The sequence below is a fragment of the Vibrio sp. 10N.222.52.C3 genome, from assembly GCF_041474195.1.
Taxonomy (GTDB): Bacteria; Pseudomonadota; Gammaproteobacteria; order Enterobacterales; family Vibrionaceae; genus Vibrio; species Vibrio crassostreae_C.
The window spans coordinates 1-57,671 of sequence record NZ_JBFRTQ010000075.1; the positions used below are offsets into that span (position 1 = coordinate 1).

General features: G+C 45.2%; 47 protein-coding genes and 2 pseudogenes (1 of these 49 running past the window's edge). 30 read left to right on the plus strand and 19 right to left on the minus strand.

Features of this window, described 5'->3' with window-relative positions:
* Nucleotides 1-291: 291 nt before the first annotated feature.
* A complete protein-coding gene (locus AB4517_RS12095; RefSeq protein ID WP_198591243.1) occupies nucleotides 292-1,215 on the minus strand; it encodes a DUF2971 domain-containing protein in 924 nt (307 codons plus the stop codon).
* Nucleotides 1,216-1,805: 590 nt separating this feature from the next.
* Between AB4517_RS12095 and AB4517_RS12100 the strand changes: the two genes are divergently transcribed.
* Nucleotides 1,806-2,795 (plus strand): calcium/sodium antiporter, encoded by a 990-nt coding sequence (locus AB4517_RS12100; protein ID WP_032546159.1) that lies wholly within the window; start codon nucleotides 1,806-1,808, stop codon nucleotides 2,793-2,795.
* 612 nt (nucleotides 2,796-3,407) lie between these two features.
* Here AB4517_RS12100 and AB4517_RS12105 read toward each other — a convergent pair.
* Nucleotides 3,408-4,658, minus strand: a complete 1,251-nt coding sequence (locus AB4517_RS12105; RefSeq protein WP_372148423.1) for an esterase/lipase family protein — start codon at nucleotides 4,656-4,658, stop codon at nucleotides 3,408-3,410.
* Nucleotides 4,659-4,815: 157 nt separating this feature from the next.
* Nucleotides 4,816-6,053, minus strand: a pseudogene (locus tag AB4517_RS12110) (amidohydrolase family protein).
* A 267-nt stretch (nucleotides 6,054-6,320) separates the two neighbouring features.
* Between AB4517_RS12110 and AB4517_RS12115 the strand changes: the two are divergent.
* On the plus strand, nucleotides 6,321-6,809 hold the full coding sequence (locus AB4517_RS12115) for a hypothetical protein (protein WP_017068109.1): 489 nt from the start codon (nucleotides 6,321-6,323) through the stop codon (nucleotides 6,807-6,809).
* Nucleotides 6,810-6,908: 99 nt separating this feature from the next.
* Here AB4517_RS12115 and AB4517_RS12120 read toward each other — a convergent pair whose 3' ends face one another.
* A complete protein-coding gene (locus AB4517_RS12120) occupies nucleotides 6,909-8,657 on the minus strand; it encodes an amidohydrolase (RefSeq protein WP_372148406.1) in 1,749 nt (582 codons plus the stop codon).
* A 320-nt stretch (nucleotides 8,658-8,977) separates the two neighbouring features.
* On the opposite strand from AB4517_RS12120, the gene AB4517_RS12125 reads away from it, so the two are divergent.
* On the plus strand, nucleotides 8,978-9,496 hold the full coding sequence (locus tag AB4517_RS12125; RefSeq protein WP_017060193.1) for a lipocalin family protein: 519 nt from the start codon (nucleotides 8,978-8,980) through the stop codon (nucleotides 9,494-9,496).
* A 94-nt stretch (nucleotides 9,497-9,590) separates the two neighbouring features.
* Here the strand turns inward: AB4517_RS12125 and AB4517_RS12130 are convergent, their stop codons facing one another.
* Nucleotides 9,591-10,205 carry a TetR/AcrR family transcriptional regulator gene (locus tag AB4517_RS12130; protein ID WP_050634724.1) on the minus strand — a complete coding sequence of 205 codons (615 nt, stop codon included), beginning with the start codon at nucleotides 10,203-10,205 and terminating at the stop codon, nucleotides 9,591-9,593.
* 236 nt (nucleotides 10,206-10,441) lie between these two features.
* On the opposite strand from AB4517_RS12130, the gene AB4517_RS12135 reads away from it, so the two are divergent.
* From AB4517_RS12135 to cyoE, 7 genes are all read left to right on the plus strand, one after another.
* Nucleotides 10,442-11,563: an efflux RND transporter periplasmic adaptor subunit gene (locus AB4517_RS12135; RefSeq protein WP_372110962.1), complete on the plus strand. Its 1,122-nt coding sequence runs from the start codon at nucleotides 10,442-10,444 to the stop codon at nucleotides 11,561-11,563.
* 8 nt (nucleotides 11,564-11,571) lie between these two features.
* On the plus strand, nucleotides 11,572-14,670 hold the full coding sequence (locus tag AB4517_RS12140) for an efflux RND transporter permease subunit (RefSeq protein WP_372148407.1): 3,099 nt from the start codon (nucleotides 11,572-11,574) through the stop codon (nucleotides 14,668-14,670).
* 750 nt (nucleotides 14,671-15,420) lie between these two features.
* On the plus strand, nucleotides 15,421-16,317 hold the full coding sequence (gene cyoA, locus AB4517_RS12145) for a ubiquinol oxidase subunit II (protein WP_372148408.1): 897 nt from the start codon (nucleotides 15,421-15,423) through the stop codon (nucleotides 16,315-16,317).
* A 5-nt stretch (nucleotides 16,318-16,322) separates the two neighbouring features.
* On the plus strand, nucleotides 16,323-18,410 hold the full coding sequence (gene cyoB, locus AB4517_RS12150) for a cytochrome o ubiquinol oxidase subunit I (protein WP_017078918.1): 2,088 nt from the start codon (nucleotides 16,323-16,325) through the stop codon (nucleotides 18,408-18,410).
* A complete protein-coding gene (gene cyoC / locus AB4517_RS12155) occupies nucleotides 18,400-19,017 on the plus strand; it encodes a cytochrome o ubiquinol oxidase subunit III (protein ID WP_010439790.1) in 618 nt (205 codons plus the stop codon). The genes cyoB and cyoC overlap by 11 nt, the downstream gene beginning before the upstream one ends.
* Nucleotides 19,017-19,328, plus strand: coding sequence for a cytochrome o ubiquinol oxidase subunit IV (gene cyoD, locus AB4517_RS12160; RefSeq protein ID WP_004736302.1), 312 nt, complete (start codon nucleotides 19,017-19,019; stop codon nucleotides 19,326-19,328). The genes cyoC and cyoD overlap by 1 nt, the downstream gene beginning before the upstream one ends.
* 8 nt (nucleotides 19,329-19,336) lie before the next feature.
* On the plus strand, nucleotides 19,337-20,209 hold the full coding sequence (gene cyoE / locus AB4517_RS12165; protein ID WP_372148409.1) for a heme o synthase: 873 nt from the start codon (nucleotides 19,337-19,339) through the stop codon (nucleotides 20,207-20,209).
* Between the two features lie 77 nt (nucleotides 20,210-20,286).
* On the opposite strand, the gene AB4517_RS12170 is transcribed toward cyoE, so the two are convergent.
* The 4 genes from AB4517_RS12170 to AB4517_RS12185 form a co-directional block, all read right to left on the minus strand.
* Nucleotides 20,287-20,775, minus strand: a complete 489-nt coding sequence (locus AB4517_RS12170) for a hypothetical protein (RefSeq protein ID WP_017060200.1) — start codon at nucleotides 20,773-20,775, stop codon at nucleotides 20,287-20,289.
* 155 nt (nucleotides 20,776-20,930) lie between these two features.
* Entirely contained in the window at nucleotides 20,931-22,907 is a 1,977-nt protein-coding gene (locus AB4517_RS12175) for an alkyl sulfatase dimerization domain-containing protein (protein WP_372148410.1), read from the minus strand.
* 310 nt (nucleotides 22,908-23,217) lie between these two features.
* A complete protein-coding gene (locus AB4517_RS12180; protein WP_372148411.1) occupies nucleotides 23,218-24,207 on the minus strand; it encodes an HlyD family secretion protein in 990 nt (329 codons plus the stop codon).
* A complete protein-coding gene (locus AB4517_RS12185; protein WP_372148412.1) occupies nucleotides 24,207-24,818 on the minus strand; it encodes a magnesium transporter in 612 nt (203 codons plus the stop codon). Before AB4517_RS12185 ends, AB4517_RS12180 begins: the two co-directional genes overlap by 1 nt.
* A gap of 773 nt (nucleotides 24,819-25,591) precedes the next feature.
* Here AB4517_RS12185 and AB4517_RS12190 point away from each other — a divergent pair.
* From AB4517_RS12190 to AB4517_RS12210, 5 genes and pseudogenes are all read left to right on the plus strand, one after another.
* Nucleotides 25,592-26,527: a LysR family transcriptional regulator gene (locus AB4517_RS12190; protein WP_017068098.1), complete on the plus strand. Its 936-nt coding sequence runs from the start codon at nucleotides 25,592-25,594 to the stop codon at nucleotides 26,525-26,527.
* 203 nt (nucleotides 26,528-26,730) lie between these two features.
* Complete coding sequence (gene gloA / locus AB4517_RS12195) at nucleotides 26,731-27,108, plus strand: lactoylglutathione lyase (protein ID WP_017066787.1); 378 nt, start codon at nucleotides 26,731-26,733, stop codon at nucleotides 27,106-27,108.
* Between the two features lie 14 nt (nucleotides 27,109-27,122).
* Complete coding sequence (locus AB4517_RS12200) at nucleotides 27,123-28,220, plus strand: alkene reductase (RefSeq protein ID WP_017065285.1); 1,098 nt, start codon at nucleotides 27,123-27,125, stop codon at nucleotides 28,218-28,220.
* A 110-nt stretch (nucleotides 28,221-28,330) separates the two neighbouring features.
* Complete coding sequence (locus AB4517_RS12205; protein WP_017060207.1) at nucleotides 28,331-29,197, plus strand: DMT family transporter; 867 nt, start codon at nucleotides 28,331-28,333, stop codon at nucleotides 29,195-29,197.
* A gap of 42 nt (nucleotides 29,198-29,239) precedes the next feature.
* Nucleotides 29,240-29,356, plus strand: a pseudogene (locus tag AB4517_RS12210) (cytochrome c); the annotation flags it as partial.
* Nucleotides 29,357-29,486: 130 nt separating this feature from the next.
* Here AB4517_RS12210 and AB4517_RS12215 read toward each other — a convergent pair.
* Nucleotides 29,487-29,981 carry a peptidylprolyl isomerase gene (locus AB4517_RS12215; protein ID WP_372148413.1) on the minus strand — a complete coding sequence of 165 codons (495 nt, stop codon included), beginning with the start codon at nucleotides 29,979-29,981 and terminating at the stop codon, nucleotides 29,487-29,489.
* A gap of 123 nt (nucleotides 29,982-30,104) precedes the next feature.
* Nucleotides 30,105-30,713 (minus strand): TetR/AcrR family transcriptional regulator, encoded by a 609-nt coding sequence (locus AB4517_RS12220; RefSeq protein WP_372148414.1) that lies wholly within the window; start codon nucleotides 30,711-30,713, stop codon nucleotides 30,105-30,107.
* 167 nt (nucleotides 30,714-30,880) lie between these two features.
* Here AB4517_RS12220 and AB4517_RS12225 point away from each other — a divergent pair, with 167 nt between their 5' ends.
* Complete coding sequence (locus tag AB4517_RS12225) at nucleotides 30,881-31,867, plus strand: glycosyl transferase family protein (RefSeq protein ID WP_081324522.1); 987 nt, start codon at nucleotides 30,881-30,883, stop codon at nucleotides 31,865-31,867.
* A gap of 97 nt (nucleotides 31,868-31,964) precedes the next feature.
* Here the strand turns inward: AB4517_RS12225 and AB4517_RS12230 are convergent, their stop codons facing one another.
* Entirely contained in the window at nucleotides 31,965-32,261 is a 297-nt protein-coding gene (locus AB4517_RS12230) for a hypothetical protein (protein WP_029235295.1), read from the minus strand.
* A gap of 167 nt (nucleotides 32,262-32,428) precedes the next feature.
* A complete protein-coding gene (locus AB4517_RS12235) occupies nucleotides 32,429-32,662 on the minus strand; it encodes a hypothetical protein (protein WP_017060212.1) in 234 nt (77 codons plus the stop codon).
* 302 nt (nucleotides 32,663-32,964) lie between these two features.
* On the opposite strand from AB4517_RS12235, the gene AB4517_RS12240 reads away from it, so the two are divergent.
* The 4 genes from AB4517_RS12240 (at nucleotide 32,965) to udp (ending at nucleotide 38,584) form a co-directional block, all read left to right on the plus strand.
* Nucleotides 32,965-33,381 carry a CBS domain-containing protein gene (locus tag AB4517_RS12240; protein ID WP_017060213.1) on the plus strand — a complete coding sequence of 139 codons (417 nt, stop codon included), beginning with the start codon at nucleotides 32,965-32,967 and terminating at the stop codon, nucleotides 33,379-33,381.
* A gap of 187 nt (nucleotides 33,382-33,568) precedes the next feature.
* Nucleotides 33,569-35,032, plus strand: a complete 1,464-nt coding sequence (locus AB4517_RS12245) for an MATE family efflux transporter (protein ID WP_372148415.1) — start codon at nucleotides 33,569-33,571, stop codon at nucleotides 35,030-35,032.
* Nucleotides 35,033-35,185: 153 nt separating this feature from the next.
* Nucleotides 35,186-37,543: a zinc/cadmium/mercury/lead-transporting ATPase gene (locus AB4517_RS12250; protein WP_372148416.1), complete on the plus strand. Its 2,358-nt coding sequence runs from the start codon at nucleotides 35,186-35,188 to the stop codon at nucleotides 37,541-37,543.
* Nucleotides 37,544-37,825: 282 nt separating this feature from the next.
* Entirely contained in the window at nucleotides 37,826-38,584 is a 759-nt protein-coding gene (udp, locus tag AB4517_RS12255) for a uridine phosphorylase (RefSeq protein WP_017065292.1), read from the plus strand.
* A 213-nt stretch (nucleotides 38,585-38,797) separates the two neighbouring features.
* On the opposite strand, the gene AB4517_RS12260 is transcribed toward udp, so the two are convergent.
* Complete coding sequence (locus AB4517_RS12260; RefSeq protein ID WP_017072106.1) at nucleotides 38,798-39,964, minus strand: DUF1887 family protein; 1,167 nt, start codon at nucleotides 39,962-39,964, stop codon at nucleotides 38,798-38,800.
* Between the two features lie 197 nt (nucleotides 39,965-40,161).
* A complete protein-coding gene (locus tag AB4517_RS12265) occupies nucleotides 40,162-42,153 on the minus strand; it encodes a methyl-accepting chemotaxis protein (protein WP_017060219.1) in 1,992 nt (663 codons plus the stop codon).
* A gap of 277 nt (nucleotides 42,154-42,430) precedes the next feature.
* Here AB4517_RS12265 and hinT point away from each other — a divergent pair, with 277 nt between their 5' ends.
* From hinT to AB4517_RS12300, 7 genes are all read left to right on the plus strand, one after another.
* Nucleotides 42,431-42,781, plus strand: a complete 351-nt coding sequence (gene hinT / locus AB4517_RS12270; RefSeq protein ID WP_017060220.1) for a purine nucleoside phosphoramidase — start codon at nucleotides 42,431-42,433, stop codon at nucleotides 42,779-42,781.
* Between the two features lie 296 nt (nucleotides 42,782-43,077).
* On the plus strand, nucleotides 43,078-44,469 hold the full coding sequence (locus AB4517_RS12275) for a COG3014 family protein (RefSeq protein WP_017065296.1): 1,392 nt from the start codon (nucleotides 43,078-43,080) through the stop codon (nucleotides 44,467-44,469).
* Entirely contained in the window at nucleotides 44,469-44,852 is a 384-nt protein-coding gene (locus AB4517_RS12280) for a YcfL family protein (RefSeq protein ID WP_017060222.1), read from the plus strand. The genes AB4517_RS12275 and AB4517_RS12280 overlap by 1 nt, the downstream gene beginning before the upstream one ends.
* A gap of 86 nt (nucleotides 44,853-44,938) precedes the next feature.
* Complete coding sequence (gene lpoB, locus AB4517_RS12285) at nucleotides 44,939-45,529, plus strand: penicillin-binding protein activator LpoB (protein ID WP_017060223.1); 591 nt, start codon at nucleotides 44,939-44,941, stop codon at nucleotides 45,527-45,529.
* A 205-nt stretch (nucleotides 45,530-45,734) separates the two neighbouring features.
* Complete coding sequence (locus AB4517_RS12290; protein WP_372083358.1) at nucleotides 45,735-46,589, plus strand: phosphotransferase; 855 nt, start codon at nucleotides 45,735-45,737, stop codon at nucleotides 46,587-46,589.
* A 108-nt stretch (nucleotides 46,590-46,697) separates the two neighbouring features.
* Nucleotides 46,698-47,237: an alpha/beta hydrolase YcfP gene (ycfP, locus tag AB4517_RS12295; protein ID WP_009847155.1), complete on the plus strand. Its 540-nt coding sequence runs from the start codon at nucleotides 46,698-46,700 to the stop codon at nucleotides 47,235-47,237.
* A gap of 512 nt (nucleotides 47,238-47,749) precedes the next feature.
* Complete coding sequence (locus tag AB4517_RS12300; RefSeq protein WP_009847154.1) at nucleotides 47,750-49,039, plus strand: NAD(P)/FAD-dependent oxidoreductase; 1,290 nt, start codon at nucleotides 47,750-47,752, stop codon at nucleotides 49,037-49,039.
* A gap of 111 nt (nucleotides 49,040-49,150) precedes the next feature.
* On the opposite strand, the gene AB4517_RS12305 is transcribed toward AB4517_RS12300, so the two are convergent.
* The 4 genes from AB4517_RS12305 to AB4517_RS12320 form a co-directional block, all read right to left on the minus strand.
* Entirely contained in the window at nucleotides 49,151-49,696 is a 546-nt protein-coding gene (locus AB4517_RS12305; RefSeq protein WP_372148417.1) for a GNAT family N-acetyltransferase, read from the minus strand.
* A 137-nt stretch (nucleotides 49,697-49,833) separates the two neighbouring features.
* A complete protein-coding gene (locus AB4517_RS12310; protein ID WP_372148418.1) occupies nucleotides 49,834-50,601 on the minus strand; it encodes a peptidoglycan binding protein CsiV in 768 nt (255 codons plus the stop codon).
* A gap of 63 nt (nucleotides 50,602-50,664) precedes the next feature.
* Nucleotides 50,665-54,126: a transcription-repair coupling factor gene (gene mfd, locus AB4517_RS12315; protein WP_372148419.1), complete on the minus strand. Its 3,462-nt coding sequence runs from the start codon at nucleotides 54,124-54,126 to the stop codon at nucleotides 50,665-50,667.
* Between the two features lie 6 nt (nucleotides 54,127-54,132).
* Nucleotides 54,133-54,702: a PilZ domain-containing protein gene (locus AB4517_RS12320; protein ID WP_372122069.1), complete on the minus strand. Its 570-nt coding sequence runs from the start codon at nucleotides 54,700-54,702 to the stop codon at nucleotides 54,133-54,135.
* Between the two features lie 227 nt (nucleotides 54,703-54,929).
* Between AB4517_RS12320 and lolC the strand changes: the two genes are divergently transcribed.
* The 3 genes in view from lolC to lolE are tightly spaced (each overlapping or abutting the next) and all read left to right on the plus strand, a layout consistent with a single transcriptional unit that may run on beyond the window.
* A complete protein-coding gene (lolC, locus tag AB4517_RS12325; protein ID WP_102429154.1) occupies nucleotides 54,930-56,138 on the plus strand; it encodes a lipoprotein-releasing ABC transporter permease subunit LolC in 1,209 nt (402 codons plus the stop codon).
* Nucleotides 56,131-56,823: a lipoprotein-releasing ABC transporter ATP-binding protein LolD gene (gene lolD, locus AB4517_RS12330; protein ID WP_017060230.1), complete on the plus strand. Its 693-nt coding sequence runs from the start codon at nucleotides 56,131-56,133 to the stop codon at nucleotides 56,821-56,823. Before lolC ends, lolD begins: the two co-directional genes overlap by 8 nt.
* On the plus strand, nucleotides 56,824-57,671 hold the 5' portion of the coding sequence (gene lolE / locus AB4517_RS12335) for a lipoprotein-releasing ABC transporter permease subunit LolE (RefSeq protein WP_017060231.1). Its footprint extends 397 nt past the window's final position; the window shows 848 of its 1,245 coding nt (coding positions 1-848); it begins with the start codon at nucleotides 56,824-56,826; its stop codon lies off the right edge, out of view.

Genomic DNA, 57,671 nt, shown 5'->3' on the forward strand with positions numbered 1-57,671 from the left:
GAGTAATTAGGTAAAGACAAAATGAAAATTATAAACAAAACAAAAGAAATTCAGTCACAGATTATCGAGGCATTTGAAGCTCGCCATGCCACGAAAGTATTCGATCAAGAAAAATATAAAACATAGCACCTCAAATATGATAAATTTCTGCTAATAAAGTATCGTGCTACACAACGAGATCACTGATCTCAATGTTGCCATAAATATTGTGTTTGGCTACGCGCAACTTTAGATGAGCCAAGTTTTCATTTTTCCTAACCAGTTCCGTGATAGTAGATTTGTCAAATTCGCTCATACCGTAACCAAAAATGATAGATTCAAATGCATCAAACGGCATTCGTTTGAGGTTGATTTCAGGGTAGCTCTTAAGCATAGGGGACAGTCCATTAGGTAATTGAACGCAAAGTCTGGTTGTACTAATGGCCCTACTTTCTCTTCGCATAACATAAGAGGACATACAATTCGAGTTTCATCTTCAGAAGACCACTGTTTGGCTTTCGAATATAGCAGCCGTTCCGAGAGTTCAATTACATCAATACCATTGCTACTAAGAGATTGCATAACTCCTAATGGATTTCCTAAATCCGCAACATGGAAGTTTTTCAACGGAGCACCATTCATTCTCATCATACCTTTATAATATGTAAGAGAAGCTCTTTTATCTGGAGTATAACTAACATCTTTCGGGGGAAGTTGGTTGAAAAATGCATGATTCTCATTGAAAGTAACAGCTAGTCCCCTACCTTCACTAGCATAATGTGTCCACATAAGTTCATTTGTGTCAGACTTTGACAGGGATAAACCCCCTAACTGGCAGCTTAATGCCTCAACTAAAAATGAGTTAACTCTTCCAGCCGTTTTAGTCAGTTGCTCCCGATCATAATCTTCCATTGAGTTGAAGCCTTCTTGATCTAGCATATGCGGGAAATGGTCTCCATATCGAGAGCCACACGGTTTTAGGAAGAAGTTTTCTAATTCTTCATTTGATGGGACATAGGAAGGATCGGTTTGTATTTTATCATGTTCTTTTTTTGCCCATGCATAATCCGCTGGTGAAAGCTCATTAAAATATGGCCATAATCTCGCCTCACTTCCTTTATCATTAAGGTATTTAGGCTGAGTCATGCGAAATAAACCGTTTGATATAAATTCTACTCTTGGTGACCAACTATTGGTTCTATTATCGAAAACCAAACCATAATACTTTACAAGCATTAGTACTCTCCAGTCATGTAAGCCTACCTATGCGGCGCTGAGCTACCTTCCACACACATAATGCGCCATATTTTATATGCTTGCAATTTACAATCAGTCCGTCACTTGAATCAAAAATTCATGAATTAGAATGCAGTGAAGCTATTTAGAGCAACAGAAAACCATTACACACCTTCAGATAACTTTTCATAAGGCAAAGTCACACTAACAGGTGATGAATGAGTATTTACTCTGAATGGTTTTGGGGCACTTTCGAGTTAGAAAGTGCCACGGGTAAAAATTCAATCCGAGAAGCTTTTGGACAAAAGTGTGTCAACGGTTTTGCTAAATTAGCAAATTACGGATTAGTCTACGTACTGCAAATTGCTTTTCTAGCTCTATGCGTTTATAGTCTTCACCAGTTTGAGGGAGTAGCTATTTTGCTTTGCTAGCATTGCAAAAGGTTGTGTCAACATATTTGACCAGACGTCATGGTGCAACCAGTAGTTTTTAGTACCTACCCAGCGAGACTCGAACAACTTACACACTTTATGCGAGGGCTAAGTGTGGGGTTGTTCGTGTTTGTTATAAGCCCTCTGAATACTTATTCTATGACTGTTTTTTTACTCCCATCGTTAGCGTTATCAATCGGCTTAGTTTTAGTGGCATTCAGTGCAGATCGGCTTATTTCTGCATCTGCAACCTATGCCAAGCATTGCAACATATCATTGATTTTTATAGGTATGACTGTTGTTGCGTTTGGAACATCGGCCCCCGAATTACTCGTATCCGCCGTTGCTGCTTTAAATAATGCAGGAGAGTTGGCTGTAGGCAATGGTATTGGTTCTAATATTATTAATATTGGTCTTGTGCTTTCCATTGCTGTGTTAATGGCTCCCATCCAAGCTAACAAGCGCTTTATCAAAAAAGAGTTTCCGATATTGGCAGGATCAATGCTGATCTGTAGCGCACTGATGTCCACAGGAAAGCTAAATATTACAGACGGTCTATTATTGGTGATTTTTCTAGCCGTATACTGTTTCTATTTAGCTAAGTCCGTAAGACAAGGTGAGGTTTCTGAAGATGATCTCGAGTTCTTGCCATTAACTAAAAAACGAGCCGGGTGGGAAAGTTTAGTGATGTTGTTACTGCTGTTAACCTCATCGCGGTTAATGGTCTGGGGAGCGGTTAACTTGGCTCAACTAGCTGGTTTGAGCGAGCTTACCATTGGATTGACTATAATTGCATTTGGGACAAGCTTACCCGAGCTAGCCGCAGCGATTGCTGGAGTACGAAGAGGAATGTACGACATTGTATTTGCTACTGTAATCGGCTCGAATATTTTCAATTTATTGGGTGTAATCGCTATACCTTCGATATTAGGCAAAGAGTTAATCATTCCAGATCAAGTTTTTAGCCGAGATGTCCCTTACATGATTCTTTTAACAGTGGTATTAGGTGGCATGCTCACTGTTCCCTTACTTAAATCACAATCATCGAGTACGGAGCGGGCCGCTTACAGTATTCATCGCTTGGGTGGTGGTTTGCTATTGATGATATTCATATTTTATTTAGCGACAGTCGCTCATTCAATTATTTAGGCTTTTCAAGAACATGGTAGCAAAATCCTCCCACCTAGTAAGTTGACAGAGTTAACTCACTTTTATCCCCCTTCCCAACGGTTGCTGCTGTTGGGGGGATCTTTTCCAATATAGATCTTTCCATTCGGGCATGAGATCTTACTGTAAACAGATTCAGGTTCAACGTCACCTACGTGCATACCAGATTTTAGCATTAGAAATCTTTGGTCGATCTCAGCAAGCTAGTTTAGCGAAGAGCATCAACTCTAAGTAGAAAAGGGGCAAATCCGTGTTAGTCCTACTAAAAATCCCCTCCTAGCCTCCCCTTAATCAGTATCTACAATCCATTGTGGTTCGTAGAAAGGGGAGGAACTGAATACAGATCGTTACATGTGCAGTTACACATTCAGCGCTAAAGAAGGTTCTCCCCCTCGGTCGTCAATCTAGAGGGGGGATAAACTTAATTGGAGGGGGAGTTAGAGGGGGTGGGTGTTCGAAATCAGCCCGAACGCACAGGATATCAATGCTCTCAATTCAGAAAAACATTACGCTTCACCCAAAAGATTGGAATGCCTAAGCGTTCCAATTTTAATATCTGATTTACCTACGCCGCCTAGTGCACCGAATCATAAATCAATGTGCTTCTTCAGCTCTTAACCAAAACTCGGACAGGTCTTCAAAAAGGTCATCGTTATCTAAGATGCTCAAACGGGTTTCGTTGTAGCCGAGGATTTGTGACGCGTGGAGTTGGGCTGGGCGCGACAATTGGCTTGATAAATTGATCACACCATCGTTGCTGTTGGTATTAAATAGGTCGCCCGAGTTATAACCAAAGGCTAAAAAGTGGGGAATGTGAATCTTACTGCTGTCAATTAATAAGTCAGCGATAAATTTCCCGTCTGGATTTAAATCAACGCATGCCGGCATTACTACGGGAGAGTACTCGACCCCTTGTTTAGCAGACTCGACACCACCAAACGGCGAAGATATGGTGGCTACGCTGCTTACAAAATCGCATAGCTGCCCAATACGGCACTGGCGAAGACTGTTGGTGGCGACAAGCCCGCCCATACTATGTGCCACAACATGTAATTGTTGGATTTTGTATTCCGTTAACACCGTGTGCATGAGGTTATTCAGGCCTTTGGAGTTCAAAGCCAGAGACAAGCCTGAAGAATAGTTAAAGACCCAGATCTGATATTTAGATTGGTCGACTTTTTCAATCAGTGGGGCAAAATCTAACGCAGTGGCGTTGATGCCATGCACAAACAAGATCGGGATTTTGTTTGGGTCGAACTCTGACAGAAAGTAGAGCCCAGCGTTATCTTCGAGCAAAAAGGTCAGCGGCTGCCACATGCCGAGTTTGCCATTTTTTCTGTCAAAAGGTGGAGCTTCCAAGCTCACGACTGTGCCTATGTCGATCAAATCCAATTCGATTTTTAACAGTGAAGATAGTGAACGATCAACAAACGCTCTTGGGGCTTCACTCTCATTAACCGTTAGTGAGACTTCTATTGTTGATCTGTCTTGGTGATCACGTAGGTTGATTACACTGAAAGCTTCATCGGCTTGTAGGGTAAGGTCTTGATTCTTATCTTCAAAGATAAGTAGGTAGTGGATGTTATTCGATACATGTAAGTGAATACTGTCACTGTCTATGATGCCATCGTAGCCATCAACCTCGCCTTTGTTAATGTCTTTGATTTGTTCAATCACCACGGCAGAACCGGAGGCATGTTGATTCAAGGTAACCATGTATTGATTGGTTGTGGAGTCGATGGCTTGTATCTCATTAGATAGATTTCTAAAGTTACCGCACCCTGACAGCAGTGAACTGAGTAATAGCACTGTGCTGATTAAGCGTGCAGTAAGTAATAGCTTCACTCTAATTTCATCCTTATCCCACCCCGATTTATCCATAAATCAATAACCTGAGTTTAATAGTAGCAATAAAACAGCGCTTAATAAAAAGGCAAGCAAACGACTATAAAGTTCGCTTGCTTGCCTGAGAGGTTTCATTACTTAGTGAGTATATTGAACACTAAAGCGTGTTTTTATATACCTTGCCGTCTTTCATGATCAGTTTTTGTGTCTCTGTGTTTGCCACACAAGCAACACTTTCCAGTGGGTTGCCATCGATGATCAATAAGTCGGCATACACGCCTTCAACGATCTGACCTAACTTGCCTTCTTGGTATGGGTGTTGGTAGGTCGACATTTCGAACAAGCGACCACAGTTTGATGTCGCCATGCGAAGCGCGGTGATGGTATCGAATACTTGCTCAATCGCACCAAGTTCATTCAATTGTGTCGCGTGAACGTTGGTTTCACCTACACAGTCAGTGCCAAAATCGATGTTCTGGATGTCGTATTTCTTAATCAATTCTGCCGACTTGAACATGGCTTTACCCACGCGCTCTGTTTTGCGATATGTCTCTTCGTTTGGCAGTGGGATCTTACGCTCTGCAATCAATGAAGAGGTAAAGTAAGACGGGATCACCCAGATACCTTTCTCTTTAATTATCTCGGCAATGTCGTCGTCCATGATAGTCGCATGTTCGAATGACATCACGCCCGCTTCAGCGGCTCGGCGCAGCGACATAAGTGCCGTAATCTGAAGCGGCATCAACCGCAGCTTTCATCTCTTCAGATGTGAACTGCAATGTGTCTAGCGGATCAAACGTTGAAGATGCGCCACCACCCGCCATGATCTTGATTTGGGATGCGCCCATAAATAGCTGTTCGCGAACCGCTTTTAAGACTTCTGAACGACCATCTGCCACTTTCATTGCGCCAAGCTTCCTCATAGGTGAGTCTTCATGGCCGTTTGCTAAACGCTCTTGTGCTTGGTTTTGACGGTAATCGGAGTGACCACAGGTTTGTGAGATAGCTGCCATTGAAGGCAGAATACGTGGGCCAGTGGCATAGCCGTTGTCGATACTGGTTTTTAAGGCCAAGCGTGTTACCTGCTACATCACGAATGGTGGTAAAGCCACGCATTAACATCTCTTCAGAAATCTTTGCTGAGCGAATCGCCACTTCTTCACGCGTCATGGTATCAATGACATTGAATGGTGCAGATAAAGTGTTATGAACGTGCGCATCAATCAGGCCTGACATGACCGTGCCACCTTGAGCATCAATCGTTTCATCGGCAATCGTTGGGTCAATCTCTCCAATCTGAGTGATCAAGTTATCTTCGATGAGGATTGATACGTTCTCGATTAAGTTGTTATCAACACCGTTAATTACGTTCGCGTTAGTGATTAGTTTTTTCATAACCTGCACCTTTTGGAAATGAGTGTGTGTCGCTGATGGAGTCATCTTATGGGGCGCAGCATTTGAAGAATGGCCATTTGGTGACAGTGATGAATTGGGCGTGTTTTTGCTATTGCTATAAGAGAGGCAAAGGGGATTTTTGTCGAATCATTAATTTGAGGAATGAATGTTGGCGATGTCATGAAATGGTAAGTTTTGCTTCGATTCGAACGCTAAGATGTATTTCAAATCAAGGCGACTTATCAAATTAGATTAGAGAGAGACAGAATGACTAAATCAGACAAAGTTTACGGGTTCAACACACCACAACGTCTATTCGTAGGTTACACGTTAGCCGTGCTAGTGGACTTAGTAGTGCTTAACTTCTTCGATGAGTACTGGGACTTCGTCAACATTGAGTCTTTCACTATATCTTTGATTGCGGCGTTGTTGTTGCAGCTATTATTGAAGCTCTCTATTGGTTTAGAGCACAAGATTGCTGAACACTTCAAAAGCAAGCCGGGCACTGCACCTAAGGTGTACCGAGCAATCACCACTTACATTATCTTGGTGGGCTCAAAATTCGTGATGCTAGAAGCGATTAACCTTCTGTTCGGAGATAAGGTGAGTTTTACAGGACCTTGGGGCGGCGTGGTTGCTTTCTTCGCTGTGGTATTTACGATTCTGGTTGCTGAAGTGATTGTATCGAAGATCTACTTTGCTCTGGATGACAAACAAGATTCACATGTGAAAGCGCTTAAAGAGACCAACGCGTAACAGAACTAAAATACAGATGTGAATAACAGACGAGCCAGTTGAATAAGCTGGCTCGTTTTCGTTTGAGTTGCGATAACCAATTCGATACGCGAATTGGCTCTATTTTTCGTAAACCACGTTCCCGCGTAACACCGTCATCAACACCTGAGTTTTGGCGATTTGTCTTGCTGACACTGTGGTGATGTCGCGGTCGAGAATGGCGAAGTCAGCGGATTTTCCTACCTCAATAGAACCTGTTACATCTTCAATCCCAAGACTTTTGGCGGCATTGAGCGTGTAAGCGTCGATGGCGGTATAGATATCGGTTAGGCCGGTTTTGCCCATGATTAAGCTGTTCGCGATGCCGACCAATGGGTTGATGTCGTGTACGTTCCAATCACTGCTTAAGGTGATATTGGCGTCGGTCTTGAGTATTGCATCGAGGTTCATCATGGCTTTGGCACGGCGAGCACCAAGGAAAGCTTCGGCCCATTGGTGTTGATGCCTTGCAACGTAATCAGAGCCAACTTGGAAATCTGCAGTTACATCTAACTGGCGAAAGCGTGGCACATCTTCATCATTGATTAATTCGACATGGGTTAGGGTGTAGGGTTTGGTTGAACCTTGTTTGCGAATACTTTCTATCGCATCAAGAGATTCACGAACCGCTCCATCACCAATCGCATGAATGTGGGCGCTAAAGCCGATTTTCTCGAGCGCAGTTAACCATTCTTTCATTTGTTCTGGCGGAATATAGTTCAAGCCATTAGGAGACTGGGGTAGATAAGTATCTAAGTAGGGTGCGAGTGTTTTGGCGGTGCCATTGATAAAGATGCCATCACTGTACATTTTCACCTGATCGACAAGTAACAGATGGCTTTTATCGTCGGAATGCATTTTCTCAAAGACTTCTAATTGAGAAGACATCACCATCGATGGGTACACCCAAGGGCGTAGCGATACTCGCGCCGTTAAGTCTTGATTTTGCTCGGCCTCTAGCCAAACGTCATACCAACCTCGTTTCCAATACATGCGACCGTCGCCAATGGTGGTGATGCCGTGGGTTGCCGCTTCCTCAAGCCCGAACATTAAGCCTTGGTAGCTTTGCTCAAACAGTTCACTTTGGCTATTCCAAGCCATCTCCATCACTTGATCGCCAGCATTGTCTAGCAAGATGCCATTGAGCTTGCTGCTGTCTTGGTCTTTTAAATAAACACCGCCTTGTGGGTCTGGAGATTGTTGGCTGATTCGAGCGATTTTTAGTGCTTTTGAGTTGACCCACATCGAGTGTGAAGTCTGCTCCATAAGCACCACGGGGCGATTAGGGAAGACACTGTCGATGATCTCTAGTGGCGTGTAGTCAGAGTCGCTATCGAGCGTCGCTTCCAAAGAAAAACCATAGCCCATAAGCCAACCTCTGCCATCGGTATCAGCATTGATCTTACACGCTTCTAAGTAGGGGATTTGCTCTTCTAACGTTGCTTCAGAGTCGAGTTCACAATTGCCACCCAGCTCTGAGGCGGCTTCAAACACATGGTTATGGTTATCAATAAATCCCGGAAGGACAAAGGCATTGTCTAAATCAATGACATCAGTGCTTTGCCCTTGAAAAGTTTGCGCCTGTGATTGGTTACCAATGAAGATGATCTTGCCTTTGTGGGTAACGATCGAGTCCGACTCACGATGCCCGTATATATCAGCATTGATAAAGATCTGGTCAGCACTTTGGTTATGAACAGATGTTTGCGCTTGAACTGGTGTTTGTGTTTGAACAATAGTGTTGGCTTGTGCAAGCACCGGCGCTACGGCCGATAAGCTTGTGAGTAATGCTATCCATGCAGTACGTGGCAGAGTGAGCTTGTTATTCATTATTATGTCTTCCATGTTCCACGGTTTAGTAAGTATAGAAAGCGAGTGGCGAGAATCATATCGTGAATTTTTAATAATAAAGTGTCCTTGGTTGCTCTCTTGTTTGAATGTAATTCCAGTGCCTTTTGAGGTGGTTGTGGGAATACAGCTCGTCAATAAAGGATTGCGAATCCATTCGCAGACTAAACAATTCACATAAGGTTCTGAATAAATTACAGTTAAGTGAGCTATAAAAATGGATTTAACGTATTACCAAGGATGTAAGTTTATGTTTTCAAGAGACTTACTCGCATTACTAATAAAAACAAGTCGAGGTTAGGATGAAAAAAATATTATTGCTGCTTAGCGTGATCTTATTGGGTGGTTGTGTTGGCATGCCCGAAACGGTAAAGCCTGTTCAACAGTTTGAGTTGGAACGATACCTAGGGAAATGGTACGAAGTGGCTCGTTTGGATCACTCGTTTGAGCGTGGCTTAGACAACATCAGCGCTGAATACAGCCTTCGTGATGATGGCGGCGTGAAGGTGATTAACCGTGGTTATTCGGCGGAAGAAGGTGAGTGGAACGAAGCGGAAGGAAAAGCGTACTTCGTTGAGGGCTCTGAACAAGGCTATTTGAAAGTGTCTTTCTTTGGCCCTTTCTACGGCGCTTATGTCGTGTTTGAATTAGACAAAGAGGGCTACCAATACGCGTTTGTTTCTGGGCCCGACACTGATTACTTATGGCTACTCGCAAGAACGCCTGAAGTCGCACCAGAAGTGATGGAGAAGTTTAAAGCCATGTCGAAAGAGCGTGGCTTCAATACCGATGAGCTGATCGTTGTGGAACATACCCAATAAACCGATCGCTGTTATTGCTGAGAGTGACTGATGATTGATAAGGCACAGAGGATGAATTTCTCTGTGCCTTTTTTATTCAAAGATAGAGCTACAATTAACGAGGCTGGTTGCCGTTCAAGAATAGCGCGACACATTCGCGAGTGTAGTGAAGCCTTTCTTCTTCAGATTCTCCGCTGTCGTGTCCGAAGAATCCCCAATACGCCGATTTGCCGTGAAACATCAGCAACAGTTGGCGTGCTGCAATGACTGGCGAGCTTGATGTCGACAGTGTGAGATCACCAGAGTCTATTTTCGACTGCAAATAATCAGCAAGTAATTTGGTGGTTTTCTGAGGCCCAGTTTCTAAATAGATAGAGGCGATCTCTGGGTGCGTGTTGGATTGGCTCACAGCATTTTGAAAGGTCTGTCTGGACTGCTCATCAAGTAACAAATCTTGAAACTTCACACCAAACTTCACCAATTCGTCTTCCAAAGTGGCATTCATATCAAAAGCAGAAGGGCTGAGTTCGCGCTCGGCACACTTAGTTTGCATGCAGGTTTCGAAAAGCTCGTCTTTGTTTTTAAAGTGAGAGTAGACCGTTTGCTTGGAAACGTTCGCTGCTTTGGCTATTTGATCCATATTGATCTTGAAGCCATGTTCAGAGAAAAGTTGGCTGGCTGCGGTTAAGATCTGCGATCTCTTCTGTTCACTCTTGATGATTTTTGTCACGTGCTTGCTTCTCGTTACTTGGTGTTGGGTCGTTACCTAGCTTGTCTCTTTGCTTAGTGCCTATTGATACTCCGCTATAGGTGTCTCATTTGGCGCTAAGCATTATGCTTTTTGTGATGGTTTTATCAAACACTAACCATGAAACTTATTTTTAACATAATCAAACTAGACAGTCTAGTTTGGTTTGGTTAGTCTAAAAAAAGAACATAATTGAGTACCGCATAGGAACAGGAAGTATGTATAAATTGATGAAGGGAAGCGCAGTAGCAGTGGCGTTGTCGACTCTTCTTGTCGGGTGTGGTGAAAATACACAAGCCGAGACAGCATCCGATGCAGATAATGCTGCAGTGGAATCGAGTAGTGCAGCGTCGACAGTCTTAACAGTAGAAACTGTCGCTTTGGAACGCTCTCCATCGTATGCGGTACAGCGTGAATATGTCGGTGTGGTAAAGGCCGGGCAGCAGGCGAATTTGGGTTTTGAATTGGCGGGTAAGGTCAATGAGATTCTGGTGGATGTCGGTGACACAGTCACAACGGGTCAGCCATTGATCCGATTGGATACTCAACTTTTGGAAACCGAGTCTAGCCAACTGAAAGCGCAGGCTGAAGAAGTCAAAGCTCAATTGAGTTTGGTGGCAGCGAACCTTAAACGTCAACGTTCATTGAAAGCGAAAGGCTTCAGTGCCGAAGCGGAGATTGATTCTCTCACCAGTGAGCAACGCGTATTGCAGGCGAACTTGTTGCGCATCGATGCATCGGTAAAAGGCAACGAACTGAAATTGGTGAAGTCGACAGTGCTTGCGCCTTATTCTGGAACCATCGCGACGCGCTTTGTTTCGCTCGGAGATGTGGTGAATGTGGGTAATCCAACTCTTACACTGCTCGCTTCTGAGGGCAAAGAGGCCTTCATCGGTATTCCTGCTCACCAAATGCAAAAAGTCACCTCACTTTCTTCGCCTAACATCCGAGTTGGGAGAACAGATTATGCCGTGGAGCTATTGAATCCCGGCGCAATGGTCGACACCCAATCTCGCAGTGTCGGTTTGCGTTACCTATTCCCTGAACAATCATCGGTATTGGAAGGGCAACTTGCCTACCTTAAATTTGATGAACAGATTGATGACTCAGGTTACTGGGTGCCATTAACGGGTTTGATTGATGGATTGCGCGGTGTGTGGAACATCTTTGTGATTGGTGAAGACAATAAGGTTGAACGTAGAAGTGTTCAGGTGTTGTTTGCCAACAATCAACAAGCGTACGTGAGTGGGGCGATTGAAGACGGTGAACAGGTCATCGCCAGTGGTTTACATCGCTTAGTTCCGGGCCAAATCGTGAAACCAGTCAGTGCGGCTGAGTAGGTAATAGTATGAAAATAATAGAGACTATTTCCAACACTCGACTGCTTATCTTGATGACCGCGCTGCTGATGGTGAGTGGTATTTCGGCGTTCATGACGTTGCCACGCGCAGAAGACCCTGTCATCATCAACCGTTACGCCAACATTACCACCAGTTTCCCCGGTGCCAGTGCCGAGCGTGTTGAAACCTTGGTTACTGAGGTGATTGAGAACAAGCTGCGTGAGCTGAGTGAAGTTAAACTCGTGAGCTCAACCTCAAGGCCGGGCGTGTCTATTGTCACGCTAGAATTGAATGACACCATCACCGAGCCAGAGCCGGTTTGGTCGCAAGCTCGTGACAAACTGTCTGATATCGAATCCATTTTACCTGCGGGTTCTCATTCTCCCGATCTCGACAGTGACCACACCTACGCTTTTACCACGATTACTGCGCTGACTTGGTCTGGTGCCGGTGAGCCTGACCGACTAACGCTTGGCCGTTATGCCAAAGAGCTCGCCAAGCGACTAAGAACTTTGTCGGGTACTGAATTCGTTGATGAATACGGGATGCCGCAAGAAGAGATTCAAATCAGTTTACGTACGGCCGATGCCGCTGCTCTAGGGCGTTCAAGCGCCAATATCGCTGAATCGCTCGAAGGGGCAGACGCCAAGAACTCGGCGGGTGAACTGGTCAGTGCTTATTCTCGCTTTGGCTTAGAAATTAAATCTGAACTGGATTCCATTGAACGCATTAAGCAAGTGCCAATAGCCACTGATAGCAAAGGTCACATCATCCGTATGGAAGACATTGCTTCGGTGAAACGTGGTGAGAAAACCCCACAAGACCAGATTGCTATTGTTGATGGTGAGCCGGGTGTGATTGTCGCGGCAAGAATGCACCCTGATCTGCGAGTTGATAACTGGACGTCGCGAGCTAATGCTCTGATTGGTAAATTTGAGCAAGAGTTACCAAGTAACGTTAAGGTGACCGTGCTCTTTAATCAGCAAGGTTATACCGAAACTCGCTTAGACGATTTAGGCAAAAGCTTGATGATCGGTTTCGGTCTGATCTTGATTGTTCTGTTTGTCACTTTAGGCGTGCGTGCCGCGATCTTAGTCGCCATTTCTCTGCCGTTAACCTCATTATTGACCCTGTCGATCATGAAAATGACCGGTGTTCCGATTAACCAAATGTCGGTGACGGGCCTAATTGTGGCGCTCGGAATCATGGTAGATAACGCGGTGGTGATGGTCGACACCATTCAAGCTTACCGCCTGAAAGGACAACATCGAGCCGAAGCAACCATGAATGCGTTGAAACATTTATGGGTGCCGCTACTGGGGTCAACATTAACCACGGTATTGGCGTTTGCCCCGATCATTCTGATGCCGGGCGCATCGGGTGAGTTTGTGGGAGGAATTGCGATTACCGTTTCTTTCTCGTTGATCGGTTCTTACATCATTTCGCACACCTTGATTGCGGGCTTAGCGACTAAGCTACTGCCGAAACAACTCAGTGATGTCGACAAGAAAGGTCAGCACCATTGGTACATTACCGGTTTGAGAATTCCGGCTTTGACGCGTTGGTTCTCGTTTTCTGTCCGCTTTGGTGTCACGCATCCAATCATCACGATTACTCTGGTGTTATTGGTACCGTTTACTGGTTATTGGAGTATGTCTCAGCTGACTGAGCAATTCTTCCCGCCATCAGACCGAGACATGTTTGAGATTCAGGTTTACATGCCGCCGCAAGCGAGCATTTATGCCACTAAAAATACCTCTGAAAAAATCGACGATATCATTCATCGTTACCCCGAAGTCGAGCGTATTGACTGGCTAGTAGGAGCGAACTTCCCATCGTTCTATTACAACCTGCAAGCAAGGCAAAATAACGCGCCGTACTTCTCACAAGCGATGGTGAAAACAGAAAATTTTGATCAAGCCAATGCGCTAATTCCAGAACTTCAAAAGGTGCTAGATAAAGAAGTACCACAGGCGCAGATCTTGGTGAGAAAGCTCAACCAAGGGCCTCCATTTACCGCGCCCGTTGAACTGCGTGTGTATGGTGAAAACCTTGATACGTTGAAAGCGATTGGTGAGGATGTGCGCTTGATTCTGGCAGGTGTTCCTCATGTGACTCACACAAGGGAAACACTGCAACCGGGGACACCTAAGGTGTGGTTGAAGGTTGATGAAGACACCGCAAAACTTAACGGGATTTCACTCAATCAGTTTGCGGGCATGTTGCAAACGACGCTGACTGGTCGTGAAAGCGGCTCTGTTATTGAGGGTAGTGAATCGGTGCCAATTCGTGTTCGTGTCGCGGATGACGCGCGTGAGGATCTTTCGCACCTGAGTAATATTCGTTTGCCGATCAGTTCAGATGTCTACTCAACCGGTATCAATGTGTCGACTCTGGCTGAGCTTGAACTGACGACCAGTCGTGGTGCGATTACCCGTAGAAATGGGCAACGTGTGAATACCATCGAGGGTTATATTGAAGCGGGTGTCTTACCTCAAACCGTACTTAATGAATTCCAAAAACGCTTAGCAAGCTATGAGATGCCATCGGGTTACACCATTGGTTTTGGTGGCGAATCCGCTGAACGAGACAATTCAGTCAATAGCCTGATCTCGAATGTCGCCGTTGTGGTGGTATTGATGGTTTTGGTGGTGGTGATGTCGTTCAACTCGTTCCGAATGAGTAGTATCATCTTCATGGTAGCAGGATTGGCTGGTGGGCTAGGGCTGTTGTCGGTATGGATCTTCGGTTATCCGTTCGGCTTCACGGTGATCATCGCCATGCTCGGGATTGCGGGCTTAGCGATTAACGCCGCCATCGTGATTTTGACCGAATTGAAACTCGATAAGCAAGCCTCATCAGGCAATGTGGATGCGGTGGTAGAAGCTGTGATGTCGTGTACTCGTCATATCAGCTCGACCACGATTACAACCGTTGGTGGCTTTATGCCGTTGATTATTGCAGGTGGCGGTTTCTGGCCTCCATTTGCAGTCGCGATTGTCGGCGGTACAGTATTAACCACTCTTATCTCGTTCTACTTTGTGCCTGTGGTTTATCATTTGATGACTAAAAATCAGCGTAAAACCGTCGTCGAACCAACAGCATAATCTCTCTCTTAAAGACGATTACTCCCCTCCCTTGAGGGGAGTAATACCCGTTTAAAACATCTCTTAATACCCAAAAATCGGCTTTTTATCTTCATCTTTGCCCGTTTTTTGCTGCACCTAACTGGCATTATTATCAATGAAAAGCAGTGTGTTATTCGAATATCTAATGGGTTTCTTTCTCTAGTGATGTCTTTTGTAAATACCTTTGAAATCGTATGTGAATTCATAAATTTGACGATCGTAACACTTTGCTTAATTCGCTCTTTCTAATGTAATCAATCATTATTGTTTTTGCTGCGTGTTTACTTTTCTCTCTTCCGTTTCGCCTTAATCCTTTCCGCACATGGCTCGACTCGTGTGGCACGCCTATATCGTGCGTCTGAATTGCATCAATTTCCCATATCTCACTTTCATAACTGGAAGGTTAGTTTCCAAGTTTGTTTGGTGAGCTTTCAATTTCAACTCATCATAATGCGCCAAATGTAACAATGTATTTCAAAGTGTAACAATTAAGTCATATTTTTTGTGTGGTTTTAACCGTGCGGTAATGTTTCGGCTGCGAAGCACTGTCGTTTTAACTTGTCAGTTCAACTGTTCAACTGTTCAACTGGCGACTGTTCAAGATAGTGGCTAATTCCGTTTCGCTTTGAGATGCGGCGTTTCACATGCTCAACACATAAATATTCTAATGATCATGACAACCAGTACTCAGACGTTCGTTCTGAGGCTGGATAACCATCGAGAAAGTTAATGGAAGCTTCAAGATATAAACGCATTTTATCGAGGACAAATTTGTCGAAGATTGGTTTGCTGGGAACCGTTCTGATGCTCGAAGGATGTAACTCCGCATTGCTCGACCCAAAAGGTAGCGTTGGCGTTCAGGAAAAAGAGCTGATTATCACGGCTCTGTTGCTGATGTTGATTGTCGTCATCCCAGTGATTCTGATGACCATCTACTTTGCTTACCGATACCGCGAGAGCAATACCACGGAAGAGTATGCACCTGACTGGGCACACTCAACCAAGATTGAAGTGGTGGTATGGACGATTCCAATCATCATCATCGCGATTCTAGCCACCATCACTTGGCGAACAACACACGAATTAGAGCCTTCCAAGCCTCTGGTGAGTGACGTTAAGCCTATGGTGATCGAAGTGGTCTCTCTGGACTGGAAATGGCTGTTCATCTATCCGGAGCAAAACATTGCGACGGTTAACTATGTTGCGTTCCCGAAAGATGTTCCGGTGACGTTTAAGCTGACTTCAGACAACATCATGAACGCATTCTTTATCCCGCGTCTTGGTTCGCAGATCTACGCGATGCCGGGAATGGTGACCAAGTTGAATTTGATTGCAAACCACGAAGGTGACTTCAAAGGCTTTGCATCGAACTACAGTGGCAAAGGGTTCTCACAGATGAAATTCACCGCATCAGCTCTGCCTGATCAAGTGGCGTTTTTAAACTGGGTGGAGAAAGTGAAAGCAAGTCCTGATCGTATTGAAGATTGGGAGCAGTTCCGTTCATTGGCCGCGCCAAGTGTGGCTGAACCTGTGATGCTGTTTTCTAGTATCCCACCATTTTTATTCACTGATGTCGTGACCCAGCACCCTGGTTCAATGAACTGTCTGCCGGAAACCCAAGGATAATCGTCATGTTTGGAAGATTAACTCTAGACTCAATTCCCTACCACGAACCCATTATTTTGATCACCTTAACCATGATCGCTTTAGTGGGTAGTTTAGTGGTGTATGCGGTAACAAAAGCCGGTAAGTGGCAATACCTTTGGAATGAATGGTTTACGTCTGTAGACCACAAAAAACTAGGCTTCATGTACATTGCGGTCGCGATGGTGATGTTAGTTCGTGGCTTTGCCGATGCGGTCATGATGCGCAGTCAGCAATTGCTTTCTGCAGCTGGTGAGACTGGCTATTTACCGCCACATCACTACGACCAAATCTTCACGGCTCACGGCGTGATCATGATTTTCTTCGTAGCGATGCCTCTGGTTATCGGCTTGATGAACATCATCGTGCCGCTGCAAATTGGCGCTCGTGATGTTGCATTCCCTTATCTGAATAACTTGAGCTTCTGGCTGTTTGTGGTGGGTATTATCCTAACCAACATGTCGCTTGGCTTGGGTGAGTTTGGCCGTACGGGTTGGTTGGCGTATCCGCCGCTGTCTGGTATTGAGGCGAGCCCGGGAGTCGGGGTCGATTATTGGATATGGGCACTGCAAATATCCGGCGTTGGTACCACGTTAACGGGTGTGAACTTCTTCGCGACCATTTTGCGCATGCGTACTCCATCTATGCCAATGATGAAGATGCCAGTGTTCACTTGGGCATCTCTGTGTGCCAACATCCTGATCATCATCTCTTTCCCAATCCTAACGGTCACCATCGCGTTACTGACTTTGGATAGATACATCGGCACGCACTTCTTCACCAATGACCTTGGTGGCAACGTGATGATGTATGTGAACTTGATTTGGGCATGGGGACACCCTGAGGTGTACATCCTAATCTTGCCTATCTTCGGTGTGTTCTCTGAAGTAACTGCAACCTTCTCTCGTAAAAAACTGTTTGGTTATACCTCGCTGGTATGGGCGACGGTGGCTATCACTATTTTAGCGTTTGTGGTTTGGCTGCATCACTTCTTCACCATGGGGTCTGGCGCCAATGTGAATGCCTTCTTCGGCATCGCGACCATGATTATCTCTATCCCAACCGGGGTTAAGATCTTCAACTGGTTATTCACCATGTACAAAGGTCGTATCCGCTTCACCACGCCAATGATGTGGACAGTGGGCTTCCTAATCACCTTCACCGTTGGTGGTATGACGGGCGTATTGATGGCGGTTCCGGGTGCGGATTTCATTCTGCATAACTCGGTATTCCTGATTGCGCACTTCCATAACGTAATCATCGGTGGCGTCGTCTTCGGTTGTTTTGCTGCGATTGGCTACTGGTTCCCGAAAGCGACCGGCTTCACTCTGAACGAGCTTTGGGGCAAACGCGCATTCTACTGCTGGATCATCGGTTTCTTGATGGCGTTCTTGCCGCTTTACGCTCTTGGTTTTATGGGCATGACGCGTCGTTTGAGCCAAGACATTAACCCTGAGTTCTTCCCACTACTGGCGGTTGCGGCTGCAGGTACGGGCGTGATTGCGATGGGTGTGGTGTGTCAGTTTGTTCAGATTTACGTGAGTGTTCGTGACCGCGACCAAAACCGAGATCTAACCGGTGACCCGTGGGGCGGACGTACCTTCGAATGGGCAACATCGTCACCACCACCGTTCTACAACTTTGCAAAACTGCCTAAGGGCGATGAGATCGATTCGTTCTGGTATCAAAAGCAAAGTGGCGAGTTTGACCCAACTCAGGAAGAAGAATACGAACGTATTCACATGCCGAAGAACACACCGACAGGCATTTATGTGTCTGCATGGGCGTTGGCATTTGGCTTCGCAATGATCTGGTACATCTGGTGGCTAGCGGCTGCAAGCTTAGTGGGCATCGTGGTGACGTGTATTCAACACAGCTACAACGACGATGTGGACTACTACGTGGAAGTTGAAGAGATCAAAGCGATAGAAGCGGCTCGACGTGCGCAGCTTGCAGAAGCGAAAAAACAGTCAGTGAAAGGCGATCATTCTGGTCGTGGTAACAGCGCTGACAGTGATGCTGATAGTGGTAATAACGACAATAAAGATGACTTGGAGACGACGTATGCAAGCTAATACTCCGTCACACACTTATGATCTTGCACATTCGCATGATCATCACCACGAAGCTGCGGGCAATAAGTTGTTTGGCTTCTGGGTTTACTTGATGAGTGACTGTGTCCTGTTTGCCACGCTTTTCGCGACTTATGCCGTGCTTGAGAGTGGATCAATTGCAGGGCCGACAGGTAAAGACATCTTTGAACTGCCGTTCGTGTTTGTCGAAACCATGATGCTGCTGTTCAGTAGTATCACATTCGGTTTTGGCATGATTGCGATGAAGCGCAAAGACGTGACCGGACTGAAGCGCTGGATCAAAGTGACTTTCGTATTGGGCTTAGCCTTTATCTGTATGGAAGTGTATGAGTTCCATCATTTGATTGCAGAAGGTTATGGCCCTCAAGAAAGTGCATTCCTTTCTGCGTTCTTTACCTTGGTTGGCACACACGGTTTGCACGTAACGTTTGGTCTGATTTGGATGGCGGTGGCTTATCACCAGCTTTCAACCAAAGGTTTGAACGACAACATGTCGATGCGCTTCCAGTGCTTGAGCTTGTTTTGGCACTTCCTTGATATCGTTTGGATTTGTGTATTTACCATCGTGTACTTAATGGGGGTGATGTAATGGAACAGCATCTAGACAGTGGTGCAACGGATTATGTGAAAGGCTTTATAGCGTCACTGATTCTCACCATTATTCCGTTCTACATCGTGTGGGCGCATGTGTTACCAAGCACAGAAACGTACGTGATCTTGTTCGGCTGCGCGCTGGTGCAAATCTTTGTGCACTTTAAGTACTTTCTACATATGGAAGCGAAATCTTCCGATGGGCGTTGGAACTTGGTGTCACTGATGTTTACCGCCATTGTTGTATTGATTCTTATCGCTGGCTCGGTATGGATCATCTACAACATGAACGTTAACATGAAGTTGTAGGCTAGGGTATGCTGAAAAGATATCTGTCTATCACCAAACCGGGCATCATTTTCGGCAACCTGATTTCTGTTGCGGCGGGGTTCTTCCTCGCCGCAAAAACAGAACCAGCCAGTGCGATGTTGTTACTGACAACATTAGCGGGTGTGGGACTTGTGATTGCATCAGGTTGTGTTGTGAACAACATCTTTGATCGAGACATCGACCAAAAGATGAAGCGCACACAAAATCGAGAATTGGTTCAAGGAAACATCAATACAGATGTAGCGTTCGTCTATGCCTTGGTTTTACTGCTAGCAGGCACAGCGCTGCTGTTTCAGTTCGCTAATCCGATCTCTGCGGTCATGGTGTTGCTTGGCTATGTGTTTTACGTCTTTTTCTACACCATGTGGTACAAGCGTACATCGGTGTACGGCACTTTAGTCGGCAGTATTTCGGGCGCAGTTCCGCCATTGGTGGGTTACTTGGCGGTGACTAATTACATCAGCCTTGAAGCGGTATTGTTGTTTGTGATGTTCTGTTTATGGCAAATGCCACACTCGTACGCGATCGCGATGTTCCGGATACAAGATTATCGAGATGCAGGCATTCCCGTGTTACCGGTGAAAGAGGGCGTCGACAAAGCACATAAACACATGAAAGCCTATGTAGTAGCGTTTGGCGCAGTTGCTCTGGCGTTGTTCTTACTCGGAGAGGCGGGTTATGAATACCTAGCGGTGTCGGCGGCCGTTTGCTTTATGTGGACCAAAGTGACATTCCGCAAGGTCGATTGCCTCAACTACATTCAGTGGTCAAAGACCGTTTTCAAGGTCTCTCTGCTGGTGGTGATGGGCATCAGTGGCGTACTAGGGCTCGAACTGATTCCGCTGCCTACGCTTTTTTGATTTAAGTTTGTCGTTGAACCCTCAATGTTCTGAAGTCCGAGGGTTTGACGACTTTTTATCTGTCCCGCTTTAAGCTATTACCCTTCAAAAATATCACTAAGCCAATCTTCAAGCTGCTCTCGTTTGTCTTGAGGGCCATTGATTACCACTAATCCATTCAGTGTCGCTTGATCCCAAGAGATCGTTCCGTTCGCTAATGCATCGAACACGTCGAGCTCTGTAATAAGCAATAAATCGTTCTCTGTCGGCAAAGTGTCTCTTCCTGAAATGTTCACGCCTTTTTCAATGCTGATTTGGCTGTAGTGACCTTTAATCGCTTCAAATAAGTTGAATTCAATCTTACTCGGATGCGCCTTTGCGAGTGCTGACTTTATCGAAAACAGTTTGAAATGATCCGGTTTATCTAGGTTTCCGAACTCGTCATCTTGCCTTGCTGTGATGACATTGCCAAATACCTCCAGTGAACCGGGCTCTGTCACTAAACTAAATCCGGTTTCTTGGTGTAATCCGCAAGCTAATACCAGAGAAGAACTGAGTGAAAGCAAAAGAACAAAACGTTTTAGCATGTGTGAACCTTAAAAGAAGCAGGGCAGTTTCCTTACTCCAACAATAGACCTAGATCGTTGAGTTAAGGTTGCGAACTGTACCAATAAATAAACGATAAAGGGACCACAATGGGTCCCTAAGTTATCGACTCGCCATCCTTAGCAGCCTTTGATTATTAGCGAACGATGAGCATGATCTCTTCTGGAGTCATTGGCTTATCGAAGTAGCTCATGAATTGACCGAAGCCTTTGATGTCGCCATTCGAGAACTTGAATGCACCAGACTGTAGGTTAGTACCAATCACTTGTTGAGCGTTTGGACCCGCAATCAATATTTGGTTCAGTACGGCACGAGTAGTGTCGATTTGAACGTCTGCACCTTTCACTGCTTCTTCGTGTAACTGAGCAATACCGTTACGGATTTCGATAGTGAATGCTTCGTTCGTATCAGAGAAGTTGTACGTTAGCATCATGTTTACGTCTAACGAGTTTTCTGCGATAAGCGTTGAGGTCATCATGTCGAAGATCTGCTTGCTTGGTAGTGCAGTAAGAACGTCAACAGAAGCGAAGCTGATCATGTTAGAGAAGTCACGTTTGTTCTCTAGTTCAGCCGCCGCGTTGAGCGCCCAGTTACGCCAGTTGATGTTCACTTGGTCTGCAGCCCATGCTTTGTAAGCTTGTGCTTTCATCTCACGAGCTTCCATATCTTGCTTGTTTACCGTGATTGGGTAAGAAAGAATTTCTGCTGCAAATGTGTAGTTCTCAGCCTTAATTGCTGCTTGTGCAGTCGTAAGGATGTTGTCACGACCGCCCATGATCTCTACGAATGCTTTAGCGCGTTGCTCGTAAGCCATTGGCTCTAGCTGCCATGGATCCGCTTCGAAGAAACCGTTGTAACCTACGTAAATCTGACGCACGGCGTGTGCAACAGTACCGTAGTGTTCACCTAACCAAGGGTGTTCTGCAAGGTGCTTAGGAAGTTTAACTACTTCAACTAGCTCGTCTGGCGTCATACCTTTGTTCATGTAACGGATAGTTTGATCATGAGTGTATTGAATCGCATCACGGTAAGCCGTTAGTACGTCAGCTACTGCTTCTTTACCTTCAACAGGACGACCGTGAGAGTTAATCATGATCTCAGTGTCGAACTTACGCATTACGTCGATGCCCTTGAACCACATTGATGGGTCACGGAATTTAGTACCACGGATGGTGTGAAGGTTAGGGAAGTTCTCACCTTGAAGTACTTCAGCCGCGTGCAGGATTTTCTGGTCTGGGAAGTAAACCACTAACTCATCTTTAGTTTCAGATGGCACGTTCTCGATGTGCATTTTCACGCCAGAAATTTCGATTTCGATGTGGCTTTGGCTTGGTACAAGCAGGTTTGGTTCGATGAACGAGATAGCACCTTGCATGAAGCGTGGACCAAGGCCGTCGTTTACTGTGCCGTGCTCGCCTTCTTCTACGTGCTTAGCACCTGTGTAAGAAGTACGGTGACCAAATAGAGTACCTAGGTTTGAAGACCAGTTAGCCACTGCAGCGGTTAGGCCTTCTTCAGCGATGATTTTTACTTCACCTGATGCCACTTCTTCGTCAGTCACCCACGCACGCACACCAGAGATGTGGTCGATGTGGTTGTGAGAATAAATGATTGCTTTAACCGGCTTGTCGGTGATTTGACGGAATTGCTCTTTAACCGATTGAGCCATTTCTACCGACTCGCCTGGATCAACAATGATGATGCCGTCCGTACCTTCAATCATGACGGGTGTATCTAGACCGAAACCGTAACCAAGATATACGTTGTCATCTACTTTGATGATTGCTTGGTCCATTTTACGACCATGCTTGGTGAGGATTGGGTGAACATGGTCAGACTCAGCAGTGTAAGCTAGAGAATCGCCTGTTTTAGAAACAACTTGAATACGTTCGCCTTTTCCCCAGAACATGTTTGATTTGTGTTCGAATAGAACCTCGCTCTTGTAGCGAGCATCAAGATCAATGTTTTGGTATTGCGCAGCATTTGCCGTCTGAAGTTCTTGGCCGACTTTCGATGTCGCTTCTACAGTTGGCGTTGCAGATGCAAAACCAGAAGCAAGTAGAGTGCTCGCAATAGCAACAGGAAGCGCCATTTTTTTGAATGTATTAGTCATGGTAGTGACCTTATATTTGGATACAGGAATTGGATTTCTTGAGCCAAATGATAGAGGTGGGGGAGGTCGCTATCTACGCGCTAATAATATTTCAATCTATCGTTTTTTCGATGATTTGTTTGATAAACGATTGTATTGGCGATTAATTTTGATCTAAATCAATTAGTAAATGAGCTTGCAACAGATACAAAAATGCCCTGAAATTCAGGGCATTTGTTTTACAATTAGTCGCTAGTTCATGAGTGGCTGTGATACGAGTGAATAACAGCCAAATCATTGAATATTTAATTGCTTATCAAGAGCTAATCGTTTACCAAGCACCTAAGTATGACTTGTAAGATTGTAGGCGAACCGTTGCTGCACCGATTACATCGATGAAGCCCCAGAACGGATGTGGCTTCTCAGCTGAGATCCAAGCCGCGCCAGTTGCACCAATAGGGATGTTGTAACCTTCTGGTTCAATGATCTCAAGTACGATAGTACGACCTAAACCATTGCCGTTTCTTACCACGTGTTGACCGACGCTTTGTGGCCCCTGAAGTGGAGAAATACTCGACTCACCGGTACCGGCATTAAAGCTGTGTACTTTTGCTCGGAACACGTGGCCTGGGTATGCATCAACGAAGAACTCAGCGAAGTCTCCTACTTGAACATAGCCATAAGTTTGGTCTGAAATACGCATCTCAAGAAACTTTTTGCTGGTGTTGTAGAGGTGCATGTTACCCATGACAGAACCTTCAGCAATATTCACTATCGATACCTGACCATCAAACTCAGCTCTAATGGTCTTTTTCTCTTGCGCCCAATTTACTTTTTGTAAATCGGCTTTTAACGACACCAGTTCAGCATGCAGCACTCGAAGATCAGAGTCGTACTTTTCTACGTCACGCATATTGAAAATTTCAGGTGACGTTTCAGCACGCTCTAAATCGCGATCCATCTGCTTGATTTGTTCTTCTTTCTGAACAATTGAAGATTCGATCTTGGCTTTATCTGCGGCAGAATTGATGTCGACGAGAGTGTAGATTATGTCGCCTTCTTTAACCATTTGGTTGTGCTCAACAAGCACTTGGTCGATCTGCTGGCCAAAGATCGGTGACATTACCGCGTGTGGTGCTTTCACTGTGGTTGAGTTGGTTAGATCAACGGGTGCCCACAAGCGAGAGATTACCGCTAATACCGCAAGAATCGTTACGCCACCAATGGCAGCCCATGTGTAGTTCTTGAAGTTCTTCTTAAGTGCGCCTGTCGCAAACAGTGACCATACAATTAGGATGTATGGAATCATCATCTCTTTCATTATGCGACCTCTTTTTCTGTAGCGGATGGTGTTGTTGGAGTCTTTTCTTCTGAAGCCTGTTCTTTTGAAGATTGCTCTACTGAAGACGGCTCTGTTACCGGTTGTTCAGGTGATACGTGGACTGCGGCTGTCTCTGTATTGGTCGCGTCTTGTTTAGGCTGAACACCACGGCGAATCACATCACTCAGTGATTGACCAATATGTTTCCAGTTCGCCAATGCGATAACCAATGCGATAACCCAGAATGTTTTGCTGATGAAGAGTCCGCAAAGTGACAGTGCAAACACGATTTGAACGTGAGCGCTTTTGTGCTCTTTTGCTTTATGCACACCCAGTTCATGCAACTGCCACATGCCGTAAACACCGGCTAAAACCACAGCAATGGTCACTGAGAACAAGTAACCAGAGAAGGACTCCATCTGGAAGAAGTTCATCATCATTTCATTGGGGTGGTTGTTGAACTGAGACATGTCGATGTCTTTAGAGTGGATTGTGCCTAATGGTGCAAGCGCCCATGCACCAGCAAACATCACTGCCATAAACAGACAGAATTTGACCAAGACCATCACAATGGCCCAGATTTTCTGGAAAATGATTTTTATAAAGTTCATATCTCAACCTAAATAGGGAGAGAGAAAGTGCAGCCTTGGTAAAAGACTTTTAGAAGACATCTGAAAGAGGTGTTGAACTCACGTAACCGTATAGACCTACTGAGTCAAAAGTACTAGATGACAATTAAAAATCGCTTTGACCACGTAGACAACGCATTCTCGCGAATAGAGTGTTAAAAACACCTGGCGAAATCATTCTTAAGTAACGTCTACCATTGATAGGTTCGTTTGCTGCATTGGGTTTTAAGGCCGTCTTCCGTGATGTGTGCAACACCATCATCTACACATTTTTAGGTTTTCTGTTTAGGTTAAGAATTGATTTGTTGGCGAAATAATAGGAAGTGTAACTGGTGCTATCTACGCATTATTGCGATATTGAATTATCGTAATTACGATGAATTGAGTGGTTGCTTAAACGTGAGGTGGGTTTATTTGAACAGGCTCAAACTCGGCTTATAAAATATGTCTATTTAATTAGCCTGGATCATAGAAGTGGCTATAAAAGTATCAATAAGGCAGGACGGAAATATTGAATACTCCGACCAGTCTAGGGTGAGTTTGGGTGGATTAAGCGTTACTGGCACAGCGAAGAGATTTAGATTCCAATCTGGCGAATGTGGCAGCTATTCGAAAGAGTGAGTTGTTCTGACATTTTTGCTCTTTACCATATGATGCTTCCTTCTCAGTTTTGTTTTCTCAATGAGCATCCGTTGTTTCATTCTATCGCTTTTACGATAAGATAATTAAATCTATCGCCAAATGAGCACTGAATCATGAGTAATGACATTCCGAATTTTAACTTATTGGCTGTGTTTTCAGCGGTGATGGAGCAGGGCAGTTTGAGTAAGGCTGCCGATCATTTGAATACCAATCAATCGACGATCAGCACTGCGCTCGGCCGACTGAAAAATGAAATTGGCCAAGAGTTGTTTGTGCGCAGTGGGCGAGGGGTTGTGCCTACTGCTTACTCGCAAAGCTTGTATGAGCAAATCAAAGCGCCAATACACGAGCTCAACGGCGTGTTTCAAGGTATGGCTGGGTTTGATGAAGCGAGTACAGAGCGCAGGTTTGTGGCTTCGGTTCCCGAACATTTAAAGTGGATGTTGCTCGATCGATTTTCTCAGTTATCTAACCAAGGCTTATCTCTTGAGGTGTATGACCAACCAGATAGTGATGATCAAGTCCATGAGGATCTATTAACTCAGAAGTTTGATTTGATGATCGACATTGTGTTGCCTGAGCATTCAAGCATGATGAGCGAAAAGCTCTACGACAGTGAGTTTGTGATTGTTTGCCGAAATGGGCACCCTAGGATCAAAGGTGAGATCACCGAGGCGCAATATCTCAGTGAGCAACATGCGGTTTTAGCCAGAACACGTCGCCAAGTAAGAAGTTTGACTCACTACACTTCGTTAGACTTATCCTCGCGTAAAATTGTAATTCACGGTAGCTCTATGGCCAGTAACCTAATGCTGTGTAGCCAGACTGATTACATCACTGTTGTGCCGCTTTCTATGGCGAACCAGTATCAGGAACGTCTTGGGTTACAGTTGTTCAAACCGCCTTTCGATTATCAGCCTATCTCTCATTACCTCATTTGGTTGAAAAAACAGAACACCGATCCGGCACATAAGTGGTTGAGAGAGCAGATCATCAATACGACTAATGACATGTCTAAATCACTAAACAGTTGGCGCTCCGCTTTCTGATCGTCGCCCTATCTTTTGTTTGCCAAATATCTTCTTAACAAATCACTTGTATTAAGTGAGTTATAATAAAAAATTATCACAATGAGAATTTATGATAATTTCATTTATTTGCTGTCAGCTCGTATATTAACCCTAACAAAGAAGTGGGTAACCTCCACTCACGATTATATCGGCTCAGGTTGCTGGGCTAAAAAGGGCGAAATATGAAATTCCTACACACAATGATCCGAGTTACTGATTTAGACAAGTCTATCGAGTTCTACACCAAGGTATTGGGAATGAAGGAACTTGAACGCCACGAAAACAAAGAGTACCGCTACACATTGGTTTTTGTTGGCTATGAGCAAGGCGGCACGACTATCGAGCTAACGTACAACTGGGATACGAATGAGTACGAGATGGGCAGCGCGTTTGGTCATCTGGCATTGGGTGTAGAAGATATTTACGCAGCATGTGACAAAATCAAATCGCTAGGTGGCAACGTCACTCGCGAAGCGGGTCCAGTGAAAGGCGGCTCAACTCATATCGCTTTTATTACTGACCCAGACGGCTACCAAATCGAACTGATTCAACTAGGTTAATCGAGGATATAACAATGACAAACGCACTATTTCAACCAATTCAACTTGGTAATATCGAGCTTAAAAACCGTATTGTTATGCCACCGATGACGCGTTCTCGCGCAACGCAACCTGGTAATTCAGCAAACGATATGATGGCGGCTTACTACGCTCAGCGTGCTTCTGCAGGTTTGATTATTGCTGAAGGCACACAAATTTCACCTATGGGTCAAGGCTATGCTTGGACTCCGGGTATCTATTCTGATGAGCAGATCGCTGGTTGGAAAAAAGTGACTGATGCCGTACATGAAAAAGAGGGCGTTATCTTCGCTCAACTTTGGCATGTAGGCCGTGTAACACACCCAGACAACATTGGTGGTGAACAGCCAATCTCGTCTTCTGCACTTAAAGCACAAAACGTAAAGGTATTCATCGATAACGGTACTGATGAACCGGGCTTTGTTGATGTGGTTGAACCTCGTGAAATGACGAAACAAGACATCAAAGAGGTGGTTGAACAGTATCGCCAAGCGGCTTTGAATGCGGTTGAAGCAGGCTTTGATGGTATCGAACTTCACGCAGCGAATGGTTACTTAATCAACCAATTCATCGATTCTGAAGCAAACAACCGCACTGACGAATACGGTGGTTCAATTGAAAACCGTTTACGTTTCCTAGGCGAAGTGGTTGAAGCTATGGTTGAAGCGATTGGTGCTGACCGTGTTGGTGTACGCCTTGCTCCGTTCACATCGTTGAATGGTACGGTTGACGCTACACCAGTAGAGACTTACACAGCGGCGGCAGCACTACTTAACCTATACAAAATTGTTTACCTACACATTGCAGAAGTTGATTGGGACGATGCACCTGAAACGCCAAAAGCATTTAAAGCAGCAGTTCGTGAAGCCTACGAGGGTGTCCTTATTTATGCGGGTAAATACGATAGCGAGCGTGGCGAAAAAGCCGTTGCTGAAGGCGTAACTGACATGGTTGGTTTTGGTCGTCCATTCGTTGCGAACCCAGATTTACCAGCTCGTATTCAAAATGGTTACCCACTTGCAGCGCACGATCCAAACACATTGTTCGGTGGTGCTGAAAAAGGTTTAACGGATTACCCAGAATACGCAGGCTAAAAACAGCTGCCTGAAGCAGAGTATTGAGATAGTATCTCGATCCTGTTGAATGTTTATAAAAAGCAACCTTGCAGAGTCGGGTTGCTTTTTTTGTTATTGGACTAAGTAAAATGATGAACGTGAAAGCGATGCGCGGAGAGCTTTACCTTCTATTTGCCACCCTGCTAGCTGGGGTGGGATGGATTGCATCTAAGCTGGTGGTATTAGAAATGCCTGGGCCAGTGTTCATTGGTGTGCGATTCCTCGTCGCGAGTCTTATTCTTCTGCCATTTTGTATTCACCATATTCGTAAGCTTTCGTTTAAGCAGATTCTGTCTCTTTGCGGCGTGGGTTTGTTGTTGTCTGCCTCATTGCAGGTATGGGTGTTTGCAGTTTCGGTGACTGAAAGCTTGTCGGAAGGGGCATTCATCATGAGCTTAGCCATGATCATTGCACCGTTTGTGTCTTGGATTTTGTTTCGAGTTAAGCCTAATCGCGCGTTTTGGATGTCTTTCCCGATCGCGATTATTGGCATGCTGTTGCTGACTTTGGGCAACGGCTGGCATGTTGAGCAGAGTCAGATTTATTTCTTACTAGCATCGATGTTGTTGTCTGTTCACTTTGTGATGAACAAGCGTGTGATTACCAATATCAAGCCTATCGCATCAATCTGTGTGCAACTGTTTGTGGTGGGTGTGAGTGGTTTAGCCTTTGCTTCTATGACAGCTCAGCCGGAGTTCGAAATCACCAAAACCTTAGTCTTCTGGTTTATTGTCTCTGCGGTGATCGCAACGTCTATTCGTTACTTGCTACAAACGGTCGGTCAGCACTCCGTGAACATGGAAGTGGCGGCATTGATCATGATTCTTGAGCCTGTGTGGACGCTGCTGTTAAGTGTGAGTGTGCTTGGCGAAAGTGTAGAGATGCAGAAGCTGCTCGGTGGGGCGGTGATCATTGCTTCACTATTTTGCTATATCAAATGGTCGAGACGAAAATAAAACACTCGGCGCAAGGCCGAGTGTGGGTTGTTCTTCAAGTGCTTTTCTGAGCTTTATCAGGCGAGTGTTGAACAAGACTTGTCGAGTGCAGAGCAAGGGTTAAATTCTGCGAATAAGACGTGCAAAGGGTGTCACCGTACTTATCGTTCTCGCTGGTAACTATTCTAACAACGAGCTTTGAATACTGGTGGTAAAGTCGAACCCTTACCACCATAGTCCTATCGCACAGCCTTCTTTTCTTTATGCCATCAATTCGAATGCACTAGGGGCGGGAAAGGACGTGAATGAATTAGTCGCGAATAGTGACTTTTGTAATCACAATATCTTCGCAAGGCACATCTTCGTGTCCCCAGCGAATGGTTGTTGGTGCTTTCGCAATTTTGTTTACCACATCCATACCTGCTGAAACCTTACCGAATACCGCGTAACCCCAGCCAGCATTGGTTGTTGAGGTGTGATCTAGGAAATCGTTGTCATCAAGGTTGATGAAGAACTGCGCCGTTGCAGAATGTGGTGCATCAGTCCGAGCCATTGCCACAGAACCAATCACATTCTTCAAGCCACGGTTTGCTTCGTTGACGATTGGGGCACGAGTTGGTTTTTCTGTCATGTCGATAGTGTGACCACCACCTTGAATCATGAAACCTTTAATAACACGGTGAAATGTCGTGCCTTCGTAGAAACCGTCTTGGCAGTATTTAAGGAAGTTTTTCGACGTTACTGGCGCTTTTTCAAGGTTCAGTTCAATCTCGATATCGCCAAAGTTGGTGGTGAAAGTAATCATAGGGTTACCTAAAGTTGAAGTTTTACTGAGTCGTAATGACGAAAGTGGGTTGCAGTATAGGGAAAATAACAGCAGATACTAGTGATGGTTTTATTGTGGTTGAATTCTCATCAACCACCAAAATCACGCCTGATATTGTTTAAGGAACATCTCGACACTTGAAGTAATGATCACTTGTTTGTGCGCAGCATCCGGTGACGGCACATGACCAATGATTTGCGGCCAAAACGCAAAAGACTTAAGCAGACCAATGAACTGCGTGGAGGCGAATTGTGGGTCTAGTTCTACTAAACGACCGTCTGCCAACGCGGCTTTAATCCAGGTTGTAAGTCCACTTTCTGCTTGGGAATACTTTTCCATCGCTTGTTGCGCCAGTTCGGCGTTATGGAAATACTCTGAGAACAACACGCGTGACAGGTCGATGAAGCCTTCAGACTCAAGTAACTCAAGTTCTTGATTGGCTATCGACGAAAGCTGTTCTTCAAGTGGCAGTTCTGCTTGATAAGGGAAATGCGTCGTGGCCAGAGTTTTGCTCCAAATGCTGTCCAGAATCTCATCTAAAAGCAGCTCTTTGCTGGCAAAGTGATTGTATACGGTTCGCTTTGATACTTCTGCGCGGCTCGATATTTTATCCATGCTGGTGGCCTTGTAGCCATGCTCAGTAAACTCTGCGATAGCAGCGGCAACGATCGATTCACGTTTTCTTTGGCTCAGCGTTTTTTTTACAGTCATCGGGATACTACTCAATATGTCGCGGTTAGCATTACATACGCTAATTTTACACCAGTAAGTTTACTTTTAGAACACCAATCCGCGTATTGGTAATTCGGTCGAGAGCAACTGAATCGCTTTGCAATGCACGGTGGGTATCATAGAATCGAAAGTGTATTCGAATTTTATTGATATCAACGGAAGAGAATAAACAATCAATGAGTAGTATTTTAGAGTGTATTCGTACAGTTGGACGAGGAGAAAGAGGGCGTAAGCCTTTATCGTTCGAACAAGCCTACCGCATCATGGATGAGTATTTAAGCGGAGAAGTCGGTGACGACCAAATGGCTATGCTACTGATGTTGATTCGTGTGCAGAATGAAACCAATGAAGAGATCGCTGGCTTTGTAAAAGCGTTTCAATCTCGAGTGCCAGATTTAGGCGCTGATATTGATTGGCCGTGTTATGCAGGTAAGCGTAACGATAACGCCAGTGGCAAGCCTTGGAACTTGTTGGCGGCAAAAATCTTAGCTGACAATGGCTATAAAGTGTTAATGCATGGCTATATGGATAAGCCGAGCGGTAGGACGCACGTTGAAAGCCATTTGCAAGATGTCGGTGTGCAAAGTGCTGAGAGCCCTGAACATGCTAAGTCGATTCTTGAACAAGACGGCATTGCTTATTTACCGCTAGCTAACTTTGCGCCCGAAGCACAAACCATGATTGGTTGGAAACACCGCTACGGTTTGAGAACACCAATTAACACGGTAGTTCGAGCATTGAATCCTGGTGGTGGCCGTTTAGGTCTGCGTGGCAGTTTCCATCCTGGCTTTCCACAACTTCATGCGGAAGTTGAGCATGTTATCGGAAATAAATCCCACTCGGTGATTTCATTCAAAGGGATGAACGGTGAGTCGGAATATAATCCTAAAGTTAGCCAAACGGTATGGATGAGCTCTCCTGACAAAGTCGAATCGTTCTACTGGGAAGAGATGATGAACCTAGAGCTGCCACTTCCTAGTCAATGTGTACTTGGCACATCGGCTGAAGATATGGCGCTAATGGCGAATACCGTTGTCGACAGCATGACAGCCATTCTCTTTGCAGAAACGCACGATAAAACTGAGGCATACCAGAAAGCGGTGCGCCTGTGGCATGAGTATTGTGCGCGTTAGATGGTGGTTTGTAATCAATGAGAGAAGGTCAGCGAGCGCTGGCCTTTTTATACTTGATTTCTAGCAAGGGCTTTTCGTGAACGCCCAAACAATAAAGCTACTTCACTCGCATCAAGCGATGCATTTTGTCTTCGAACTGAATCTCAATCACCTGTGAGATTTTCATCTTATCAACACGATCAAGCATTCTCGCTTGGTAATCACGTTTTTTCATCCACTCTAGCGGTTCTTTAAAGCCATCTTCATTAATCACAAACGACTGATCGGTAATAGAGTCTTCAAAGATATGAACCACCCAAATGCGTGATTGGAAATCCAATAACTCACTAAAGTAGCTTTTTAACTTAGATAAGGAATTCGTTAGATACGTTTTAGGTGGGGTTTGGGAAGACATAGTAAACCGTATTTGGACAATGAAAATCGGCAAGGGCGCCGTCTGATCATTATAGCCTTTACCCGTTAGGCTTGTCAGGTCGAATTCGGCAGCCATTCACGGCTATTGCGCTTGCTAATGCTACTATGGCTGCCAGTTAGAGATTAACCAAATCAGTGTCGGATTCACTATTTAACGAATAGGCCGAAGTCGATCTCTTGTTCTCTTTGATATTTCACCAGCTTCACTTTTAGGTCGTGTTTTGCTGCTAAATCAATGGCTAAGCATGACATGCGTTTTATCTCATCAACGCAGCTTGATATCAGCGGTTTTTCTTGATTATCGATAGTGGCGATGAGTGTGTTTTCTGTGCCGTCGTTACCTGCGTAAATATACGCGTACATGTTGTTGTCGTGTTGCATAAACTTCCTAAAACGGGATTTCTAATTATTAGTGAGGTGAAGATTACAGGGTTTATTTACGCAGGCTAGCTCGGCTAAGTAAGGTTAAGCAAGGGAAAGTAAGGCTTTGTAAGGGCTCTTTTTTTTCTTTTTTCTGGCGTTCGAAAACGTGCTCAACCCTTTGTTTGTCTCACTTTTTTGTCTTGTTAGGTTTTGCCTATCAATAAAATTGTTGAAATCCATTTAGTAAAATCAAGATTTTAGACAACAATTAACTTAACAAGATAGAAAATATATGACGCAAAGTATTTAGGGAGAACGCAATGCATTCTATTAAAGTGAAAGATTACATGACGCAGCAGGTTGTGACATTTACTCCTGATATGCCGTTAAGTCTAGCGTTAGACAAAGTGATGCGTAGCCACCATATGGGTGGGCCCGTAATCGATGATAACGAACAAGTGATTGGCTTCCTTTCAGAGCAGGATTTACTCGAGAAACTTGTGAAGGTCAGTTACTTCTGCCAAGACACACACCTTGTGGGTGACTGTATGTACCAAGAAGTGCTGTCGGTGTCACCTGACTTATCCATTATTGAATTGGCGGACATGATGCAGGTTGGAAAACCTAAAGCATACCCTGTGATCGATAATCGAAAACTGGTGGGTATTATCACCAGAACTGATGTTTTGAGAGCAATTGGCAAGAACTTGGAAGAATGCTTCAAACATCAGGTATAGTAGCGTGTTAAGAACGATTATTTTTCTCAATACTCTCAATTGAAAAAAGGCGCACTAGCGCCTTTTTTCCGTATAGCGCTTTTCTTGGTCGATCCTCTCTTTGTGGATCCTTAGCCTGTTGAACTGTTGAACTGTTGAACAGCTGATTGGGCTTTAGCTCTTGGGTATTCCAACTTTTGGAGGTTTCATGTCAAATCAAACGGCAAAGTTTATTGAAGGTTCAACGATGCGCCACATATTGGTGATGTCGGGGGCTGGCTCTGTCGGTTTGATGGCGTTATTTGTGGTCGACTTACTCGACATGCTGTTTATCAGTATGCTCGGACAGGTTGAATTGGCTGCTGCGGTAGGCTTTGCAGGTACGCTGACTTTCTTTTCTACCTCCGTTTCTATCGGTACTTCCATTGCCATGGGCGCATTAGTGTCCAAAGCCATCGGCTCCAAGAATCAAGAGCACGCTCGAAACCTAAGCACCAGTATCATGCTGACTGCGTTTGTTATCAGTTCAACCATAACTGCAATCATGTTCGCTTATATTCCAGAGCTGCTAGCCGCGATAGGCGCCAAAGGCATTGCAGCCGAACGCGCTCAAGCTTACCTACAGATTTTGCTACCTAGTGGTCCATTTTTGGCGTTAGCGATGGCAGCGGGTGCGGGCTTAAGAGCGGCAGGTGATGCTAAGCGTTCGATGTGGGCAACTTTGTCTGGCGGCATTGTTAACGCGATTCTCGATCCTCTGTTTATTTTTGGTTTTGGTTGGAACATCGAAGGGGCGGCTATCGCTTCGGTTGTCGCTCGTTTCTCGGTGCTATTCTTTTCGCTTTATCCTCTTATTCGCAGCCATCAGCTGGTGGCTCCGCCTTCTTTTGTGCAATGGCGTCTTAATATTCGACCAATATTGGCGATTGCGCTGCCTGCGATTATCACTAATACTGCAACGCCTATCGGTAATGCGATTGTGACAACGGGTATCGCACAATATGGTGAGGACTTTGTCGCGGGCTTTGCCGTGATAGGTCGTCTGACGCCAGTTTGTTTTGCGGTTATCTTTGCCTTGTCTGGCGCTGTGGGGCCAATCATTGGTCAGAACTTTGGTGCTGAACGCATGGACCGAGTGAAGGAAACACTCAATAACTCATTGCTGGTTACTACGGCATACACTATCGCTGTTTGTATTCTGTTGTACTTCGTTCAAGGTTATGTCATTCAAGGTTTTAGTCTACAAGGTGATGCAGCAATCATTGTGGCGGCTTTCTGTACCTATGTGGCGTTAACCTTCACCTTTAACGGTGCACTATTTGTTGCCAACACGTCTTTCAACAACCTAGGTAAACCGCTTTACTCGACAGCATTGAATTTGGGCAAAGCCACGTTAGGTACTCTGCCGTTCGTCTATCTAGGTTCAGAGTGGTATGGCGCTTTGGGTGTTCTTTATGGTCAAGCTTTGGGTAATGTTCTGTTCGGAATTTTAGGTATCTTGGTGCTTCGACATCATATCGCTGAACTGATGCAAGGATCTCAAGTTGATCCAGTGGAAGACGATGTGTCGATTGTCAGCCTAAACACACAGCCATTCTGTTCACACGATGCGGTGCTTATTGATGACGTATCGGCGAACCGTGAAGAGTGTGCGGAGCTTAAATCTCAGTAAGCCATCGGCGCTGGCATAATATTTTTGTTTTCTTGAAAACTTCTTCTTGACCTTGGAGTAGCCTCCAAGGTTTATACTTTTGATGAACTTAAGGTTCTGTTGCTCGTGAGTTAGCAACAACCTCAAGGCTTTTGAGTATTAAGGAGATACATTATGTGCGCAAAACATGCAGCGTGCCGCTCAGCAAAAGTGGACGTTCAACCTCAAGCGGCAGGAGCAAGTTGCTCTAGCCCTAAAATTTCAAGCATCACAGCAGCAGGCACTTCATCTGGTTGTTGTAGCTCTTCTGCTGCTCCGTCATCGTCTGGAGATGATTGTTGTAGCTCGTCGGACAGTGGAGAAGAAGACAGTCAGTCCTCAACTTTATCTCTCGATGCCAAATTTTCGAAAAGTTGGCTGGTTGCCGGAATGGACTGCCCAGCTTGTGCAAGAAAAATAGAAAACGCGATCAGCAATATTGACGGTGTTATTCAAGCGAAGGTTCTCTTTGCTACCGAAAAGCTGGTTGTGAAATTCGATAATGAAAGCATTGCTGACACCATTGAACAGGTCTCTATCAAAACGGGTTTCCCTCTTACGGAAGTCGGTTCAAAGAAAGAAAAACAACAACCTGAGACTTTTTGGCAAGCTCATATCCAACCTAATTTACAGATTATCGCGATTGCAGCGGCAATGCTGTTTGCAGTGCTTGTGAAAAGCACCTCACCTCAATTAAGTGAAGGCTTGTTTACGGTAACTTGTCTGCTTGGTTTATATCCGGTGGCGAAAAAAGCGGTTCAGTTGGCACGCTCAGGAACACCATTTGCTATTGAAACCTTAATGAGTGTTGCCGCGCTGGGTGCTTTGTACCTTGGCGAAACTGTGGAAGCTGCGATGGTTCTATTGTTGTTCTTGATTGGTGAGCGCTTAGAAGCGTTTGCTTCATCAAGAGCAAGAAGTGGCGTTCAAGCGCTAATGGCATTGGTACCAGAAAACTCGACTAAGATCATCAACGGCGAGCGTGTAGAAGTAGCAGTCAGTGAACTGGTTCCAGGTGATGTGATTGAAGTGGCCGCGGGCTCTCGTTTACCTGCTGACGGCCAATTGATTACAGACGCGGCAAGCTTTGATGAAAGTGCGTTAACCGGTGAATCTGTTCCTGTTGAACACATCGAAGGCAATAGCATCATGGCTGGCGCTGTGGTGGTCGATAAAGTGGTTCGTATCACCATCACTTCAAAACAGGGTGAGAACGCGATCGATCGCATTCTTCATCTGATTGAAGAAGCAGAGTCTCGTAAAGCACCACTAGAGCGATTCCTCGATAAGTTCAGCCGTTGGTACACACCGTTAATGATGGTAGTGGCTCTGTTGGTCATCATCACACCACCATTGTTGTTTGCGCAGCCATGGGAAACATGGGTTTACCGTGGCCTAGCGCTATTGTTGATTGCTTGTCCGTGTGCCTTGGTTATCTCGACTCCTGCAGCGATTACCTCTGGCTTAGCAGCAGCAGCGAAACGTGGCGCGCTCATTAAAGGCGGCGCAGCGCTAGAGCAGCTTGGTAAAATCCAAACCATCGCCTTCGATAAGACAGGCACACTGACCGAAGGTAAGCCTCAGGTTACGGATATTCAACCTCTATTGGGGTGGCAACAAGACGCGATGCTGCGTGTGGTTGGGGCGATTGAAGTTGGCTCTACTCACCCGTTGGCGCAGTCACTTGTCGCTAAAGTAAAAGACCTGAATATTGAGATTCCTGAATCACACAACAAGAAAGCGTTGATTGGTAGTGGTGTTGAAGGGGATGTTGATGGTGTTAAGTATCAGGTTCTGTCACCGTCTAAAGTCACGTTCGAACTTGGTGCCGATGTGGTTTCTCAGGTAGAAGCATTAGAAGGTGAGGGCAAGACGGTTGTGGTTGCTCTTGAGGTTAAAGATCAAGAAGAATCAACAGAGCAAGCTACGACGGTGATTGGTCTGATTGCTTGGCAAGATACGTTACGCAGTGACGCTAAGCTTGCGATTGAACGACTTAATGAATTAGGTATTCAATCTATCATGTTGACCGGCGATAATCCGCGCAGTGCAGCAGCGATCAGTAGCAAGATTGGTATGCAGTACAAGGCAAGCCTATTGCCAAGCGACAAGGTATCTTACGTTGAGGAGTTATCTCAACAGTCGCACGTGGCGATGGTCGGTGATGGCATTAATGATGCACCAGCAATGAAAACGGCGAATGTCGGCATCGCAATGGGTGGTGGTACGGATGTCGCTTTGGAAACGGCGGATTCAGCACTGACTCATAACCGTTTAACTGAGCTGCCAGCGATGATTGAACTGTCGCAAGCGACCATGAACAACATCCGTCAAAACGTAGCCCTTGCGCTTGGTTTGAAGGTCGTATTCTTGGTGACAAGCTTGTTAGGTATTACCGGTTTGTGGGTGGCAGTTTTAGCGGATAGTGGTGCAACTGCATTGGTGACATTGAACGCATTGCGTCTGCTTCGATTTAAATCTAAAGCGGACTAAATCGAGCTCACCGACATAGAGCATTCTTAATATAAAAGCGCCTTTAGCGGTAATACGTTAAAGGCGCTTTTTGTCTCATTAGTATGCAACATAGGCGTGCGGATTGCTTATTTTTGTGATGCCAATCGGTTTTTTGTGAAACTTGAATTATTGTTGCGATCATTCATGTGACATGTGTCACTTCATTTTGTAATGAGCTTGGTTAGAGTGTGTTCGTACCCCACGAATTTACTATGAGCTTAAATAAGGGTAAAAAGCCCAATAAGCCAAAAGGAGCGAACTATGTCTCAAGCTGTTTTCCACTTAGGTGTTACTGAAGCAGATCTTAACGGTGCTACTCTTGCGATCATCCCTGGTGATCCTGCTCGTGTGCAAAAAATTGCAGAAGAGATGGAGAACCCAGTATTCCTTGCTAGTCACCGTGAATACACGCTTTACCGCGCAGAGCTAGACGGCAAACCAGTTGTTGTATGTTCAACAGGTATTGGTGGTCCATCGACTTCTATCGCAGTTGAAGAGCTTGCTCAACTTGGTGTTCGCACTTTCCTACGTGTTGGTACGACTGGTGCTATCCAACCTCACGTAAACGTGGGTGACATGATTGTTTCTACAGGTTCTGTTCGTCTAGACGGCGCTAGCCTACACTTTGCTCCTATGGAGTTCCCAGCAGTGGCTGACTTTGAAGTTGCAACAGCAATGAAAGCGGCAGTTGATGAATCAGGTGCAACAGTTCACATGGGCGTAACGGCATCAAGCGATACGTTCTACCCAGGTCAAGAGCGTTACGACACGTTCTCTGGTCGCGTTGTTAAGCGCTTCCAAGGCTCTATGCAAGAATGGCAAGACATGGGCGTTCTAAACTTCGAGATGGAATCTGCAACACTGCTAACTATGTGTGCAAGTTCTGGTCTGAAAGCAGGTTGTGTTGCTGGTGTAATCATCAACCGTACTCAAAAAGAGACGCCTGATCACGACACTCTAAAAGTAACAGAAGCACGTTCAATCAAAGTGGTTGTAGAAGCCGCTCGTAAAATGCTTTAAGTCTTAAAGTGCTCTGAGTTTTAGAGAGCATTAAGTCTTCAAGTGACATTAAATTTTGAAAATGGCCGCATCGTATGATGCGGCCATTTTTTTGTGCCGTCTGAAAGTAATCAATAGAGAAAACAGACAACAAAAAAGGCGAGTGACTTAATCGTCATTCGCCTTTTTAACAATCTGCTTAAGAGCATTGAGCTCTCATGAGCTTATTGGTTTTTAGTACTCTAGATCTTCACTGCCACCCGCAGCTGTAAACCATGCCGTTAGGTGTGTTTTAAGATCTTTCAATTCGTCAGGGCCAATCAATGCAAGGCCAAGATCTTCAGCTCGTGTGGTGTCGTTATGGCGAAGAGGGCGGAAGCTCACTAACATTGCACGTGCTTGTAGGCCACCTAGCAGGTCTCTAAGCGATTCCAGTTTGTACAAGGTGTCATCACCATCATCACGCATGCCTTTGGTCTTACATTCGATGATGTGCAGCTTATTGTTCACCACAGAGGCAACATCAAGCTCGTTACGAACCTCACGTTCACCCAGTTGACGGTATACCTGAACATTCAAAGAACGGTCTTGAATGGTCGGCATGTCATCTTGGATCTGCTTAACTGTGCTGTGAACCAATGTTTCAAGCCATTCACCGTTTGAGAAGCGGCGCGCGTCTTCGTTGGCAAAGGTCAAAATACCATTGTCGTAAGTCGCAATTTTAGCTTCAACCAAATCGCTCAGCAGCATGTTGAGCTCGCGATAGCCTTGTTGCTTCTCAGATAGGCCTACATCAAGTTTTTGTTCTTTACGGCAGGTCGTTGCTAGGTAGTTCAATGTCGCAAGGCCAGGGCCTAGTTCGAGTGCGTTACTTGCCCAACGTTCACCCAGTTCATAAAGTTTCTGATCCAGTTGCGGAGACAGCTGAACATCGCTGAATTCACCGCGAGCACCGAACACAGTTAGGTAGTCGTCGATAGTGATGCGGTCTTGAACTTGTGCGTCTTCTTTACCATTAGGGTACAACCAGCAAAGCTTGTCGCTATTTGGTTCAACCACGAAGATTGGCCAGTAGTAAGTACGGAATACTTCGTACACAGAAAGTAGGCGGTGACGGAGGCCACAACTTGCGTTGAGCTTCACTTCTTGACCGCGTGCTTTGAGGTCTTCGGCAAGGGTTTGGATAGATTCTTTAATGACAGATGTATTTACGATGGTCGGAATTTCGAAAAACTCACTCGTAATGTCGCGCTTGTGCAAAACGCTGTCTAAACGTTTGTACATACTGACTTGATTTTTGTCACCGATAAACACGATGTGAGTGCTGACCGCTCGGTTATCAAGTAATGGGGTGAGCAAGCGAATGGGGTCTTGATCGATAATGCCAACATGAACAGCCATATAAATTCCTTAATAGCGGCTCGCTCATAAAGGTGAAAGAAAAAACGGGAAGCAGCAAGCCTTAATAATCATATAATGACAAAGCTCATAAAAAACAAGGGCAACCCTTGATAAAAGTTGCCCTAGCTCAATTAGTCACCACTATTGGGTAAGAAGTCTCAACAATCTCACTAAATATCTATCGATTCTTCATTTATCTATAGTTTGAATTGATGTACTAAATCACCTTGCTGATTCGCCAAAATTGTTAGGTTTTGGCTTGCCTCCGCAATTGAAGACATCGCTTGGTAACTCTTATCTGCGATGTGGTTGATGTCTTCGATGTTGCGTGCAATATCACCAGACGTTTCACTCTGCTCAGCGGCTGCTTGAGAGATGTGTGTACTCATGTGGCTGATCTCTAGAATCAAGGCTTGGATCTCTTCCATCGCACTGTTTGCACTTGAAGCTTGTTGAACCGACATGTCCATATCGCTCATACAGCTTTCAATTACGTTACTTGCAGTTTTCGAGCTTGATTGCAGATTGCTGATCATAGTCTCGATTTCAGAGGTTGATTGAGTGGTCTTCTGTGCTAGCACTCGTACTTCATCGGCAACGACTGCAAAACCACGACCTTGTTCACCTGCACGCGCTGCTTCGATTGCCGCATTAAGTGCAAGTAGGTTGGTCTGTTCAGCAATACCACGAATAACGTCAAGGATTGAACCAATCTGGCTACTCATCTGTTGTAGCTCGCCTACAGCGCCCACTGATTCAGTAAGGCGAACTTCAAGCTGATTAATGGTGCTGATGTTGGTGTTCATGATCTGACGACCAGACTCAGAAGCCGATTCTACTTGTTGAACCATGGTGAGTGAGCTTTGCGCGCTGTTCGCCACTTCTTGTACAGAATGAGACATCTCTGTCATTGCGGTCGCAACAGTCGCGGTTTGCTCACGTTGGCTGTTCAATTGAGCCTGCGTTTCAGATGACGTCTTCTGGTTGACGCTTGCAGTCTTAGTTAAGTCATCTGAAGCATCATTCAACTTCACAAGGATATTGTGCAGGTTGTCAGCCAAGGTGTTGATGTGACGGCTCACGCGGCTGAATTCGTTGTCGTAGCGAATATCGATACGCTGAGTCATATCACCTTCAGTTAGACCTTCTAATGTACCGAGGATGCGAGTTAATGGCTCTCGTACGCTGTGTGCAATGTGGTAACCAATCGCAGCAGCGAACACAGTCACAACAATGCCAATGGCAATCGCGTTGAATAGGCCTTTGTCGTAGATGCTGCTTGCGTCAGCGAGTGATGAGTTAAGTTGCTCTTCAGCGGTCACGTTGAATGAGTCCAAAACAGCCATCGCTTGGTCAACTTCTAGAGCTAGGTTAGCGATGTTCACGTACAACGCTTGTTTGGCTTGTAGGTAGTTGTTGTGTTTGTCTAGTACGCCACCTTTCTGACCAACGTCTTTGGTGAACTTCTGAACCGACTCATCGAAGACATTTTTAAGTGCTGGTAGTTGTGTTGATAGACCTCGATAAGCGTAGTTAAGATGAGTAACGGCCTTTTTGTTTTGGTTAACGGCTTTTTGAACGAAGGCAACATCAGAGCTAGCAAGTGCATCAGAGGTAATAACTTCTGCGTCTTGCAGTTTGATGAAGTAGCTCTTTGCCATCACTTTTACAGAGATGCTTTTTTGGTCGGCAACGTACTCTTTCATACCAACGGTTAATTCTGAATGTAAGCGTTGGAAGTCACGAGACGCTTTTTGTACTTGTTCTTGTGCTTCGAACATCGCGACGTAGTTGTTCATCGCTTCGTCAGCTTCGGCGAAGTAGCGTTCTTCCATTGCTCTTAATTGCGCGATACGTTCAACAAGTGAAGCATTGTTTTGGCTTGCCGCTTCTAAACTACCGAGAACTTCTGAAAACGAGTTTTGTGATGCAGCAAATTCTGTACGCATTGCAGACATGCGCTCAGCGTTTTGTGTGGTTAAGAAATCTTTGAATGACTTATCAGCAGAAAGCAATTGAACACTCGTTTGATTTGAAAGCGCGACAAGTGGTAATGAGGTTTCTGAGACACTCTCAAAATTGCTGTGTATCTGATTCATGCTGTTCATCATGATGGTTATCGTGACTGCGAACATGATGATGATCAGTGCGAAACCAGCGTACATACGCTTGATCACAGATCCCTTCATGGCTTTCTCCCTAAATAAAAATGCAGACCTAATGTCAGGTCAAAGTAAAACTAACAAAATTATCAGCATTCTATTGAGCTCGGCTTACGCATTTTATGACGCACACGTCAAAAATAGCGCTCAGTTATAACCAACATGCCATTCTTGAGAGCTAAGGCTCGTTTTCTTTGATTTGAACGGTGTTTTTTATTATGCTTTAAAGCAGATTTATTGTGGTTTGATGCGGCATAGCGCATACTCAAAGCATTAAAAAATAAATGTTTTATCGGAGAGAAACATGGCTGAAGAAACCATTTTTACTAAGATCATCAACAAAGAAATCCCAGCAGATCTACTATACCAAGACGATTTAGTAACCGCATTTCGCGATATTAACCCTCGCGCGCCAAGCCATATCCTAATCATCCCAAACAAGCTGATTCCGACAACTAACGATGTTGAAGTCCAAGATGAAGCGATGATGGGGCGCATGTTTACTGTTGCTCGCAAGTTAGCAAAAGAAGAGGGCATTGCAGAAGATGGCTATCGTCTTATCGTGAACTGTAACTCTCACGGTGGCCAAGAGGTTTATCATATTCACATGCACTTGGTTGGCGGCCGTCCACTTGGCCCCCTATTAATGAGCTAATAAAAAGTTAATGAGCTAATGAAAAGCTAACGAGTTAATGAAAGCTAATGAGCTAGTTTAAACGCGCTCATTAGTGGGTTAACACAAGTAGTTAGTTGGAAAATTTGTAGTTTGTATGCCAACTTTAAGTTCTATCTGTTGTCTGAACATCGGCATCGCCTAGGCAGAGGCTAAATCAGTAGGGTTTCAACTGGCTTGAGATCCTTTTTACAACGCGTTTCGTTTTGATAATGAGACCATTAAAGGTCAGCAGACCCTAATAAAGTAGGCATTTTAAACATGCACGGAGACGATAAGTGAAGCAACAGTTTAGATTCGCTTCCATTGCCCTGTTATCGGCGTTGACCGTAGGTTGTGCGAGTATGTCTGCAGGAAGCCTGTTCAGTCATTACAGCGCACAAAACAAAGCGATCTACCAAGCCGTTAAATCTGGAGATTATTCAGAGGCTCAGCAAGAGCTACCAGATTACGCGGCAGGCGACATCCTTGATAACTTTGAAAGAGGCAGAATTAATCTGCTGGATCAAAAATACCCTGAGAGTAAGGCTTCGTTTGAAGTGGCTGATCAGGCGGTTACTGAGCAGCAACGCAAAGCCGTGATCTCAATCTCAGACAGTGCAACCAGTGTGGGTGCGTTGGCTGTGAATGACAATATTACCGAGTATGTGCCAGCCGATTACGAGTTGGGCTTTCTTCATCTGTATCTCGGTTTAAATTACCTCAAGAAAAACGATTTAGAAGGTGCGGTGATCGAAATGCGTCGCGCCAACCAAGTTCAAGAACAAGCGAAGAAGCAACGCGAGGCTGAGTTAGACAAAGCAGCCAGCGATGCGAAGAAGCAAGGCTTGTCTGCCAATGTGGGTAGCATCCTTGCCAATTACCCTGATGCGGGTAAGAAACTGCAGTCAGTACAGAATGCGTATCTGATGTTCTTGTCTGGTCTGCTTTATGAAGCGTCAAATGATTTAAACAGCGCCTACGTTGACTATCGTCGTGCTTTGGCTGTGATGCCAGATAACCAAGAAATCATCGATAGAACCATGGCAACAGCCGCTCGTTTAGGGATGCGACAAGATTTAGCAACATTAGAAAAACGCTATAAGCAATCTTCTAAACTTAGTGCAGGTGAAGGGCGAGTGATTGTTCTTCAAGAGCAGAGCGCTGTGCAAGCTATGGACAGTTGGCGACTGGATTTGCCTGTTTATGACAGTCGCGATCAGGGGGCAATATACTCTCTTGCGCTGCCATATTACCCAAGTCAAAACGTAGAGCGTTTTTCTGCCTTGCGAATCAGCGGACAGCCGCTACAAGAACATTTGATCACTGATGTAAACGCGATGGCGCAGAACGATCTATCGGAACGTATGACAAGCATTGTTATTCGCCAAGCGCTACGTGTAGTCGCGAAAGATCGCATTCGAAAAGAAGCAACCAAAGGCGATGATGTCGGTAATATTCTGTTCAACGTGTGGAACACACTGACAGAGCAACCAGACACTCGCAGTTGGCAATCATTACCTGCAGAGATTAAGAGCAGTACGTTTGTAGCAAATAGCGGTCAATATACGTTGGAAGCGGGCGCTAAAACGTACGACTTTGATATTCGAGAAGGGCAGACCACCTTGGTGTGGATTTCTCGACAAGGAAACAATGCAACAATGTGGCATAAACAGCTAGGGAGGCTGTAATGAAAAAGTGGTTAGTGAGCTTAGCAGCGGTTATGGCTCTGGCTGGTTGTGCTGATAATACAGCTGGCGTAAGGGTCGATAGTCTGACTCAGAACGTTTTCTTTGGTGACAAGGTATTGGGCAGCCGTTTACAGGTTGAAGATATTCGCACCGATCTGGTCGACGGTCATACGCGAGGAATCGTTCGTTTAAACAGTAACTATAAAGGCGATCAACATATTCTTTATCGTTTTTACTGGTACGACGATGCCGGGCTTGAGGTCAACCTTAAACAAGGTCCTTGGAAGCAAGCGATTGTTCGTGGTTTTGAAAGTATTTCGTTGTCGGAAGTGTCGGTAAACCCGAAAGCGACTCAGTTCAGAGTCCAGTTCCGAGAGCAGTAAGTTAGATTAAACGGGTCTCATGATTCGTAAATACAAGAATTTAAGAGTGTGGGTAACCCCGCTCAGGGATAAGTTGAGGAAACAAAATGAAAAAGAGTGTCATTGCGCTACTAGGTTTAGCGGTTATTTTAGGCGGTTGTTCAAACAAGGTAAGCTACGGTGATGCACAAGCAGTAGAAACCACGACAATCGATTTCGGTTCAACTGACCTTCAAACGATTGCGGGTGAAATGGTCGATAGCATGATGGCGTCTGGTTCTGTGTCTTACATTACTCGTGAACAGCGTCCAATCGTGTTTGTAGAGCGAATCAAGAACAAAACAAGTGAGCACATCGATACTGAGTCAATCACTGACACTATCAGTACTAAGATGCTGAACTCTGGTAAGTTCCGTTTCGTTGATATGGACCGTGTAGAGTCTGTTCGTGACCAATTGAACTTCCAAAACAACGATGAGCTTGTAAACCAAAGTTCAGCGATTCAATTCGGTAAAATGGTTGGTGCTCAGTACATGCTGTACGGCAACCTATCAAGCATCGTTAAGAAAGCGGGTAGCGATGAAGACGTATACTACAAAATGACGATGCGTCTAATGGATCTTGAGTCTGGCTTGATTGAATGGGCTGACGAGACTGAAATCCGTAAGCAACAATCTAAGAGCCTACTAGGCCTTTAATTTCGCTTACTTGCCAACTATGCGCAGCCGGATTTGACAATGTCTAGTATTGGCGGCGCTTAATCTTGACAGCGTATAGCTTGGTCACACGCCAATGCAGTGCATGATGTGCTGTTTATGAAGAGACACTGGCTTTTGGTCAGTGTCTTTTTTGTAGGGTATGAAGACGTTTATAGGGCAGTTAAGACGTTTATAGGGAGTAAATATGGCAATTTTTTCTTGGTCTGAGGCTAAGCTTCTTGATACCAGTTTGAGTTCGCTTGACGGTTACTTTTCTGAGCCTCCAGTTAGAGCACAGACATTAACAGGCGGTTTGACCAATCGATGTTGGAAGTTGGTCGATGCCGATGGTACTGCGTATGTTTGGCGGCCAACCACACCTATCACCAAAGCGTTCTTCATTTCTCGCCATGAAGAGTACCAAGTGCTGTCTGCCATTGAGCGACTCGGTATCGGGCCAAGCCCAATGGTAGTGAATGAGCAGGGGTTACTGGTTGAGTGGATTGCGGGTGAGACACTTTACGAAGATCTAGAACTCGATGACCTGTTGAAAACGCTGACCTCTGTTCATCTGGTTAATACTGCGCGATTACCACTGCAACCATTCAGTTTCACGGCGCGAGTCGACCATTACTGGCTGCAGCTTGATGCGATTCATAAGACCGAAGCCTGCACTAAGATTTATCAAGAGTGGCGCGTGGCTCCGAGTATTACCAATGTTGACCTGTCTTTGTGCCATTTTGACTTAGGTGGTTATAACCTAGTGAGAAACAGTGACTGCATTAAGATTATTGATTGGGAATACGCTGCGCTCGCAGACCCTAGGCTCGATTTAACATTAACCATTGCGGTTGCTGGCGCGCCAGTCACAGAAGCGGTTGAGAAGTACTGTCAGCTGCGAGGAATCCATGATGTTCAGCCTTGGCTTGATGGTGTAGAAGCATGGTTACCAAGAAGCCAGATGATGGCGATGCTATGGTATTTACTTGCTCATCAGCTTTGGGGCGATGAAAGTTATCTGCGTGAAGCGGAGGCTCTGAGTCACACTTTATGTAGCTAGGATCACGTTTAGGAAGTGAAAAATATAATTTCTCAGCTGTTACCTTTAAAACCTTGTTTTTCGTGTTAGATTGATCAAAACGTACCAATATTCAACGGGGGAGGTACAATGATTATCTATCTACATGGCTTCGACTCAACAAGCCCGGGCAATCACGAAAAAATACTGCAGTTGCAATTCATTGATGATGACGTTCGTTTCATCAACTACAGTACTTTGCATCCAAAACACGATATGCAGCATCTGCTAAAAGAAGTGCATAAGGTGATAGAGCAATCCGATGATCCGCATCCCATTATTTGTGGTGTAGGTTTAGGTGGTTTTTGGTCTGAGCGTATTGGTTTCTTATGTGGGATTAAGCAGGTGGTGTTCAACCCTAATCTGCACCCTGAGAACAACATGGTAGGTCGAATTGACCGTCCAGAAGAGTACGAAGACATCGCAACTAAATGTGTTGCTCAGTACCGTATGAAAAACAAAGGACGCTGTTTAGTGGTGCTTTCTCGTGAAGATGAAATTCACGACAATACCAAAACAGCTGCCGCGCTAGAAGATTACTATGATGTAATCTGGGATGAGAAAGAGAGTCATAAATTCAAAAAGATCTCTCAACATCTTCAAGCAATGAAAGCGTTCAAAAACGCTTAATCAATCCAGATGTTTTATAAAAGCAGTGCTCAATGAGTGCTGCTTTTTCACATCTGAATCTTAGAGATTGGTATTGATAAAGTAGTTGTATATGTTTTATCGGTCGGTTTGTGCATTTATAGATCAGTTTGCGCAAACGTTAACTAATTAGTCGCGAATCCTCATTGAGGGTAAGGATTTTTTTGTTGCGGTCATCTTTTTGCTATATATAATGTTCCCAAGCAAAATATTTTGACAAATATCAAAAAAAATTGAGAGCGAGTGAAAAAACTTGCCCATAATTTGTGTTCTGCCTCTCAGGTAGTCACCTTTTTTATCCACGTGAGCAAAGCAACAAACCATTATTTGTTGTTTGTAACCCCTCTAACTACTCGGTGAGCTGTCGTTATTCTTTTTCGCGGTAACCCAATTTGTAACAGCCTTCGCATTCAAGGCCGAGTAGATACATAGAATTTATCGGTTGGAGTAATCGAGCCGAACCCCATTTATTCATTTTGTAGAGGATTGTCATTGTGACAAAAATTATCGTAGTAGGCGGCGGTGCTGGTGGTTTAGAACTAGCAACTAAGCTAGGCCGCACTTTAGGTCGTAAGAAACGTGCCCAGATTACTCTGGTAGACCGTAAAGCAAGCCACCTATGGAAACCATTACTTCATGAAGTAGCAACGGGCTCACTGGATGAAGGTGTTGATGCATTAAGCTACCGTGCGCACGCAAAAAACCATTACTTCGATTTCCAAATGGGCAGCCTGAACGACATCGATCGTGAGCGTAAAGTGATTGCACTAAGCGAGCTTACAGACGAGCACGGTGAACTGCTGATGCCAAGCCGTGAACTTGAATACGATATTCTAGTGATGGCGCTAGGCTCAACGTCAAACGACTTCAACACTCCAGGCGTTCGTGACAACTGTATTTTCCTTGATAGCCCAGAGCAAGCACACCGTTTCCGTACAGAAATGAACAATCAGTTCTTAAAGCTTCACGCTAAGAACGGTCAAGGCACGGTAGACATCGCGATTGTTGGTGCTGGTGCAACTGGTGTAGAGCTTTCTGCAGAGCTACACAACGCCGTTAAAGAACTTCGTACTTACGGCTTCGGCGACCTAGATTCAAGCAAGCTGAACGTAAACCTAGTTGAAGCGGGTGAGCGTATTCTTCCAGCTCTACCTCCTCGTATTTCAAGTGCAGCACACTCTGAGCTAACCAAGCTTGGTGTGAACGTTCGTACGAATACGATGGTGACTCAGGCGGATTCTGACGGCCTAACAACCAAAGATGGTGACAAGATCCCAGCTCAAATCATGGTATGGGCAGCAGGTATCAAAGCACCAGATTTCATGAAAGATATCGGTGGCCTTGAGACCAACCGTATCAACCAGTTGGTTGTGAAGAACACGCTGCAAACAACACTGGATGACAACATCTTTGCGATCGGTGACTTGGCGCAATGTACACAAGCAGATGGTTCATTCGTTCCGCCACGTGCACAAGCGGCTCACCAAATGGCAAGCTGTGCATTCAGCAACATCATTGCTAAGTTGAACGGTCGTGACCTGAAAGACTACATCTACAAAGACAAAGGCTCGCTAGTTTCACTTAGCCGTTTCTCTACGGTAGGTAGCTTGATGGGTAACCTGACGAAAGGCTCGATGATGGTCGAAGGTCGTATTGCTCGTGTGGTTTACATCTCTTTGTACCGCATGCACCAGATGGCGCTTCACGGCTTAATCAAAACATCACTGATGATGCTGGTTGGTCGTATTAACCGTGTACTTCGTCCAAACCTAAAGCTTCACTAATCAGGTAAGCCTTCTCAGAGCATTACGCTGATAATAAAAAAGAGCTCTTCGGAGCTCTTTTTTGATCGTGTCGATTATGGATTATCGCAGGTGTTGAACTCATTTCTGCTGTTAAGACGTTGGAGGTAGCACAGAATAAACCACGCCATCTTTCGGCTTACCGTTAAACAGAAATCGATTCTGGGCAATGGTTTCTCGCTCAGCGCCACACTTCTCGATCAACTTTTGGCTGGGTAGGTTCTCGGTATCGCAGACAATCTCCAAACGCGTTAACTTGAGTTGCGCGAAACAAAATTCAAATAGGGCGAACATCGCTTCTTTGGCGATCCCTCTCCTTTGAAAGTCATCACCGACCCAATAACCTAAACTCGCCATATTAAAGGTGTGGTAAAGCTCATTAATGGCAACCATACCGACTAACTTATCGCTTTTTCGCTCGAAGATACCAAAGCCAAACGCTTCGGCTTTAACCCAGTTTAAGCGAGTCGCCAGAATGAATTTCTCGGCCTCGATGATAGAAAACTCGTCGTGGCACCAGTCGAGCCATGGCAATAAACTCGGGGAGGACTTAACCAGCTGAGAAAATTCTTGAGCATCTGAGGCCTCAATGATTTTAAGGCTAAGATTTTGTGTGTTGATCTGAAATTCAGGGCTCATAGAGCGTACCAAGTAACGTGTAAGTACTGAGCAAAGAAAGTCAGTACAGAATAAAGATAGATAGCACTTAATAAAACGCCCTCACTAGGAGGGCGGATTGAATTATTTATATAATTATAGCCGAATCGGCAAGTAATTTACTGCGCTACACGTCTAACTTGAATCACCATTCCAAGAAGTGGGTGGTCAAGGTAATGTGTTTCTGTACTGCGCATACGACGTTTTTGGTCCATGCGGTAGCTCTTAAGGAACTCTTGGACTTCAACCGTCGGAGAAATTTCAGTTAGATTGCCCACCTGGACGTTGCTTTCTGCGCCACTTACTAGTGAATCTAGCTCAATTTGTTGCTCTTGTAGAGTCACTTCACGAACGCTTGGCGCTTTTAAATCTAATGTCGTTTCAGCGTATAGGTAGTGCTGAACGTAGATTTGCAGCTTGCCGTCTAATTCGTAGAGTGGCTTATCAATTGTCTCTTCTTGGAACCCATCAGCGCTGCCTGCAGTGATTGCGCCTTTTTCAGAGCCATCAGCATTAAACTGTTTAGAGAAATCTTTACCTGCTTGAATATGGAAAACAGGTGCCGAGCTCTTACCTTGGTCGCCTTGACGCCAAGCGGTATGCATCAGAACTTCAAAGCCAGCGTGTTTACGTAGCTTGTCTTTCTGAGGCGTTAACTTGTATTCCGAGTAAGGTAGCATTTGAACGCCTTTCTTTGCTCGGTATTGGGTGTCTTGAAATGAACCAACGCGTTCAAGTGAAATCTTAGGCTGTGTATTTGGCCAAGATTCGTTCACCTTCTCTGCATCAACAGCGCGCTTAAAAATGATCACTTCTATATCAAATTGTCTCTGCGCCAAACTTGGCAGTGAGACGAACAATAGTAGCAGTGGGATCAGTCTTTTCATTTTTACTCCGTCTTCCAGCCGAACTACCGGCTGGATAATTTATATGTGCAAGTGGATTGGGTCTTATGCTGAAGGCAGCAAGTTTTGTCTGAATTCGCCCAATAAATCACTAACAAATTGAATTCGCTTCCGTCTGTCGACCAATGGTATCGTAAACTTGAACTTTGTTGGTCCTTCCATTGAAAACTTTTGCGGTTGAGATTGCAACAGTTTAACAAGGTAGGTCGGGTTTATGTCAGCATCCGGGTAGAATTCTAAGAATCCACCCTTATCGTGGGCTTCAATTTTCTTCGCTTTGATAGACGCTGCGGCTAATTTTAGCTCAGAAACTGATAACAAGTTCTTGGTTGCATCAGGCAGAAGGCCGAAGCGATCAATCAGCTCGACTTTCAACTCTGCCAATTCGTCGGTGTCACTCACACTCGCAATACGTTTGTATGTTGATAAACGCGTGTTGATGTCTGGAATATAGTCGTCTGGCAATAGTGCAGGCAGACGCATCTCAATTTCAGTTTGTTCACGCAATAGATCATCAAGCGAAGGCTCTCGACCTTCTTTCAACGCTTCAACCGCTTGTTCAAGCATCTCCATGTACAAGGTGAAACCAACCGACTGGATTTGACCACTCTGTTCATCACCCAACAGCTCACCCGCACCACGAATCTCTAAATCGTGAGTTGCTAGGGTAAAGCCTGCGCCCAAGTCTTCGAGCGAAGCTATCGCATCCAATCGCTTGATCGCATCTTTGGTCATTGCTTTAGGGTGTGGCGTTAACAAGTAAGCATAAGCTTGGTGGTGCGAACGACCTACACGACCACGTAATTGGTGCAGCTGTGCTAAACCAAGGTTATCGGCTCTGTCCATCAAGATGGTATTTGCCGTTGGTACGTCGATACCGGTTTCAATGATGGTTGTACACACCAGTAAGTTGAAGCGCTGGTGGTAGAAGTCATTCATGATGCGTTCCAGTTCGCGTTCACGCATCTGGCCATGAGCCACAGTAACACGCGCTTCTGGAATCAACTTCTGTAGTGACTCTGCTGTTTTCTCAATCGTGTCGACTTGGTTGTGTAGGAAGTAAACCTGACCACCACGCATTATTTCACGCAGCACCGCTTCTCTGACGATGGCATCATCACTCTCGCGAACGAAGGTTTTAATTGCCAAGCGTCGTGCGGGTGGTGTGGCGATGATCGAAAGGTCACGCATGCCGCTCATTGCCATGTTCAGCGTTCGTGGGATTGGTGTCGCTGTAAGCGTAAGGATGTCGACATCCGCACGCATCGCTTTCACTTTCTCTTTCTGACGCACACCAAATCGGTGTTCTTCATCGACAACCAGCAAGCCAAGGTCTTTAAACTTAATATCACTCGAAAGCAGCTTGTGAGTCCCCACCAAGATATCGACCTTACCGTCGGCGACATCTTGCATGATCAACTTCTGCTCTTTAGCTGATTTGAATCGGGATAGAACCTCAACACGAATCGGCAAGTTGGCGAAACGGTCACGGAAGTTCTCGAAGTGTTGCTGAGCAAGTAGGGTGGTTGGAACTAACACGGCTACTTGTTTGCTGTTGTCGGTACAAACGAATGCTGCGCGCATCGCGACTTCGGTTTTACCAAAGCCAACATCACCACACACCAAACGGTCCATGGCTTTGGCTTGGCACATATCAGACATAACGGCATTGATGGCCATCGCTTGGTCATCGGTCTCTTCAAACGGAAAGCCAGATTTGAAAGTCGCGTATTGGCCACGGTCGAGTACAAACTTGTAGCCAGGTTTTAGCTCACGCTTAGCGTAAACATCAAGTAGCTCTGCTGCAACGTCACGTACTTTCTCCGCGGCGCGTTTACGAGCTTTTTGCCATGCTTCGCCACCGAGTTTATGCAGAGGTGCTGAATCTTCAGCGCCACCCGAGTAACGCCCGATTAAGTTCAAAGATGCTACTGGCACGTAGAGCTTGGCATCGTTTTGATACTCAAGCGTTACATATTCGGTTTTCATGCCACCGGCTTCGAGTGTTTGCAAGCCAATGTAGCGACCAATACCGTGGTCAATGTGAACAACAGGTTGACCCGGTTTAAGTTCGGCTAAGTGACGAATGACAGTGTCGCTGTTAACACTTTTTTTGTCTTTCTTACGGCGCTGAACAACGCGATCACCCAACAGGTCGCTTTCACAGATAAGGGCGATGTTTTGCTCTTCATGGATAAAACCGTGTTCAGCAGAGCCAAGGATGAGGCTGAACTTGTCTTTGCCTTTAATTGAGGCATCGAGGTTTTCAACTTCGCTTGGTCGTACTTTAATACCACGAAGCAGTTCACTCAGCGCTTCACGACGACCTTCTGATTCAACCGAAAATACTACTTTGCCGTCGAAGGCTTCTGTGAACTTTCTTAGGTTAGCTAAAGGTTCTTTATTTTGATGCTGAACGCTGAGGTCAGGTAATGACACGACAGGCAAGTTGGTGCGGCCTGCCTTCTCTTCAATCGAATCTAGACTCAGGTTAACTTGTGGCTTCTGTTTGAAGTGAGCGAACAGCTCGTCTTTCTTCAACCACAGTTGTTCAGGCGTGAGAAGTGGCCGTAATGGGTCAACACCGCGCTGTTCGTATCGGTGAGCGACATCAGTAAGGAACGAATCAACCGCGGTTTCTACGTCACCCAGAACCAAGAGTTGCGCTTCATCGGCAACATAGTCAAACAGTGTTTCTGTGTGATCGAAGAATAGAGGCTGCCAGTACTCAATACCCGCAGGCCATGTGCCTTTAGATACCTGCATGTAAACTGACTCTGGTTCACGGCGGGCATCAAACTGTTGGCGCCAGCGAATACGGAAGTCTTCAATCGCCGTTTCCGAGGTTGGGAATTCGTGCGCTGGTAACAGGCGGATCTCAGAGATGTCTTCAATAGAACGCTGGTTTTCAGGATCGAAAGTACGAATAGTGTCGATTTCGTCATCGAAAAAATCGATTCGATACGGGTCTTTACTGCCCATTGGGAACAGATCGAGAATAGAGCCACGGCTTGCGTATTCACCGGGGCCAAACACTTGGTCAACGTAACGATAGCCTGACTTTTCAAGCTGTAGACGCAGTTTCTCTAAAGAGTAGAGATCGCCCGTTTTCACCATTAACGTGTGTTGTAGCAAAAAGTCACGCGGTGACTGGCGTTGCAATAACGTGCTGATCGGAACGATCGTGATGCCATCTTTTAGTGTTGGCAGTGCGTAAAGGCGTGCGATACGATCTGAGATGATCTCTTGGTGCGGCGAGAAGCTATCGTATGGCAGCGTTTCCCAGTCAGGGAATAATGCGACTTCATGTGCCGTAAACTGTTCAATTTCAGATTGCAGCTTAAGAGCGACTTGTGGGTCTGGCACTGCTAGTACTGTATGGCTGTTGTGCTGCTCTGCGAGTTTAGCGATGGCCAGAGCGAGAGACGAACCGACTAGGTTACCGATGTGCTTTTTGTCACCGGCTCCTTTGAGTGTAGGTAGTGTAAAAATAGATTGTTTGGTCATGTTAATTTACTTGTTATCTCGGTCTAGAGAGCGTTGACGCAAAAGTTTCTGTTGTTGATGAAGTGCCGCTTTGATCAGCAGGTCTTGGTCAGTATCGCGAAGATGAGCGTATTTGAAGTTAATTTCGAAACCGGAATCTTTAGGCTGGCTTGCAAACACTTCCGCGTAGCAGTATATGGCTGCAGCTGGGTGCTCTAGAAAAAGTTTGGCTTTTACTAAGCGACCCGGTTCGATGTCTGCTTTTGAAAAGCAGGAAAACTGACTCGCACCAAATGAATAGGTGTGAGTGCGAAATTTCTCATCATCTTGCTGCGATAACATAAAGCTCAACAAGAGGTTTAATTTTGAGTTTTGTGCATCCAATAAACTGGTGACATTCTTCAAGTCGCTGTTTTTCAGTTCCGCTCGAGCGCTGTCAGCTAACAGATCCAATTGGCTAAATTCACTTGCCACCACAAATGGTGCTGGGATCTCAGATTCGAATTGAATTTGAGAAGGTAAAGTGAAGCCGCTGTCCATTGGTTCAATATTAGCGGTAAGGCTATGGTGAACGGTGAAAAACTCTTGTTCTGTCATGCGTTAGTTCCTTGAAGTGATCTATTGATTATCGCTATGTGGCCGCAGTAATCAAGGTCAGTTAATTGAAAGTCTCAAATAGTTGTTTGAAATTTGGCTATTTGACAAGGTTCTGTTTTTCAAGCCTAACTAATTGAGTTAATTCACTCTATATTTTCAATTAACCCCTACACAGTAACAGCAATACCCGTTACATTAACCCGCATCCCCTTTAGATGGTTCAAAGTATGTTTCATCCTATTTCGTTGTTTGTTGGCCTACGCTATTTGAAAGGCCGTTCAGGTGATCGCTTTAGCCGTTTTGTTTCTTATATGTCGACGGCAGGTATCACCATTGGTGTGCTGTCTTTGGTTACTGTTTTATCGGTAATGAATGGATTCGAAGCGCAGTTAAAAGACCGAATTCTTGGTGTTCTTCCTCAAGCGGTGGTTTATGAGCAAGGTGGCACTACCTCTCTTTCTGCCCAAGCGCCTAATTTTGCAGAGCAAATCTCGCTTAATGGTCACGTTGAACCGATTGTCCGCAGTGAGGCAGTGATTCAGAGTCCGGCTCAATTATCTGCGGGTTTGTTAATTGGCATTGAACCCAATTCAGATGACCCTCTTCAGAACCACTTGATTGCGGGCAGATTGTCTTCACTTAAAGCGGGTCAATATCAGTTGTTCCTCGGTCATACTTTGGCGAGAAATTTGAAGGTATCTATGGGTGACAAAGTTCGCTTGATGGTGACCAGCGCTAGCCAATACACCCCATTAGGTCGTATTCCAAGCCAACGAAATTTCACCGTTGCCGGTATTTTCAATACAGGTTCTGATATCGACGCTCAACTGATGGTGACAGACATCCAAGACGCTGGGCGTTTGATGCGTTATAAATCAGACACTATTTCAGGCTGGCGACTATTTTTTGAAGACCCGTTTGAAGTCGCAGAGTTATCAACTCAGCCATTACCGGAAGGTTGGTTGTGGAGCGACTGGCGAGACCAACGAGGTGAGCTATTCCAAGCCGTTCGTATGGAAAAAAACATGATGGGTTTAATGCTTGGGCTTATCATCGGTGTTGCTGCTTTCAATATTATCTCAGCACTTATCATGGTGGTGATGGAGAAGCAGTCTGAAGTCGCGATTCTTAAGACCCAAGGCATGACTGATGGTCAAGTCATGGGGATCTTCATGGTTCAAGGCGCAAGTAGTGGCGTGATTGGTGCGCTCTCTGGTGGTGTGTTAGGCGTTGCTCTAGCGATGAACCTTAATACTATTTTAGAGGCGATGGGCGTTGCTCTATTCTCCTTTGGTGGACAGTTACCAATTTTGATTAACCCAATTCAAATCGCTGTTGTTGTGGTTCTGGCTATTGCACTTAGCCTGATTGCCACTGTATTCCCTTCTTATCGTGCATCGTCTGTGAAACCTGCTGAGGCCCTTCGTTATGAGTAATTTTCTTCAATGTAATGATATCCGTAAAACGTACCGTGAAGGCTCGTTAGATACTGAGGTGCTCAAGGGAGTCAGCTTTGACATCGAAAAGGGTGAGCTAGTAGCAATCATCGGTACCTCTGGCTCGGGCAAAAGTACCTTACTGCATATCTTAGGCGCATTAGACGATGCTTCTGCGGGCAGTGTGAGTTTTCTTGGTCAAGATTTAGCATCTTTGAGTTCGAATAAGCAGGCGAAGCTTCGCAACCAGCATCTTGGCTTTGTGTATCAGTTCCATCATCTTCTATCTGACTTTTCAGCTTTAGAAAACGTGGCGATGCCGTTATTGATTGGCGGCGAAAAGCCCGCTAAAGCAAAGCAAGAAGCACAACGTTTGTTGGACAAAGTTGGATTGAGTCACCGCGTGGACCACCGACCTTCAGAGCTTTCTGGTGGCGAGAGGCAACGTGTGGCGATTGCTCGTGCATTGGTGAATAAGCCTGCGCTAGTGTTGGCGGATGAACCAACCGGTAACCTTGACCATAACACCGCACTGTCTATTTACGACTTAATGCGTGAACTGAACCGTGAATACGATACTGCCTTTTTGGTCGTGACTCACGATGGTGAACTTGCCGGTAAGATGGATCGCCAACTTCACATGCAAGATGGTTTACTGGTCAACGTAGAAAAAGAGGAGAGCTAAGTGTTTTCCTCTTTATCTCTATTGATAGGCGGCCGATTTAGCCGTGCGAAACAACGAGACAAGATGGTGTCGTTCATCTCATTGTCTTCGACCATTGGTATTGCGGTTGGTGTCGCGGTGATCATTATCGGCTTATCTGCGATGAATGGCTTTGAGCGAGAGCTTCAATCACGAGTACTTTCTGTCATTCCTCATGGTGAATTTGAAGGCGTGAATGAGCCTGTGACTCGTTGGGAGCACGTGATTGAGGAGTCGGTTAAGCACGATAAAGTCGTTGCTGCTGCGCCTTATGTAAAAATTACAGCGCTTGCTGAAAAGGGCAAAGAACTCAAAGCAATTGAAGTTCGCGGCGTTGACCCACAACTTGAGCAACAAGTATCGAGCCTGTCGAGTTTTATCGATAAGCAAGCTTGGAGTGAGTTTAAAGCAGGGCAACAACAAATCATCTTAGGTTCTGGTGTAGCGAATGTGCTGGGTGCGAAAGTCGGTGATTATCTGACTTTGATGATTCCAGCGGTAAACGGTTCTGTGAAGGTTCAGGCGCCAAAGCGTGTTCGAGTGAAAGTGGTTGGCTTGCTGACGCTTAATGGCCAGATTGACCACAGCTTGGCTCTGATTCCGATTGGTGATGCTCAGGTCTACGCCAACTTAGGTGAGGCGGTAACTGGAGTCTCTTTAAAAGTGACCGATGTGCTGAACGCGAACTCTATTGTGCGTGAAGTGGGCAATCAGCTTGATGTGTATGTGTATCTACGAAGCTGGCAGCAGAAGTTTGGTTTCTTGTATCGAGATATCCAACTCGTTCGTACCATCATGTATCTGGTGATGGTACTGGTTATTGGTGTGGC

Coding starts and splice junctions, on each gene's coding strand:
- AB4517_RS12095 (WP_198591243.1), bottom strand. CDS start 1,215: ATGCTTGTAAAGTATTATGGTTTGGTTTTCGATAATAGAACCAATAGT.
- AB4517_RS12100 (WP_032546159.1), top strand. CDS start 1,806: ATGACTGTTTTTTTACTCCCATCGTTAGCGTTATCAATCGGCTTAGTT.
- AB4517_RS12115 (WP_017068109.1), top strand. CDS start 6,321: ATGACTAAATCAGACAAAGTTTACGGGTTCAACACACCACAACGTCTA.
- AB4517_RS12120 (WP_372148406.1), bottom strand. CDS start 8,657: ATGAATAACAAGCTCACTCTGCCACGTACTGCATGGATAGCATTACTC.
- AB4517_RS12125 (WP_017060193.1), top strand. CDS start 8,978: ATGAAAAAAATATTATTGCTGCTTAGCGTGATCTTATTGGGTGGTTGT.
- AB4517_RS12135 (WP_372110962.1), top strand. CDS start 10,442: ATGTATAAATTGATGAAGGGAAGCGCAGTAGCAGTGGCGTTGTCGACT.
- AB4517_RS12140 (WP_372148407.1), top strand. CDS start 11,572: ATGAAAATAATAGAGACTATTTCCAACACTCGACTGCTTATCTTGATG.
- cyoA (WP_372148408.1), top strand. CDS start 15,421: ATGGAAGCTTCAAGATATAAACGCATTTTATCGAGGACAAATTTGTCG.
- cyoB (WP_017078918.1), top strand. CDS start 16,323: ATGTTTGGAAGATTAACTCTAGACTCAATTCCCTACCACGAACCCATT.
- cyoC (WP_010439790.1), top strand. CDS start 18,400: ATGCAAGCTAATACTCCGTCACACACTTATGATCTTGCACATTCGCAT.
- cyoD (WP_004736302.1), top strand. CDS start 19,017: ATGGAACAGCATCTAGACAGTGGTGCAACGGATTATGTGAAAGGCTTT.
- cyoE (WP_372148409.1), top strand. CDS start 19,337: ATGCTGAAAAGATATCTGTCTATCACCAAACCGGGCATCATTTTCGGC.
- AB4517_RS12170 (WP_017060200.1), bottom strand. CDS start 20,775: ATGCTAAAACGTTTTGTTCTTTTGCTTTCACTCAGTTCTTCTCTGGTA.
- AB4517_RS12175 (WP_372148410.1), bottom strand. CDS start 22,907: ATGACTAATACATTCAAAAAAATGGCGCTTCCTGTTGCTATTGCGAGC.
- AB4517_RS12180 (WP_372148411.1), bottom strand. CDS start 24,207: ATGAAAGAGATGATGATTCCATACATCCTAATTGTATGGTCACTGTTT.
- AB4517_RS12185 (WP_372148412.1), bottom strand. CDS start 24,818: ATGAACTTTATAAAAATCATTTTCCAGAAAATCTGGGCCATTGTGATG.
- AB4517_RS12190 (WP_017068098.1), top strand. CDS start 25,592: ATGAGTAATGACATTCCGAATTTTAACTTATTGGCTGTGTTTTCAGCG.
- gloA (WP_017066787.1), top strand. CDS start 26,731: ATGAAATTCCTACACACAATGATCCGAGTTACTGATTTAGACAAGTCT.
- AB4517_RS12200 (WP_017065285.1), top strand. CDS start 27,123: ATGACAAACGCACTATTTCAACCAATTCAACTTGGTAATATCGAGCTT.
- AB4517_RS12205 (WP_017060207.1), top strand. CDS start 28,331: ATGATGAACGTGAAAGCGATGCGCGGAGAGCTTTACCTTCTATTTGCC.
- AB4517_RS12215 (WP_372148413.1), bottom strand. CDS start 29,981: ATGATTACTTTCACCACCAACTTTGGCGATATCGAGATTGAACTGAAC.
- AB4517_RS12220 (WP_372148414.1), bottom strand. CDS start 30,713: ATGACTGTAAAAAAAACGCTGAGCCAAAGAAAACGTGAATCGATCGTT.
- AB4517_RS12230 (WP_029235295.1), bottom strand. CDS start 32,261: ATGTCTTCCCAAACCCCACCTAAAACGTATCTAACGAATTCCTTATCT.
- AB4517_RS12235 (WP_017060212.1), bottom strand. CDS start 32,662: ATGCAACACGACAACAACATGTACGCGTATATTTACGCAGGTAACGAC.
- AB4517_RS12240 (WP_017060213.1), top strand. CDS start 32,965: ATGCATTCTATTAAAGTGAAAGATTACATGACGCAGCAGGTTGTGACA.
- AB4517_RS12245 (WP_372148415.1), top strand. CDS start 33,569: ATGTCAAATCAAACGGCAAAGTTTATTGAAGGTTCAACGATGCGCCAC.
- AB4517_RS12250 (WP_372148416.1), top strand. CDS start 35,186: ATGTGCGCAAAACATGCAGCGTGCCGCTCAGCAAAAGTGGACGTTCAA.
- udp (WP_017065292.1), top strand. CDS start 37,826: ATGTCTCAAGCTGTTTTCCACTTAGGTGTTACTGAAGCAGATCTTAAC.
- AB4517_RS12260 (WP_017072106.1), bottom strand. CDS start 39,964: ATGGCTGTTCATGTTGGCATTATCGATCAAGACCCCATTCGCTTGCTC.
- AB4517_RS12265 (WP_017060219.1), bottom strand. CDS start 42,153: ATGAAGGGATCTGTGATCAAGCGTATGTACGCTGGTTTCGCACTGATC.
- hinT (WP_017060220.1), top strand. CDS start 42,431: ATGGCTGAAGAAACCATTTTTACTAAGATCATCAACAAAGAAATCCCA.
- AB4517_RS12280 (WP_017060222.1), top strand. CDS start 44,469: ATGAAAAAGTGGTTAGTGAGCTTAGCAGCGGTTATGGCTCTGGCTGGT.
- lpoB (WP_017060223.1), top strand. CDS start 44,939: ATGAAAAAGAGTGTCATTGCGCTACTAGGTTTAGCGGTTATTTTAGGC.
- AB4517_RS12290 (WP_372083358.1), top strand. CDS start 45,735: ATGGCAATTTTTTCTTGGTCTGAGGCTAAGCTTCTTGATACCAGTTTG.
- ycfP (WP_009847155.1), top strand. CDS start 46,698: ATGATTATCTATCTACATGGCTTCGACTCAACAAGCCCGGGCAATCAC.
- AB4517_RS12305 (WP_372148417.1), bottom strand. CDS start 49,696: ATGAGCCCTGAATTTCAGATCAACACACAAAATCTTAGCCTTAAAATC.
- AB4517_RS12310 (WP_372148418.1), bottom strand. CDS start 50,601: ATGAAAAGACTGATCCCACTGCTACTATTGTTCGTCTCACTGCCAAGT.
- mfd (WP_372148419.1), bottom strand. CDS start 54,126: ATGACCAAACAATCTATTTTTACACTACCTACACTCAAAGGAGCCGGT.
- AB4517_RS12320 (WP_372122069.1), bottom strand. CDS start 54,702: ATGACAGAACAAGAGTTTTTCACCGTTCACCATAGCCTTACCGCTAAT.
- lolC (WP_102429154.1), top strand. CDS start 54,930: ATGTTTCATCCTATTTCGTTGTTTGTTGGCCTACGCTATTTGAAAGGC.
- lolD (WP_017060230.1), top strand. CDS start 56,131: ATGAGTAATTTTCTTCAATGTAATGATATCCGTAAAACGTACCGTGAA.